Raw genomic sequence first — 47,644 nt, 5'->3', positions numbered from 1 at the left:
CAGGCCGGGACCCATACGCCGAGGACGCAATTGTTGCGCGAGCTGACAATTGCCAATCTTCGTCAAAATCAATTCGGTGGTTATGGGTCCCGGCCTACGCCGGGACGACATCGCAATATTTGGCGATAGCGGAATCAGTTCTCCCGCACCCGCATCAACAACCCCAGTCCCGCGACGAAGAACACCACCAGCACGGCCATGCCGGCCTTCTGGCTCGCGGTCGCCGCGGTGATCGTGCCGATCAGCAGCGGGCCGATGAAGGACGTCACTTTCCCGGTCAGCGCGAACAGGCCGAAATACTGCGCGATACGATCCTTTGGTGCGAGGTGGATCAGGAGCGTCCGCGAGGCGGCCTGAAGCGGTCCGCCGGCAGCGCCGATCAGGCAGCCCAGTACGAGATAGGCGCGCTCGGCCGCGCTCGAGAACAAGGGCGCTCCCGGCTGGGGGGCTGCGACCTTGACGAACAGCACGCTGTCCTTGTCGACTAGAAGGATCGCCGCCACCGACAGCAGCAGGACCAGCATGCTGCCGGCGATGACGCGCTTCGGCCCAAGATGATCGTCGAGCTTGCCGCCGAGCCAGGCGCCGAACGCGCCGGCGATCGCGAGCATGATGCCGAAGGTGCCGATCTGGATCGTGTGCCACCCGAACGTGCCGGCGGCGTAGATGCCGCCGAAGGCGAACAGCGACACCAGGCCGTCGGTGTAGATCATGTTGGCGAGCAGGAACGCTGCGAGCGATTTCTGCTGCGGCAAACTCCTGATCGATTGCTTCAGCTCCGACAGGCCTTCGCGCAGCGCCTCGCGCACCGGGCGCTTCGCCGGATAGTCCGGCGTGAACAGGAACATCGGCGTCACGAAGATGATGAACCACAACCCGGTCAGCGGTCCGGCGGCGCGATCTCCCTGATGGCTGGCGGGATCAAGCCCGAACAGCGGCGTGAAACCGAGCAGCGTGCGTCCGGTCTCGGGATTCGCCGCGAGCAAGCCGAGCACGATGATCAGGCTGACGATGCCGCCGATGTATCCCGTGGCCCAGCCGGTGCCGGAGAGCCGGCCGATCCGCTCCGGCGGCACCAAGGTCGGCATCATCGCGTTGTTGAAGACGGTGGCGAATTCTGCGCCGACGCTGGCGAGCGCGACCGCGGTGAGCAGGGGCGGAATGACCGAGGGATCGCCGGGCTTGCCGATCCACAGCGTGCAGGACGCCAGCACCAGCAGCGCGCCGAACCCCGCGATCCATGGCTTCCTGCGGCCCGAGGCATCCGCGATGGCCCCCAGCACCGGCGACATCAGCGCGATGGCGAGGCCCGCTGCCGCCATCGCAAAGCCCCACAGCGATTGGCCGGTGGCAGGATCTGGCGCAATGCTGGTGGCGAAATAAGGCGCAAACACGAAGGTCGTGATCAGCGTGAAATAAGGCTGCGCGGCCCAGTCGAAAAAGATCCAGCTGACGACGGCGGCGCGCGGCGGATAGGTCCGCTGGGCGCTGGCCATGTGCGCATCCGAGGCGATCGTCGTCATCACGCAGTCCTCATCACGAACAGTTTTGCCTGTCTTGGGGCAACCGTATAGCATTGCAGCGACGTGTGTGAACTGTCCCGAGGACCCAGCGGAAATTTGATGATGTCGTCATTTTCGTCACGGCGGACATTTTTCGCCTTGTTTGCCGCTCTGGCGGTTGGTCTGGCGTCTGCGACCGCACAGGATGCGCGGCGCGCCTATGTCCCGCCCGCGCTCGACACGGTGCATGCCGTTGCAGCCGAGCACGGCATGGTGGTGGTGCAGGAAAGGATATCGGCGCAAGTCGGCGCCGATATCCTACGACGCGGCGGCAATGCCGTCGATGCCGCGGTCGCGACCGGCTTTGCGATGGCCGTGACCTATCCACGCGCCGGCAATATCGGCGGCGGCGGCTTCATGGTGATCCATTCCGCTGAGCGCAACGAGGACATCGCGATCGACTATCGCGAGACCGCGCCGGCAGCGACCACGCCGCAGATCTTCCTCGGTCCCGACGGCAAGCCTGACACCGCGAAGTCGCGCGATTCCGCGCTCGGCGTCGGCGTGCCGGGCACCGTCGCAGGACTCGCGCTGGCGCTGGAAAAATACGGCTCGGGCCAGTTCACGCTGGCGCAATTGCTCGAGCCCGCGATCGCGCTCGCCCGCGACGGATTCATCGTCAGCGACGATATCGCCGATAGCCTGCCGGGTTGGCACCGGCGCCTCGTGCGCTGGCCTTCTTCGGCCAGGATTTTTTCGCGGCCTGATGGCACCTCACTCGGTGAAGGGGATCGACTGGTACAGAGCGATCTCGCCGAAACGCTCTCGACCGTCGCCGCGCAAGGTCCGCCCGGCTTCTATGAGGGCCCGATTGCGGAAAAGCTCGCCAAGGCCCTGTCCGACGCCGGGGGCATCATGACGGCTGCCGACCTGAAGGCCTATCAGCCAATCATCCGCGCGCCCGTGCGCGGCACCTATCGCGGCTACGACATCGTGTCGATGCCGCTGCCTTCCTCCGGTGGCGTGGTGCTGGTGGAGACGCTCAACATCCTCGAAGGCTTTCAGCTCGCGGAGCTGAAGCAGGGCTCGCCGGCGTCGCTGCATCTCCTGATCGAGGCCATGAAGCGCGCCTATGCGGACCGCGCGCGCTATCTCGGCGATCCCGCCTTCGTCAACGCACCGATCGACACCCTCACGGCAAAGGACTACGCCGCCAAGCTGCGCGCGGGCATCTCCACCAGCCGCGCCACGCCGTCGAAGCAGCTGGTGTCCGCCGCAAGCGCGCCGCGCGAGGGCAGCAACACCACGCATTTCTCCGTCGTGGATGACCGCGGCAACGCCGTCAGCAACACATACACGCTGAACTTCAGCTATGGCGTCGGCCTCGTCGCTGATGGCACCGGCGTGCTGCTCAACAACGAGCTCGACGATTTCACCGCGGCGGTCGGCGCTTCCAACGCCTATGGCCTCGTCGGCTTCGAGGCCAATTTGCCAGGGCCCGGCAAGCGGCCGCTGTCGTCGATGTCGCCGACCATCGTGCTGAAGGACGGCAAGCCTGTGCTGGTGACGGGCTCGCCCGGCGGCAGCCGCATCATCTCGACCGTGCTCCAGGTGATCGTGAACGTGCTCGATTACAAAATGGATGTGGCCGCCGCCGTTGCCGCACCGCGGCTGCACCATCAATGGCTGCCGGACGAGGTGCGCATCGAGCGCGGTTTTCCGGAGGATGTCCTGCTCGCGCTGAAGGCGATGGACCATCTCATCGTCGAGCCGATGGGACAGACCTCGGCCAACTCGATCGCGGTGACACCGAACGGTCCCCTCGGCGCACCTGATCCGCGCACGCGCGGCGCGGAAGCAGCGGGCCAGTAGCTCGTCCGCTGCATGGCACCGAAGCGGGCGCTCGCTTGCGCCCGCTGCCACGCGTGCTACCACCGCGCAGCTTCAAGAAACTGCCGGGGAAACGCACATGACCACAGCCGATCCGAACCAGCGCATCGAACGCGCCGAGATCGAGGACACCAGCCTTCTCGCCTTCTATCGCGACATGAACACGCCGGAGCGACGGACGTTCTGGGCCTGCGCGGCGGGCTGGGCGCTCGACGGCATGGACTTCATGATCTATCCGCTGGTGATCGGCACCATCATCGCGCTGTGGAAGGTCGACGCGGCACCTGAGAATCTCGAGATTCCGGGTCTGGTGCTTCGCACCATCCCGGAATGACAGAAACTAACTACCGCCCCACCTGGTACGGCCCGCCTTTTTCCAGCGCTCTGGCGTAGGCCGGCCGCGCATGGATGCGCTCCAGGAACGCCATCGCCTTGGGATGGCCCTGCTCCAGCCCGCCGCGCGCTTGCGCGGCTTCGAGCGGGAAGCTCATCTGGATGTCGGCCGCGGTGAACTCGTTGCCGGCGAACCACTCGCTCTTGGCAAGCTCGCCTTCCCAGTAATCCATGTGCTGCTTGAGCTGCGGATTGACCAGCGCGGTGAGCGCCTGGTTGCAGACCTTGCGCACCAGCGGACGAAGCAGCGCCGGTGCGCGCTTCGGCATCAGCGTGAACAGCAGCTTGAGCAGCAGCGGCTGCATCGCCGAGCCTTCCGCATAGTGCAGCCAATAGGTGAAGCGCAACCGCTCCGGCGTGTTCGGCGGCGGGATCAGCCGGCCGTTGCCGTAGGTGGCAATGAGATATTCGATGATCGCGCCTGACTCCGCGATGGTGTTGCCGTTGTCGGTGATGACGGGCGACTTGCCGAGCGGATGGATGGCGCGCAGCTCCTTCGGCGCGCGCATGTCCGGCTGGCGCTGATAGCACACGATCTCGTAGGGCACGCCCAACTCCTCGAGCAGCCACAGCACGCGCTGCGAGCGGGAATTGTTGAGGTGATGGACGGTCAGCATCGGCGGGGTCCCCAGGCTAGGCGTGGTCGGTTGGCCGCGTTCGTGCCAGCCCGGGAACGCAATGTCGAGCCGTCCTGACGGATATTTTCACCCGGGTATATTGACAAGGATAATTTACCCGGGTATTAAAAGGCCAACTTCATCAAGTTGGCTATGATTCCGATGCAAAGGACTTTCACAGCTTTCCAGGGCCGGCGCCGCCTGGCGTCCGGGCCGGCAGGAGAGGTCGCGCTGGTCGTCAAGCGGATGGCGCCACCGCCGGACGAGCCCATCATCATCTTCGAGGACTCTACGGGCCGATCGATCGACTTCGATCTGCGCGGCGGGGATCGCGAGGTGCTGGCGCGGGTGACGAAGCTCATCCCGCCCACGGTTGAGGAGACCGCACCACCGAGCGAGCCGCGCGGGCGCGGCCGGCCGAAGCTCGGCGTGGTCGCGCGCGAGGTGACGCTGCTGCCGCGGCACTGGGAGTGGCTCAACGCGCAGGCGGGCGGCGCCTCGGTCGCGCTGCGGAAACTCGTCGACGAGGCAAGGCGTGCCAGCGGCGACAAGGACCGCGAGCGGCAGGCGCGCGATGCGGCCTATCACTTCATGTCGACCATGGCGGGCAACCTGCCGCAATTCGAGGAAGCCTCGCGGGCATTGTTCGCGGATGACCGGCGGCGCTTCACCGGACTGATCGCGGACTGGCCCACTGACATCCGCGACCACATCGTCAAGCTCGCCTACAGCGACCGCGCGTAAACCGCGCGGCGCTTTCTCTCAACCCTATCGACGGCCCAAGCCGCGCCTCGCGCGGCAACGGCTTCGCACGCCCTGATGAAAGGCCAATCCATGTCCGCCGCCACGCCGCTCTGGACAACATTCCTCCGCTTCCTCGCGCCCCTGATGCTGAGCAACGCGCTGCAATCGCTGTTCGGCACCGTCAGCAACGTCTATCTCGGCCAGATGATCGGCGTCGACGCGCTCGCCGCCGTCTCGGCGTTCTTCCCGGTGATGTTCTTCCTGTTCGCCTTCGTCATGGGCCTGAGCACCGGCGCCACCGTGCTGATCGGCCAGGCGTTTGGCGCCGGTGAACATGGCATGATCAAGATCGTTGCCGGCACGACGCTCGCGGTCGGCCTGCTGCTCTCGATCTCGATTGCATTGGTCGGCGGGCTGTTCTGCCGGCCATTGATGATGGCGCTCGCGACGCCCGCGGACATTCTCGATCAGGCCTCCGCCTATGCGCGCATCATGCTGCTGACGATGCCGCTCGGCTTCGTCTTCCTGCTGATGACGGCGATGATCCGCGGTGTCGGCGATGGACTGACGCCTCTGCTGGCGCTGGCGTTGTCGACCGCGATCGGCCTGATCCTGACGCCGATGCTGATCCGCGGCGCGTTCGGATTGCCGGCGGCCGGCATCGCCAGCCCGGCATGGGCGGCGGCGATCGCCAACGCGCTGACGCTGATCGCGCTGGCCGTCCATCTGCGGCGAAAGCAACATGCGCTTGCTCCTGATGCCGCGCTGCTGCGTCATCTGCGGCTCGACGGATCCGTGCTCGGCAAGATTCTCGGCATCGGACTGCCGAGCGCGATCGGCATGGTGGTGATGGCGATCGCCGAGCTCGTGCTGCTCGGCCTCGTCAACGGCTTTGGCTCCGACGCCACCGCCGCCTATGGCGCCGTCAACCAGGTGATGGGCTATACGCAGTTCACGGCGATGTCGATCTCGATCGCGGTCTCGATCCTCGGCGCGCAGGCCATCGGCGGCGGCGACAGGGGCCGGCTCGACGGCATCGTGCGCACCGGCCTCGCCTTCAACCTCGTCCTGACCGGCGGGCTCGTGGCGCTGATCTATCTCGCGCCACGCGCCGTGCTCGGCATCTTCATCACCGACGGCGCCGTGCTCGATCTCGCCAAGGAACTGCTCACCATTGCCTTGTGGAGTTCGGTGCCGTTCGGCCTGGCAACGGTGTTTTCGGGCGCCATGCGCGCCGCCGGCGTGGCGCTGACGCCGATGCTGCTCTCGATCTTCGCGATTCTCGCGATCGAGCTGCCGGCTGCGGTCATCCTGAGCCGCACGATTGGCCTGAGGGGCGTATGGGCCGCCTATCCGATCGTGTTCTGCGCCATGTTCGTTTTGCAGATGGGCTATTACATCTTGGTGTGGCGCAGGCGGGCAATCCGGCGTCTGATCTGACCGGATCATCAAGGTATTATGACCATCATTAAACGGTGGACCTGTGGCGCACGCTGCGCCACAATGGATGAAAAAGCGACGTCAGGGAGAACGATTTGACCCGCACAGCCCCGCAATTCCTGTTCGATTTCGGCAGCCCGAACGCCTATCTCAGCCATCTGGCGATCCCGGCAATCGAACAGCGCATCGGCGTCAAATTCGAATATGTGCCGATCCTGCTCGGCGGCATCTTCAAGTCGACCAACAACAGGTCGCCGGCCGAGACGCTCGCCGGCATCAAGAACAAGCGCGAATTCCAGGCGATCGAGACTGAGCGCTTCATCAAGCGCTTCAAGGTCCAGCCTTACGTCTTCAACCCGCACTTCCCCGTCAACACGCTGAACCTGATGCGCACCGCGATCGCGGCGCAGCTCGAGGGCGTATTCGAGGCATATGTCGAGGCCGCCTTCCACCACATGTGGCGCGAGCCGAAGAAGATGGACGATCCTGAAATCGCGGCGAAGGCACTGGCGTCCTCCGGCCTCGATGCGCAAAAGCTGTTCGCGCGCGCCCAGGAGCCCGAGGTGAAGGGCAAGCTGATCAAGAACACCGAAGAGGCGGTCGCGCGCGGCGCATTCGGCTCGCCGACCTTCTTCGTCGGCAACGAGATGTTCTTTGGCAAGGAGCAGCTGCGTGAAGTCGAGGAGATGGTGCTGGAAAAGGGCGAGTAGTGAATGGCGAATGGCGAGTAGTGGAAACGTTACTCGCGTTTCGTTATCTGCTATCCTATTCGCTACTCCCTGTTCGCCATTCGCCTTTGTCCAAAGAACAACAATAACGGAGTTTGTCCCATGCGTATCCTCGTGGTCGGCGCTGGCGCCATTGGCGGCTATTTTGGTGGCAGGATGTTGCAGGCCGGCCGCGACGTCACCTTCCTGGTCCGGCCGCGGCGCGGCAGCGAGCTGGCGAGCGCCGGCCTCGTCATCAAGAGCCCGAACGGCGACGTGACGCTGAAGGCTCCGCCGACGGTCGAGGCCGACAAGCTCAAGGACAAGTTCGATGTCGTGCTCTTGAGCTGCAAGGCGTTCGATCTCGACGATGCCATCAAGGCGTTCGCGGCGGCGGTCGGGCCTGATACGGCGATCATTCCGATGCTGAACGGCATGAAGCATCTCGATACGCTCGATGCCAGGTTCGGCAAGGAGCGCGTGCTCGGCGGGCTCTGTGCCATCGCCGCAATGCTGAACGAGAAGCGCGAGGTGGTGCAGCTCCAGCCGATGCAGGCGATCAGCTACGGCGAGCGCGACGGCAAGCTGTCCGACCGGGTCAAGGCGATCGACGAAGCCTTCAAGAGTGGCATCGTTGGTGCCACCGCCAGCCAGAACATCATGCAGGACATGTGGGAGAAATGGGTGTTCCTCTCCTCGCTCGCGGCCTCCACCAGCCTGATGCGCACCTCCATCGGCAACATCCTCGCTGCTCCCGGCGGCAGGGATTTCCTGCTCGGCATGCTCGACGAGACCAGTGAGATTGCCACCGCGTCAGGCTATCCGCCAGGTGGCCCGTTCTTCGAGCGGGTGAAGGGCAACCTCACCACCGAGGGCTCGCCGATGACGGCGTCGATGTTCCGCGACATCAAGGCCGGCCTGCCGGTCGAGGCCGATCACGTCATCGGCGATCTCATCGCACGCGGCGATGCCGCCAAGGTGCCGGTGCCGAAGCTGCGCATCGCGTATACGCATTTGAAGGCGTATGAGAAGCAGCGGGCGGGGTAGCTCCAGCAACACACTCGGTGTCGTCCCGGACAAGCGTAAGCGCAGATCCGGGACCCATAACCACAAGATTACATCGTACGCGAAGTCGGCGCTCCGAGTCCCCGTAACCACATCTTCCTGTGGGTATGGGTCCCGGATCTGCGCGCGCTTGAGGCGCGCTTGTCCGGGACGACAGCGGAGTTTACCGCTACACTTCCTGCGCTACTGCAAATGCGCCAGGTAATGCGCGACCGCCGTAATCTCTTCTTCGCTCATCCCGTAGGCGACATCGGCCATCGCGGCGACGCCGCCGCCGACGCGCTGGCCGGCCTTGTAGTCGTGCAGCGCCTTCACGAGATATTCCTCGCGCTGACCGGCGAGGCGCGCAACGGCTTTGGTGCCCGCGTAGGTGTCCGTGTGGCATGAGGCACAGCGGCGGCCGGTGGCGACTTGGGCGCCTTTCCTCGACAGATCGGAGTCCTTGTCCTCCGGACCCTTCGGCGGCGCGAGCTGCGAAAAGTAAGCCCCGAGACTGCGGATGTCCTCGTTGCCGATCTCCTCGACGATCGGCTGCATCTGGTCGTTCTTGCGCGAGCCGGCGCGAAAGAACACGAGCTGCCATTGCAGGAATTGATCGGGCTGGCCTGCGAGTGAGGGGATGTTCTCGGTCTGCGAGATACCGTTGTCGCCGTGACAGCCGGCGCAGGCCTCCGCCTTGGCCTTGCCGGCGGCAGTGTCCGCGGCGTGAGAAGCCGGCGTCAGCAGGAGCGCCGCCGACAGCAATCCGAACCAAGCAATCCGCATCGATGATTTCTCCGACTGTCATCGCCGGGCTTGACCCGCCTGCGGGGCCGAAGCCGCTTCGGCGTGGCGCAGGCCCGGCAATCCATCCCATTTTCAATGAGTTTCTTGTTTGATGGATGCCCGGATCAAGTCCGGGCATGACGAAGGTGTTCCACCGCAAGCCTGTCCGCATGGCGTGAAAAAGGCTGCGGCCGCCTCATGGCCACCGCAGCCTTCGTTTCGCCCGCGCGCTACTTCTTGCTGTAGCTGATGCGATAGATCGCGCCGGCCCAGTCGTCAGCGACGAGGATCGAACCGTCCTTGGCGAGGATGATGTCGCTGGGACGGCCGAGATAGCCCTGGTCACCCTCGATCCAGCCGGAGGCGAACACCTCCTGCTTGGCGTTCTTGCCGTCGGGCCCGACGATCACGCGCATGATGCGGCCGCCCTGGTACTTGTGACGATTCCAGGAGCCGTGCTCGGCGATCAGGATGTTGTTCTTGTACTCGGCGGGGAATTGATCACCGGTGTAGAACTTCATGCCGAGCGGAGCGACATGCGCGCCGAGGTTCAGCACGGGCGGCGTGAACTCGGAGCACTTGTGACCCATCGCGAACTTCGGATCGGGCAGGTCACCCTGATGGCAATAGGGATAGCCGAAATGCTCGCCGATCTTCGAGATCATGTTCAGCTTGTCGCTGGGCAGATCGTCGCTGACCCAGTCGCGCGCGTTCTCGGTGAACCAGTATTTGCCGGTACGCGGATCGACGTCGCCGCCGACCGAGTTGCGGACGCCGAGCGCATAGACTTCGGCGTTGCCGGTCTTGGGATCGACGCGCCGGATCTGCGAGACGTTGGTCGGGGGAATGCCGATGTTGAAGGGCGGTCCGAACGGAATGTAGAACCAGCCGTCCTTGTCGACCGCGATGTACTTCCAGCCATGGGCGGCATAGGAGGGCATGTCGTCATACACGACCTTGCCGTCGCCGAGCTTGTCCAGATTGGCTTCCGCGTTGTCGTAGCGGATCAGCTTGTCGACCGCGATGACGTAGAGCGCACCGTCCCTGAAGGCGAGACCGGTGGGCATGTTCAGCCCCTTGAGGATGGTCTTGACCTCCTTCTTGCCGTTGTTGTCCTTGATGGCATAGACGTTGCCGAGGCCGAACGAGCCGACGAACAGCGTGCCCTTGTCACCCCAGGCCATCTGCCGCGCGGCGAGCACGCCGGGTGCATAGACCTCGATCTTGAAGCCCGCCGGCAGCTTGATCTTCTTCATCATCGCCGCGAGCTCGGCCTCCGATGCGCCGGTCGGCGGACCCGACGGCGGCGCTAGGCCCTTCTGCGCCTCGGTCTCGTCGCCCAGGAACCAGTCGTCCGGCGGATGGGTCCAGAATTCCTTGGTGCCGGATTCGTATTTCTTCAGCGTCCGGTTCTTGTCCTGCTGTTGCGCATTGCCGGCGCTGGTCCCCGCGAGAAGCGCAACCGCTGCAAGCGCGAGGACGGATTGAAAGACGGATCGATGGAATTTCATCGCGTCACTCCCCTAAGGCAGCCGTCGGGGCTGCACATTATTTTGTTTTGCTAGTCGAGAGGCGAAGTTTGGAGCCTGTCGAGCGACAGACGCAAAAAGGTTAGCACATCTGCGAGCGGTGAGAAGCGCGTGGCGTGCACTGCGGTTGCGCTCAATAAGAATTGAGACGGATTGTCTTCGGACGCTGGCTCAGCAGCCGCAATGATCTCGCTGCAACGCGGAATCAAGATCGCGCGCGGCTGATTTTCAGGCGGCCGAAGGGGCGGTCACACAAAAAGCGCGAAAACAACCCCATGCACAGTAGAACGGCAAAGGCCATGTTGCGCCCGGTGACGGCACGCAGACATTTGATGCATCGAGCAAAACTGCAACAGTGGCGATCACGAGGCGACGGGGTAAGGCCCGTCGTCGAACACCGCATCATGATAGCCTTTCGACCCGACCTCGCGCGCCAGCGTGCTGCGAAAATCCTGTCCCGCACGGAGGCTGTGCAGCACATGCGCGAAGCCGAATTCGGGCCGCCAGCCCAATTCGCGCCGCGCCCGATCGTTGACGTAGACGCGGTCGATCTGCGGAAACAGGTGCCAGCTGTGCGCCGCATAGAGCTGCGCACAATCCGGATAGAGCTCGCGCACGACACCCGCCGCGTCGCGCGCGAGCGCCGCGAGATGCTGCGGCTCGAACGGACTCGTGGCCGACACGATGTAGCGGGCGAAGCCGATGTCAGGCGCGCGTTCGACGGCGAGCAGATGGGCGCTCACAGCGTCCGCTATATCCAGCCGGCGATAGAGCAGCTCATTGGCCTGTGCGTTCTCCAACGTGTAGGCCGCGCGCATCGCCGGATCGTCGTCGTCCTCCGGAAAGAAGCGCGAGGTTCGTATGGTGAGGACGGGCAGCCCGCGCTCGCGAAAGAACAGCTCGCACAAGCTCTCCGCCATCAGCTTGGTCGTGCCGTAGATGTTCTTCGGCACCGGCGGCAGGTCCTCGGTGACCCATACCGCGGCCTGTCCCGCCTCGGGGCGGAGCTGCGAGCCGAACGCGCTGGTGGTGCTGGTGAAGACGAAGCTGCGCACGCCGGCGGCCACGGCCGCCTCGAGCAGATTGAGCGTGCCGGTGACGTTGGTGTCGACGAAATCCTGCCTGCTGTGGGTCGCCACATGCGGCTTGTGCAGCGTCGCGGTGTGGATCACGGCGGTGACGCCGTCCATCTGGCCGCGCACGAAGTCCGGATCGACGATCGAGCCGACGGCATCGGTGAAGGGCGACGGCTTCAGATCGACCCCGCGCACAGGTGAGCCGCGCCCGCGGAGCGTGCGGAGAAGGGCCTCCCCGAGATGGCCCGCGCTGCCGGTGACCAGAATTGTCATTTGGGACCCGATACAGCCGCCAACGGCGTGGAAACCCACGATTCCGTCCGGTCTGGCTGGATGCTCTGGGAAAAATTGGAGCGGGCGAAGGGGCTCGAACCCTCGACCCCGACCTTGGCAAGGTCGTGCTCTACCACTGAGCTACACCCGCATCCTGTGTCGGTCGCATGACGCGCCGGCAACGGCTGTCGTATGCCAAAAGCGGGAGGGGAATGCAACAGCTACCGGCGGCATAGATTGGTATCTTGGGGCCTATATGGACCCCGAAAGCGGCCAAATCGACCGAAAATGCCCCGGAACCGCCGAATCGGCCCGGATGGATTGAAATTCGGCCGTCCCGGCCCAATTTAGGAGCCGACAACGAAGCATATGCATTGGCGACGTGCTAAAGACCCGCCATTCCAGACATGAGACGAGGGGATCCCGTGACGATCATCGACCAGGGTAACGGAGCGGCGGGCCCGGCTGCGGCCGATCTGATCAAGGACACCACCACCCAGACCTTCGTGAAGGACGTCATCGAGGAATCGAAGCGCCAGCCGGTGCTGATCGACTTCTGGGCGGAGTGGTGCGGGCCCTGCAAGCAGCTCACCCCCGTGCTGGAAAAGGCGGTCAAGGCGGCCAAGGGCAAGGTCAAGCTGGTCAAGATGAACATCGACCAGCACCCGGCGATCCCGGGCCAGATGGGCATTCAGTCGATTCCGGCCGTGATCGCCTTCGTCAATGGCCAGCCGGCCGACGGCTTCATGGGCGCGGTGCCGGAGAGCCAGCTCAACGCCTTCATCGAAAAGCTGACCAAGGGCGTGACGGCGCCGGGCGAGCCCAATATCGCCGAGATCCTGCAAGAGGCCGAGGCGGTGCTCGCCGAGGGCGACGCGGCCGCCGCGGCGCAGATCTATGCCGAGGTGCTGCAGCACGATTCGACCAACATCGCGGCACTGGCAGGTCTCGCCAAGTGCTACGCCGTCTCCGGCGCGATGGAGCAGGCCAAGCAGACGCTGGCCATGGTGCCGGAGTCCAAGCGCAACGACCCCGCCGTGAAAGCCGTACAGACCGCGATCGATCTCGCCGAGCAGGCGGAGCAGCTGGGGCCGGTGGCGGAGCTGGAACAGAAAGTCGCCGCAAATCCGCTCGATCATCAGGCACGCTTCGACCTTGCGACCGCGCTCAACGCGCAAGGCAACCGGGCAGCCGCGACCGAGCAGCTGCTTGCGATCATCAAGCGCGACCGCAAATGGAACGACGACGGCGCCCGCAAGCAGCTCATACAGTTCTTCGAGGCCTGGGGCGGCACGGATGATGCAACGATCGAGGGACGCAAGCGCTTGTCGACGATCCTGTTTTCGTGAGGGCCGTTATTTTTTGAGCATGATCTTGTCGGAAAACCGCTTCGCACTTTTCCGGATCATGCTCTAGCGCTAACACCGGCAGCGGGGACCAGATGCCGATCAACATCGAATATCGCGGGCCCGCCGACCTTCCGGAGATCATTCCGGTATTTCCATTGCCGGGCGCGCTCTTGCTGCCGCGCGGCCAGATGCCGCTCAACATCTTCGAGCCGCGCTACCTCGCGATGGTCGATGATTCCTTCCGCGACGGCCATCGCCTGATCGGCATGATCCAGCCCGATGTGGCGCATTCGCCGAAGAATTCCGACAAGCCGGCGCTGTTCCGCGTCGGCTGCGTCGGCCGCATCACCCAGCTCGCCGAATCCGGCGACGGCCGCTACATCCTGGAGCTCACCGGCGTCTCGCGCTTCAAGATCGTCGAGGAACTCGAGGTGCTCACCGCCTACCGGCAGTGCAAGGTGGATTTCTTCACCTATGTCGACGACTTCACCGCGCGGATGGGCGAGGACGAGGTCGATCGCGAGGCGCTGCTGGCGGTGCTGGCGGACTTCTTGAAGGCCAACAATCTCAAGGTCGACTGGGAAGGCGTCGAGAGCGCGCCCAACGAGGCGCTGGTCAACGCACTGGCGATGATGTCGCCCTATGGCCCGGCGGAAAAGCAGGCCATGCTGGAGGCGCCTGACCTGAAGACCCGCGCCGAGATCCTGATCGCGGTGACCGAGATGGATCTCGCCAAGAAGCGCACCAGCGGCGACCCGCCGCTGCAGTGAGGGTCTCGAGCATGATCGGTTCTGATTGAATCAGAACCGAAGCTCTGGATTCCTGTTTTCACGCGCATCCTTCGCGCCAACCGGTATCCGCCTCGCCCGAAATGCTCCAAATGCCTACGCGGCGTACTCGGCTGCTTCGGCCTTTCGCTGCGCCAGTTGCGGGATCCTGGAGGCCGGCATTGGCCGGCTGAAGTAATAGCCCTGCGCCTCGACACAGCCCTCTTCGCGCAGAATGTCCAACTGCTCGGCGGTTTCGACGCCTTCGGCGGTTGTCGTCTTGCCAAGACTGACCGCGAACGCAACCACGGCACGGGCGATCCGGCGCGCCTCTTCCCTGTTGCTGGACAGCTCGCTAACGAAGCTGCGGTCGATCTTGACCTTGTCGAATGCAAATCTCTGCAGAAAACTCAGCGACGAATAGCCCGTGCCGAAATCGTCGAGGGCAATCCGCACGCCGAGCTCATGCAGCTGTCCGAGCGCTGCGAACACCGCTTCGCTGTCGTGCATGATGACGGTCTCGGTTACCTCGAGCTCGAGCCTTTGCGGCGCAATCCCAGAAGTTGCCAGGGCGCCGACAATGACGGAGACGAGCTCCTTGCTCCTGAACTGAGCGGGAGACAGGTTGATTGCGATGGTCAGATCGGAAGGCCACCTGGCCGCCTCGGCGCAGGCCGCTCTCAACACCCATTCCCCCAGCGGCAGGATCAAGCCGGTTTCCTCGGCGAGAGGAATGAATTCGGCAGGCGAGACCAGACCTCGCTCGGGGTGATGCCACCGCAACAACGCCTCGAAGCCGCAGGTTCGTCCGCTCTCCACACTCACGAGCGGCTGGTAGTGAAGCTCGAATTCGCAGCGCGCAAGCGCCTTCCGCATATCCCTTTCCAGGTTGCGACGGTCATGCATGAGCTGGTCCAGCTCGGGCTCGAAGAAACGGAATGCACCGCGTCCGCCGCTCTTGGCCGAGTAGAGGGCGAGATCTGCGCTCTTCATGATCACGTCGGAATCGTTGCCGTCGCGCGGCGCGATGGCGATGCCGATGCTGGTGCCCACCGTGACCCGGTGATCGCCGAGATCGAACGGTTCGCAAAGCGCCTTTCTGATGTTCTCGGCAAGGGCGGCGGCCTCCACGGCCGGGTTGGTCACGTAATCGATCACGGCGAACTCGTCGCCGCCCAGTCGGGCGATCAACGCGGTTTCCGTGGTGCATTCGCGCAAACGCGCAGCGACGGCGCGCAACAGGGAATCGCCCGCCGGATGTCCCAGCGTGTCGTTGACTTCCTTGAAGCGGTCGAGATCGAGCATGAGCACGGCCAGATCGAGGCCGCCATTGCGCGTAACTGCAATGGCATGCTCCATCCGCTCTCTGAGCAGCACGCGATTTGGCAAATCGGTCAACGCATCGTGTTGTGCCATGTGAGCGATCTTGGCCTCGGACCGGCGTTGCTCGGTGACGTCAAGATGCGTGGCCACCCACCCGCCGCCGACCATTGGCTGCCGCGTCACGCAGATCAACCGACCATCCGCGAACTCGTCGATTCTGCTCGAGACTGCATCGAACGGCAACGCGGCCAGTTTCGAGATGAATTGCTCGGCAGCGCCCTCGCTGGTGTCGCTCTTGAGAATACCGGTCACGACGCGATGCCTGATGATGTCGGCGTGCGGTGTCCCGGTCCTCAGCAGTTCCGGCGGCAGCCGATAGAGTCGAGCATAACGCTCGTTGCAGACGACAAGCCGCTTCTCGGCATCGAACATGCAAAGGCCCTCCACCATGTGGTCGATCGCGGTGTCCAGCCTCAGCTTCTGTTCTTGCAGTTCCTGCTGCGAGTCTTCGAGCTGCTGACGGGCGACCGAAAGCTGGCTGATGATCTCCTCGAACTTGGCGGTTCTGCTCGCCAGGCGACGATCGGCCAGCACACCGATCAGGCTCATCCCCAGCACAGATAGCGCCACACCGGCGATGGCGAGCGCGAGCACGGCCGGAGAAAGCGACAGGGCCCCCGTTGCACGCGTTGGATCCGGCGTGATCTGCACGGCGCCCATGGCCGTGAAATGGTGCGATACGATGGCGAGCGTCAGGAGGACTGCCGCGGCGAGGGTGCCGCGGTAGTTCCGGTACCTGATCGCGACAGCCAGGGCGGCATAGCCGAGACACATGCCCAGAATGATCGAGACGAGCACGAGGTCCAGCGACCAGGCGACGCGACCCGGGACTTCAAGTGCCCACATCCCGAGATAGTGCATGCTGGCAATGCCGCCGCCGATGATGACGCCGCCTGCCGCCGCGCGCCACCGGCCGCAGTCGCGGACCGCAACGCCGAAGCCCCCCGACGTCAGAAGCATTGCCGCAGCAAGCGAAAGCGCCGTCAGCACGATTCCGTAGCCGGTCGTAACGCCGGGCTCGTAGGCGAGCATCGCGACGAAATGCGTTGCCCAGATTCCGTAGCCGATGGCAGCACCGGCAATCGCGATCCAGATCAACCGTGTTCTCGCGCGCGCCGCGATCGCACGATGAAAGATGCTGACCGCAACAATGCTTGCAACGAAGCAGACCAGGCCAGCAAGCACGACGAGACGCCAATCGTGCTCGGCCGTAAGGCAGGAAAAAACGCGGAACATCCAATACCGCTCCCCTCGTCAATATCGCCGATGGTGGATGGGCTAAACGTTCTTCGCGTTAATTTTGTGCAACGCCTGATTGCATGCTTACCGGCACGTTAACGTTGCCAGCGCAATTTGAAGTTGCCGGACGTCTGCGCATGAGGATGGTGCGCCATCGGCTCCGCAGCCGACCGAGAGCGCGCAGTGATCGGCAACGAACGTCTAGAGGCGATTGCGAATCCGTTTGCGTCCCGTGAACATCGCGCGCACCAGATTCTCGCGCTGGAGAATCCCCATCAGCACGACGCCGAGCACATGCAGCACGACAAGGACGATGACCGCGTCCGATGAATAGCGGTGGGTGTCCTCGACCCACCACACGCCGAAGAAGGTGGCGGTGACCGACATCGCGCCGGTGATCGTCGAGACGGCGAGCGAGGCCAGCAGCGCCACCAGCATCAGGGTGCCGGCCGGATTGAGCCCGATATAGCGGCCGGTGATGCCGCGGCGCAGATTCAGGAGATAGTGCGGCGCGGCGCGAAGCCTGACGCCGACCATGCGGAAGCGCGAATAGCGGCTCCCCCAAAAACCCCAGACCAGGCGGAACGCCAGCAGCCCAAGCACCGTATAGCCGACGATGCGGTGAAGGCGGTCATAGACGGTGGGAGTGAACCACGCGACCAGAACACAGATCGCAAGGGTCCAGTGCCAGAGGCGCAGCGGGAGGTCCCAGACCGCGATCGTCCGCGGAGCGGTTCGATCCGCGGGGGTCCTGTCGGACGCCCCGCGCGCTTCTGGCACCGCTTCTTCGATCAAGCGTAGACCACCCTCAAGCCTTACTTTGCGCGGATCGCTTCGCGCAGGTTATTTCGCGCAAGTTATTTCGCGATCGTGTGCTTCAGGCTGAGATCTTCGGGGCTGTAGAACAGCTCGTAGAGCTTGCCTTCCTTGACGCCATAGACCTCATAGCACGAGCCTTCGATCTTGGAGCGCCGCACCTCGTAACCGAGCGCCTTGGCCTTGGCTTCGGCTTCGCTCGCCGGCTTCCACGACGCCTTGTCGAGCTTGGTGCAGTCCTTGAAACCGTCGGCCATGGCCGTCGATCCCGCGCCAATCCCGATCGTCAGTGCCATGGCAACAACACGAATGACCTTCACGAACCTCTCCTCCTCTGTCGTGGACGCTGCGCGGGAAGCCGCGGAGCGAGACCGAAGGAAGCAAAGGAGGAGGTGAAGTCAATCCGGTTCGGGCATGGATTGCTTTAGATAAGTTCTAACGTCGGCCAAAAGCTGAGTGCTCTCCGTGCGCAGCGCGCTTTTGGCGGGCCTCTGCGGCCTTACGTCTCACGGGCCGCAGGCGCGCCGCCGGCCAGGCCGGTCATCCCGGGCCGCGCTTGGCGCAGCGGGCTCGTTGCGTTGCAGCCAATCCGCCCAGGAGAGCCGTCCGCGAACACCGTGGCTGACGACGAAGCCCATGCCGCGCGCCTTCGCGTCCGAAAGGTTGATCGGCAGGATTTTTCGATGCAGCCCCCGGGCGTCCTGATACCGGCGGGCCAGCGAGACGAGCTCGAGATCTTCGGGACCGCCAATCTCTGCGCGCTCGCCACGCATCCCGTCGAAGGCGCAGGCCACGACGTGGTCGGCGACATCCGACGTATCGACGGGATTGAACAGGGTCGTCGGCACCGGCCACACCGGAAGCCAGGCGAGGCCCGAGAGCAGCCTGTCGAGCAGATAGTAGAACGGCATCGCGCGGACCACTGACCAGGACAGAGCCGACGCACGCACCAGCCGTTCGCCGGCAAGCTTGACCCGCGCGTAGGGCAAGGTTGCCTCATCGAGGCCGACGATCGAGACGTGGAGAAGGTGCCGCACCCCGGCCTCCCCGCAGGACGACAGCAGACGCCCGGTGCCCTCGACGTCCACGGCGGAGGGCGACGTGAAGAAGTCTGTCGGGCGAATGCCGCCGCGCCGCGCGATCGGCGAATAGGTCGCCGCGTTGACGACCGTGTCGACATCATACAGCGCTTCCCGCAATCCCGCGCCTGTAGCGAGATCGCCGGTCGCCCATTCGACGTCCGATCGCGCGCCCGGCGATCGCGCAAACACCCGGACGCAACGTCCGTCGCCAACGAGACGATCGACGATATCCCGGCCAAGATGGCCCGTGCCCCCGGTGACGAGTGTCAGGGCCATGCTTGAAGCTCCATCTGTAACGGCCCGCCGTTCGCCGTGGCGAGAAGGCGATCATTTTCGATTCTCAGTAGCCCGCAACCGCCATCGCGACGACCGCGCTGAGCGCCATCCAGCCGAAATGCCGGCCGCGCGTGGCCCAGGCATTGGCGAAGGCCGCGAAGCCGAACACGCAAGCCATGGTGACGACGATCCAGTGGCGCGCCGGCTCCGAGGCCATCCAGGGCGTTGCGAGCAGGAGCACGCCGCCGCCGATCCAGGCGACGGTCGAGGTCTGCCAGACCAGACGGATCAGGGTGCGTAGCCGCTCCGGCTCGATATGAGCCCGGGCGAATACTTTGGTCTCGCCGAGAACGCCGTGGATGGCGGCAACGACGATCGTGGCCAGTCCGGCGCATTGGAGCAGTAGATCGCGCATCGCGGGTCTCCATACAGTTATGTATGGAGAGGTAGGTGCTGGCCCGCCACCTGTCAATACACTAATGTATGGTCCGATTCCGGAACCCGACATGACCGAACAGCTCTCCGCCGACGACTGGACCAGCCAGGGCCTGAAGGCGCTCGCGAAAAGCGGTTTCACCGCGCTGAAGGCCGACCCGCTCGCGAAGGCCATGGGTGTCTCGCGCGGCAGCTTCTATTGGCATTTCGCCGATCTCGGCGCGTTCCATGCCGCCGTGCTGAAGCGCTGGCGCGAGATCGCGGCCGAGCAGATCATCGCCGATGTCGAAGCCGCCAGCGACGAGCCGCTGAAGGCGCTGCTGCGCAGGTCCTTCGGCGCGCGGCTCGATCTCGAACGCGCGGTCCGCAACTGGGCGGCATTCGATGCCGCCGCGCAAGCCGCGGTGGGCGCGATCGACCGCCGCAGGCTCGACTATATCGAGCAGCTCCTGGACAAGCGCGGGCTTGACCCGGCGACGGCGCAGGCGCGCGCGCAGATCCTCTATTGGACGTTTCTCGGCTTCGCCCTGTCGGGCCCGCCGGTGCCGGCGGCACGGCTCCAGGGCCTGCTCGACGAGCTGCTGCGGATGATCTCTGCCGAGTGACCCGTTCCAATGGAACGGGTCACTCGATTTTCATTTTGACGCGTTTTCTTGATGCTAACCGGTACCCACTTCGCTCAAAAACGCTTGAGCCGGCGCGATGGGCGGACGCGAATTTCTGTGCTAGAGGCAGCCAATCGCCGGAGCCCCCAATGAACGCGCCCACCGAACGCCCCGAAACCAGCGTCGATCCCAAATTGTTGGAGATTCTGGTCTGCCCGCTGACCAAGGGCCCGCTCGAGTTCGATTCCGCAAAGCAGGAGCTGATCTCGCGCAGCGCCAAGCTCGCTTATCCGATCCGCGACGGCATCCCGATCATGCTGCCGGAAGAGGCGCGCAAGATCGATTGATCAGGGATGGCGTCGCGTGGAATTGCGCGACGGCCCCGCCACAAACTCGGTGTCGTCCTGGCCTAGTGCGCAATTGCGCACGGGGGGCCGGGACCCATAACCACAGGGAGTGGTTGCGGCGCAAAGCTGGTAACTCCGAGTCTTCGCAAAACTATCGCTGCGGCGTATGGATCCCGGATCTGCGCGCGCTTTTAGGCGCGCTTGTCCGGGACGACGGAGGGAGTGAAGCGCCGGCGAGAACTACAACGCCTCGCCCTTCAACAACCTCGGCACCTCGCCCGTCAGCCCTGCGGCCTGGCGGATGAAGAGATTCTTCAGCGGCGGAGCGCGGTCGACGAGGCCGAGGCCGATGTCGCGCACGGTGCGCAGCAGCGTCGACTGGTTGGAGAACAGGAAGTTCAGCGAGTTGGTGGCAACGCCCATCGCCATGGTGTCGAAGCGGCGCCAGCGCTGGTAGCGCTCGAGCACATCGGCCGCGCCGAGATCCATGCCGAGCCGCGCCGCATCGACCACGACCTCGGCCAGCGCCGCGACATCCTTCAGCCCCATGTTGAGGCCCTGGCCCGCGATCGGGTGGATGACATGGGCGGCATCGCCGACCAGCGCGAGGCGCTCCGCGATGAAGGAGCGCGCCACGAAATAGGACAGCGGAAACGCGCGCGGCTTGTCGAGCGCCTTCACCTCGCCGAGATGCAGGCCGAAGCGCTGCTCGAGCTCGCCGTGAAAATCCTCGTCGCTGAGCGCAATGATGCGCGCGGCCTCGGCTCGGCGCTCGGTCCACACCAGCGAGGAGCGCTTTCCGGATAGCGGCAGGATCGCGAAGGGACCTGCGGGCAAGAAGTGCTCTTCGGCGCGTCCTTCGTGATCGCGCTCATGGCCGACGGTGGCGACGATGCCGGACTGGTCATACTCCCAGCCATGGGTGGCGATGCCGGCGCGCTCGCGCAGCTTCGACCTCGCACCATCGGCCGCGACCAGCAGGCTGGACGCGATCACGCTGCCGTCGCCAAGCGTCACGTCGATGCCGTCGGAACGCGCGTCGTAGGAGGCAACCGTGGTGGCGCGCAGATCGATGCCCTCGGCCTCGGCACGCACCACCAGCGCGTCGATCAGGCGGCGGTTTTCGACCATGTGCGCAAAGGGCTCGCCCGGCGCGACGTCGCCGGCGAAGTTCAGGAACACCGGACGCGTGGCGTCCTCCAGCTTGGAATCGGTGACGACCATGTCGAGGATCGGCTGCGCCTCGCCCCTGACGTCGTCCCAGGCGCCGATCGCCTCGAACAGGCGGCGGCAGGCGGCCACGATCGCGGTCGCACGTGGATCGCGGCTCGGACGCGTGCTGAGGGCCGGGTCGGCGACGATGACGGGAATCTCCGGCCCGAGCCCCTGACGCAGCGCGAGCGCCAGCGCCAGGCCCGCAAACGCGCCGCCGCCAATGACAATGCTACCCTGTACTGACATACCAAGCTTCCCGGCCAATTCCTGGTCTTGCTAGCAGACTTGAGGTGGGCGAAACAGTGCGGTGAAACAAGGGCGGAACGGCCCGCTTCCGTCATTCCGGGGCGCGCGGAAGCGCGAACCCGGAATCCAGAGGTTATCGCTCGGGATTCCGGGTTCATCGCTGGCGCGATGCTCCGGAATGACGAGGCATTTGAAAGCACCACCATGTCCAAGAGCCTGATCGACCTCATTTCGATCCTCGACCTCGAACAGCTCGAGGTGAACCTGTTCCGCGGCAACAGTCCGAAGACGAGCTGGCAGCGGGTGTTCGGCGGCCAGGTGATCGGGCAGGCGATGGTTGCGGCCTGCCGCACCGTCGACGGCCGGCTGCCGCATTCGCTGCATTGCTATTTCATCCTGCCGGGCGATCCGCAGATCCCGATCATCTACCAGGTCGAGCGCCTGCGCGACGGCAAGAGCTACTCGACCCGCCGCGTCACCGCGATCCAGCACGGCAACGCGATCTTCTCGATCATGGTGTCGTTCCATGCCGAGGAGGAGAGCGCGTTCGATCACCAGGACAAGATGCCGGATGTGCCGCCGCCGGAAAAGCTGACGGCGGAGGAAGTGGCGAAGCAGCCGCTGTTCAAGGAGATGCCGGAGTTCATCCGCCGCTACTATGAATCCGACCGTCCGATCGAGCTGCGCCCGGTCGAGCTCGGCCGCTATTTCGGCCAGAAGATCGAGGACGGTCGCATCCACGTCTGGATCAAGACCGCGGCGAAGCTGCCCGACGATCCGGCGCTGCACATGTGCGCGCTGGCCTACGCATCGGACTTCTCGTTGCTCGATGCGATCATGGCGCGCTACGGCCGCACGCTGTTCGACAAGCGCATGATGCCGGCGAGCCTTGACCACGCGATGTGGTTTCACCGCCCGTTCCGCGCCGACGAATGGCTGCTCTACGCCCAGGATTCGCCGAGCGCGCGAAGCGGCCGCGGGTTGACCCGCGGCTCGATCTTCAAGCCCGACGGTACGCTGGTCGCCTCCGTCGCGCAGGAAGGCTCCGTGCGCGAGCGGAAGTCCTAGACGTTCGCGCCTGCACCGCGCTCAACGAGCACGAATTGCATCATGCCCCAGGTAAAATACCAGCGCAGCAGCCACGGAATCGGAATGATGAAAAGACATCCGAGGCAAAACGCGACGGTGCGCCAAAGCAGCTGAAGACCCGTGGCGGTGAAGATCATCTCGCGGCGCGTCCCGCTGACGTGACGGCAAATCCACCGCGTCCACGCGGCCATGACCCAGGCCCAGCCGATGATCGTGAATACCGCGAGGAACGTTAGGATCTGCCAGCCGATGAAGCCCCAGACACTGCCGGTGAACGTCATCGGCATCGGCTGACCATTCGAGCTGATATTGGCGACGACCCAGCGAATGAGCACCCAGGACAAGATGGCCTGAATCAGTATCCCGAAAATCTGGAGGATGCTGTCGATGTAGCCTAGATAGCCCGCCAGTCCCATCGCGACGAAGACGTACCAGATGTCTCCGACCTGGCCGGTGAAGGCGAGGTTCGGCCGCTGCGGAACGTGCATGCGAGGGAAGAGCCAGCGATAATATCCTGTCCCGGTCCAGGGCGACGGGATCACCAGCAGACTGCCGATCATCAGCAAAATCCACCATCCCAGGAACGACCAGACCGGCAGGTCCACGGATAGCGGACCGCCGCCGTAGCCGTTCGGACTGCCATCGACCGGCAAGGACGACGGCGCTGCGGCGCCGGGGATGACACCCGGCACTTCGCCGGCCTTCTGCCAGCCCGCCATCCCTTCTGCCCAGACCAGCGTATCGGCTCGCACCGTTCCGCGGGCGATGAGATCGCGGAACTGCGCTTCGGAGAGCGGACCTTTTTGCTGGCCTTCAAATGCGTAGAACCAGATTCGGTCTGACATCTTCTGTTCGGAATCCGAATGCCGGCTTCTCTTACAAACCCGCCTGCGCGCCGCGCGGAGCGAGCTCGGTCTGCGACGCAAACCAGTTCATAATCCAGCGATACACCCACGGGATCGGGATGATGAGGCTGAACAGGATTGCGGCCACGATTCCCCGCCAGAGAATCTCAAGACCGCTGCCCCTGAAGACGATCTCGCGCCGCGTGCCTTCAATGCTGCGGCAGAACCAGCGCATCTGCGCCGCGGCGACCCAGGCCCAGCCGATGATGGTGATGATGGAAATCGCGAACAGCAGATTCCAGCCGATATAGGCCCAAACCGAACCGGAGAAGCTGAGACCGAGCGGCTGCCCGTTGGAAGCCAAGTTCGCAATCATCCATTTTATCAGCAGCCAGTAGAGCACGATCTGGACGATGAACAGCAGATTGCTCAGCAACTGGCTGCCGACGAAACCGAGCGCGATCGCCAGAACGATGAAGCCGAAAAACCAGGGCACCAGCGTCATCGCGCTACCGATGAAGCTGAGATTGGGCCGCCCGGGAACCTTGACGCAGGGTACGATCCATTTCGTGTACCAGACGAACAGCCACGGCACCGGAATGATGAAGCACGAGCCGATCACGAGCACGAGCGTGCGCCAGGTGAATTCGAGGATGCCGAAATCGACGGCGAGTGATCCGCCGCTGGCCGCGCCAACGTAACCACCAGCGCGCATCGGCGGGCCGCCGGCCGGCATCATCGGCGGTGCGCCGCCGCCGACCAGGCCGGGAATCTCGGCGGCCTTCTGCCAGCCGGCCATGCCCTCGGTCCACACCAGCGTATCCGGGCGCACGACGCCCTGGGCGATGAGGTCGCGGAATTGCCCGTCCGGAAAGGGCCCCTGCTGCTTGCCCTCGGATGCGTAGAACCAGCTCGCCATGAAGCGTCCCCCTCAAACATACTTTTGTACCGGCTGGGACGCTTCGGTTCACCGCATCCATGCCAAAAATGCATTGTGAAGGATGAACGGCTGCCCTGTACAGAGGCGGCCGTTCACAACGCCAAACGTTTTTCCGCTTCAATCTGCAACTTTTTTATGCCATTTGCCCGGAAAGATGCCAGATTGACGCTGCGCCGGGGACATACGGCGCGGCGCATCCCGGGGAATAGGCCTGACCATGAAACTCGTCGTCGCGATCATCAAACCCTTCAAGCTCGATGAGGTCCGCCAGGCCCTGACGGCAATCGGCGTCCACGGCATGACCGTGACCGAGGTGAAGGGTTATGGCCGCCAGAAGGGCCACACCGAGATCTATCGCGGCGCGGAATATGTCGTGAACTTCCTGCCGAAGCTGCGCATCGAGATCGCGGTCGCCTCCGACGTCGCCGACAAGGCGGTCGCCGTGATCACCGCGACCGCGCGCACCGGGCAGATCGGCGACGGCAAGATCTTCGTCACGCCGATCGACCACGCACTGCGCATCCGCACCGGCGAAACCGACAGCGACGCGCTCTAAAAAGACTTCTTCTTCGATCGCACCGGGCAACGACGCCACAGCGTGCGACGTCATCACTGTGCTGGGGGAAACGACATGGCGGGATTGTTGCGCCGCGCGGCTGCTATGGCCGCGCCGATCGGGTTTGCGTCGGTCATTGCGTCGCCGGCGCACGCTGCAGGCTCCGAGATCAACACCGCCGACACCGCCTGGATGATCGTCGCCACCGCGCTGGTGCTGATGATGACGATCCCCGGCCTTGCGCTGTTCTATTCCGGCATGGTGCGCAAGAAGAACGTGCTGGCGACGATGGCGCAGAGCCTTTCCGCGGTGACGCTGATCTCGATTCTCTGGGTCGCGTTCGGCTATTCGCTCTGCTTCGTCGGCGACGGCCCTTGGATCGGCACGCTCGATCGCTGGTTCCTGGCGGGCATGACGCTTGATAGCGTCAACCCGGCGGCGAAGACGATCCCGGAATCGCTGTTCATGCTGTACCAGATGACGTTTGCGATCATCACGGTGGCGCTGGTCGCGGGCTCGGTCGCCGACCGCATGCGGTTCTCCGCTTATCTGCTGTTCTCCGTCGCCTGGTTCATCTTCGTCTACATTCCACTGGCGCATTGGGTGTGGGGCGGCGGCTTCCTCGCCAGCATGGGCGTGCTGGATTTCGCCGGCGGCCTGGTCGTGCATCTGTCGGCCGGCACCGGCGGCCTCGTCGCGGCGAAGGTGATGGGACGCCGTCACGGCTACGGCACCGAAAATCTCTCGCCCTTCGACCTCTCGCTTGCCGTGATGGGCACCGGCCTGTTGTGGGTCGGCTGGTTCGGCTTCAACGGCGGCTCGGCGCTCGCGGCCAACTCGCGCGCGGTGCTGGCGATCATCGCGACGCATCTGGCCGCCTGCGCCGGCGCGCTGACCTGGGGCGCGATCGAATGGTCGACGCGGCGCAAGCCCTCGGTGCTCGGCATGATCTCCGGCGCGGTGGCAGGCCTCGGCACCATCACGCCGGCCTCCGGCTTCGTCGCGCCGTGGCATGGCATCGTCATCGGCATCATCGCCGGGGCGATTTGCTACTGGGCCTGCACCTGGCTGAAGCACCGCTTCGACTATGACGATTCGCTCGACGTGTTCGGCGTCCACGGCATCGGCGGGCTGACCGGCACCCTGCTCGCCGGGGTGTTCGCAACCAGCGCCATCGGCGGCACCTCCGGCCTGATCGAGGGCCATCCGCAGCAGCTTCTGATCCAGCTTTATGGGGTCGCCGTCACCTTCGTCTGGTCGGCGGGGGTCAGCTTCATCCTGCTCAAGCTGGTCGGCCTGTTCGTGCCATTGCGCGTATCCCGTGAGCACGAGCTCGAGGGACTGGATATTTCGCAGCACGGCGAGGCGTTGCAGTAGGCTGCGGGCGGCCGGTTCGAAGCACTGAGCAGCCTGAGGTCACTCGGGACTTGCGCAACACATAAGTGTGTGCTTATGTGTTGCCATGATCGAAGCCGACATCTTCAAGGCGCTGGCCGACCCGACGCGTCGAAAGGTCTTTGAGAGGCTCGCTGGCGGAAGCCTGAATGCGAGCGCCTTGCGCGACGGGTTGGAGATCAGTCAACCGGCGATGTCGCAGCATCTCGCGGTGCTGCGCGCGGCAGGCCTGGTGCGTGAACAGCGGCAGGGCCGCTTTGTGAACTACGAAGTCGACCCGGACGGAATCGTCGCCATCGGGGCATGGCTTGCGCGCTACCGCGCCTACTGGCCGAAGCGCATGGAAGCACTCGCCGATCTCCTGAAGGACATGGATCAATAAGGACTTGGATCAATAAGGATTTGGACCAATAAGGACCTGGATCAATGAGCGACGCAGTGAAGCCTGATCCCGCCGACGCAGCCCTGGTGCTCGAATATGATCTCGATGCCCCGCCGGCAAAGGTCTGGCGCGCCGTGACCATTCCAGCCCTGCGCGAGCGCTGGCTGCCGAATTCCGACCTTGCGGGCGCCGAGCCGGAATCATCGGTCGCGGGCGAAGAGGTGCGGTACCGGCTTCGCGATTCCGAACCGCCGTTTCGTGAGAGCCACGTCATCTTCCGGATCGAACCGAACGAGGTCGGTGGCACCCGCTTTCGCATCATTCAGCAAGCCTGCGACGATCGATCAAAGCTGCCACAGGCGGCCAACACCAATTGCTGCCTGATGCGCGCGGCCTGACGGCAAAAAAAGACTTCATCAACATCTGCAAAAGTGGAGGTCGCCGATGCGCGACATGCTTCAACTCGTCCCTATGGTCGTCGAACAATCCACCCGCGGCGAGCGATCCTTCGACATCTATTCGCGGCTCTTGCGCGAGCGCATCATCTTCCTCAACGGCGAGGTCAATGATGCGATGTCCGGACTGGTCTGCGCGCAACTCCTGTTCCTGGAGGCGGAGAATCCGAACAAGCCGATCAATCTCTACATCAATTCCTATGGCGGCGTGATCACCAGTGGACTGGCGATGTACGACACCATGCAGTTCATCAAGGCGCCGGTCCATACGCTGTGCATGGGCACCGCACGCTCCATGGGCTCGTTCCTGCTGATGGCCGGCGAACCCGGTCACCGCGCCGCCCTGCCCAATGCCAGCCTTCACGTGCATCAGCCACTCGGCGGCTTTCAAGGCCAGGCGTCCGACATCCTGATCCATGCCACCGAGATGCAGGACACCAAGCGGCGCATCATCCGGCTCTATGCGCAACATTGCAGGCGTCCGGTGGAGGAGGTGGAACGGACCCTGGACCGCGACCACTTCATGACCGCGCAGCAGGGGGTCGAGTGGGGATTGATCGACAGGGTTTTTGCGGAGCGCGACGCCGCCTGATGGTCCGACGCGGTCCTGAGCCGGATACCCCATCCGGTAAGCCTCGCCTGCTCATGCCGGTCGGTCGGTTGCGCGTATCCCGTGAGCACGAGCTCGAGGGACTGGATATTTCGCAGCACGGCGAAGCCCTTCAGCGAGCTCCCCCCTAATAAAATACCTTTTTGCTGCCCGACACATGAGCAACATTGTGTCGGTAGCCTGTCGTGCATCTATTTTGAGCAGCGGTGACCAGCTTTTGAGCGCGACGTAATAGCGCACTGCACCGCAACACCCGTAAAACGCGAAAACCCCCGCTTTCATAATCCGTTAGGCAACACGCCCGTTCTGGCACGGCATTTGATTCTAGGGGTCTGGCTGTGCCCGCGTAGTGAAACTTCTCCCTCGTGGCGAACCAGTCGAGAAACGCCCGGCCACGTCCGGACCGGGCCCAAGCGGGGATAGGACCCATGAAAATTGTTATGGCGATTATCAAGCCATTCAAGCTGGAAGAAGTCCGTGACGCCCTGACCGCCATCGGCGTTCACGGTCTCACGGTGACGGAAGTCAAGGGATATGGTCGCCAGAAGGGCCATACGGAAATCTATCGCGGCGCTGAATATGCCGTGAGTTTCCTGCCCAAGATCAAGATCGAGGTCGCTGTCGCCTCCGACCAGGTCGACAAGACCATCGACGCCATCACGTCCGCTGCGAAAACGGGACAGATCGGCGACGGCAAGATCTTCGTCATCAACCTCGACCATGCGGTTCGTATCCGCACCGGCGAGGCCGATGCCGCGGCCCTCTGATTTCGCGCTCAACCTAATCCAATCAGGAGTAAATAATATGACGTTCAAGCGTCCCTATGGCGCGGGATTGGCGGCTCTCGCAGTCGGCCTGTTCGCTGCGACCGCAGCCTATGCCGAGCCAACGGTCAACAAGGGAGACAACGCCTGGATGCTGACATCGACAGTCCTCGTGCTGTTGATGACGATCCCGGGTCTTGCGCTGTTCTACGGCGGTCTCGTCCGTTCCAAGAACATGCTCTCGGTCCTGATGCAGGTCTTCTACACCGTCTGCGTCGTCACCGTAATCTGGGCCGTGTACGGCTACAGCCTCGCCTTCACCGGCGGTTCCGACTTCATCGGCGGCTTCTCCAAGGCCTTCATGATGGGCGTCACCACCGACTCGAAGGCCGCGACCTTCTCGGTCGACGCCAACATCTCGGAGCTCATCTACATGTGCTTCCAGATGACCTTCGCGGCGATCACGCCCGCCCTCATCGTCGGCGCCTTCGCCGAACGCATGAAGTTCTCGGCGATCGCTCTCTTCATCCCGCTCTGGGTCACGCTGATCTACTTCCCGATCGCGCACATGGTCTGGTACTGGCCCGGCCCGGACATGATCCAGGATGCGGCCAAGGCTCTGGCTGCGGCGACTGATGCGGCGGCAAAGACCGCGGCGCAGGCCAAGCTCGACGAGATCAACGCCGACGCCGGCTGGATCTTCAAGAAGGGCGCGATCGACTTCGCGGGCGGCACCGTGGTGCACATCAACGCCGGCATCGCAGGTCTCGTCGGCGCTCTCTTGATCGGCAAGCGCACCGGCTACGGCAAGGAGCTGATGGCTCCGCACTCGCTGACCCTGTCGATGATCGGCGCCTCGCTGCTCTGGGTCGGCTGGTTCGGCTTCAACGCCGGCTCCAACCTCGAAGCCAACGGCGGCGCTGCCCTCGCCATGACCAACTCCTTCGTCGCCACCGCGGCCGCCGCGCTGTCGTGGATGTTCGCGGAGTGGATCGTGAAGGGTCACCCGTCGGTGCTCGGCGTCATCTCCGGCGCTGTCGCGGGTCTCGTGGCCGTCACGCCTGCCGCCGGCTTCTCCGGCGTCATGGGTGCGATCGTCCTCGGTCTCGTGGTCGGCGTGGTCTGCCTGTTCTTCTGCACCGTCGTGAAGAACGCGATCGGCTACGATGACTCCCTCGACGTGTTCGGCGTGCACTGCATCGGCGGCATCGTCGGTGCTCTCGGTACCGGCATCCTGGTGAACCCCGCCCTCGGCGGCGCCGGCATCATCGACTACACCGCGATCCCGCCGAAGGTTGCCGATTACGACTTCGCGGCGCAGATGATCTCCCAGCTCTGGGGCGTCTGCACCACGCTGGTGTGGTCGGGCATCGGTTCGGCGATCCTCTACAAGGTCGTCGATGTGATCGTTGGCCTCCGCGCCAATGTCGAGAGCGAGCGTGAAGGCCTCGACATCACCGAGCACACCGAGCGCGCCTACAACATGTAACCTCTCCTCCCGGGCGCGGTCTCCTCGGAGAGCGCGTCCACAACTACGGTTTGGGCACATACCCGGCAATGCCCCGACCGTTGAGGGGCTCCAGCGCAAGTTGGAGCCCCTTTCTTTTTGCGCCGCGCGGCAAAGAAAAGGATTGCCATTCCAGATTGCCGGCGCAGAAATATCGACCACAACGAACAACAAACCGGGAGGTCGTCATGCGTTTGGAAGGTGGATGCTATTGCGGCGAGGTGCGCTACGTGGCCGAGGGCGACCCGATGATGCAGGCGCAGTGTCATTGCCGCGAGTGCCAGTACATCTCGGGCGGCGCGCCCAACACCTTCATCGCGATGCCGGTGGCCGGCTTCAGCTACATCATCGGGCAGCCCAAGCAGTTCACCCGCAAGGACCTCGAGCGCGCCGTGACGCGCGAGTTCTGCGCCGAATGCGGCACCCATCTGGTGACCAAGGTTCCGGGCCTTCCCGCCGCGATCTTGAAGGTCGGCACGCTGGACGAGCCGGAGCAATTCCATCCGCAGATGGCGATCTACACCTGCGACAAGCAGGAGTTCCACGCGATCCCCGCCGGCATGGCGACGTTCGAGAAACTGCCGGGACGCTGAGCACGCCTATTTCGCGGGCCGGGCTTGTCCCGGCCATCCACGGCCTTTCCTGCTGCACCCAAGAACGTGGATGCCCGGGACAGGCCCGGGCATGACATCGCCGAAACATCCACGTCCCCGACAAGGGCATCATGAAGCCCCGATTGTGAACGAGACGCGAGGGTCTCGAGCGCGCCACGCATCCCGTTGTTATCCGGCCCCAATATTCCCGCTCTGGACGGGGGCGGCGGCCGATGGTTAATCGCGTCTTAACCTCGCCCTATCTATGGTGAACTGAACCGCTTCCCGCCGGCGCTTTCGTGCGACCGGCTGTTCCAAGAGTGCTGGCGTCCAGAATGGCTATGACCGCTTCATCCCGTGCGCCGCTGGAAGGTGGAAGTTCCGACAACGAACGCTCGCCCTTCGTCCGGTTGAACGAGCTGCTGGCCCCGCATCAACCCGGCAAGCCGTTGATTACGCTTGCGGTCGGGGAGCCCCAGCATCCCGTGCCTGATTTCGTCGGCCCGGTGCTGGCCAAGCACATCGCCGATTTCGGCCGTTACCCAATGAACCAGGGTACCGAGCCGTTCCGGAAGGCCGCGAGCGCCTGGCTGTCGTCGCGCTTCAAGCTGCCGCGACCGCTCGACCCCGCGCGCGAGATTCTCGTCCTCAATGGCAGCCGCGAGGGGCTGTTCCTCGCCGCGATCACGGCCGCGCGCTATGTCGGCCCGCGCCCCGGCAAGCCCGCCATCCTGATGCCGAACCCGTTCTATCCGGTCTATGGCGCCGGCGCCCGCGCAGCGGCTTGCGAGCCGGTCTATCTGCCGACCACCGTCGAGAACGGCTTCCTGCCCGATCTCGACGCCATCGACGAGGCGACGCTGGCGCGCACGGTTGCGTTCTACCTCGCCTCGCCAGCCAATCCGCAGGGCTCGGTCGCCAAGCCCGACTATTTCAAGCGGTTGAAGCAGCTCGCCGACCGCTACGGCTTCGTGATCCTCAGCGACGAGTGCTATTCGGAGATCTACACCCGCGAGGCGCCGGGCAGCGCGCTCGAATGCGCCGGCCCCGACTTCACCCGCGTGGTTGCGTTCCAGTCGCTGTCGAAGCGCTCCAATTTGCCGGGCCTGCGCGTCGGCTTCGCCGCCGGTGACAAGAAGTTCATCGGCATGTTCCTCGAGCTGCGCAACATCGCAGCGCCGCAGGTGCCCGTGCCGCTCCAGCATGTCGCGACCGTCGCCTATGGCGACGAAGCGCATGTCGAGGAGAACCGCAGGCTCTACCGGATCAAGTTCGACCTCGCCGACCAGATCATCGGCAATCGTTACGGCTATCGCCGGCCCGACGGCGGCTTCTGCGTCTGGCTCAACACGTCCGGGCTCGGCGACGACGTGTCCATCACGCTCAGGCTCTTCAAGGAAGCCGGCGTGCGCGTGGTGCCCGGCAGCTATCTGGCGCGGCTCCAGCCCGACGGCTTCAATCCCGGCGCAGGCTACATTCGCCTCGCGCTGGTGCAGGATGGCGAGACCACGGCACAGGCGCTGCACCGCCTGGTCGAGACTCTGGGTTAGGCGGGGCCCGTGAGCATGTCGGCAATCGAACGTGTCATTCCACTGGTCGGTCATCTGCCGCCCTCGATCCGCGAGGGGCTGGCGCGGCGTATGCGCGAGCTCGCCGGCCTCGGCCTGATCGCGTTGTCGGGGCTCGCCTCGGCCGCGCTCATGACCTGGTCGGTGCAGGATCCAAGCCTCAGCCACGCGACCTCGCGGCCGATCCGCAACATCCTCGGCTATGCCGGCGCGATCGGCGCGGACCTTGCGATGCAGATCCTCGGCCTCGGCGCGATCATGCTGGTCCTGACGGTCGCGGTCTGGGGCTGGCGCATGATGACCCATCGCCCGTTCGACCGCGAGGCGCTGCGGCTCGGCTCCTGGATTCTCTGCACCGTGATCGCCGCGGGCTTCGTCAGTTGCTGGCCGCACGGCGGCGCATGGCCGCTGCCGACCGGACTCGGCGGCGTGGTCGGCGATGCCCTGGTGCGCGCGCCCGCGGTGATTTTCGGGCCGGCCGGCACGATCTATCGCACGGTGCTGGGTGTGATCCTGTTCGCGGCGATGGCCACCACTTTCCTGATCGCCTGCGGTCTTGGCGCGCGCGAGCATGACGACGAGCTCAACGAGATCGAGGATGACGACAAGCCGCTCGATGAAGACGAGGAAAGCGATCGCGGCTCGGTGTCGCTGGGCTGGCTGTTCCATGCATTGATGAGCACCAAGGCACGCCTGATCTGGCTACTCGGCGCCGCTTATCGGTCGCTGGTCTCGAGCGGACCGAAGACCAAGGCCGTTGCGTTCAGCCGCCAGGAGCCGAATCTCGGCGGCGGCCGCGCCGCGCCCCCGATCTCGCCGCGGTCCGAAGACGAGGACTACGCGGACGAGCACGAGGAAGAGGAAGACGAGGAGGAAGAGGAGGAGCCTGCCGCGCGCGCCCCGCGCAAGAAGGCTGCTCCGAAGGCTGCGAAGAAATCCTCCGACAAGTTCGAGCTTCCGTCCGTGTCCGTGCTGGCTGCGCCCAAGGCCGGTGATCGCCAGCCGCTCAGCAAGGCCGAGCTGGAAGCCAATTCGCGCGCGCTCGAAGGCGTGCTGCAAGACTTCGGCGTGCGCGGCGAGATCGTGAAGGCCAATCCGGGTCCCGTCGTCACGCTGTACGAACTGGAGCCGGCGCCCGGCATCAAATCGTCGCGCGTGATCGGACTTGCTGACGACATCGCCCGCTCGATGAGCGCGCTGTCGGCGCGCGTCGCTGTCGTGCCCGGCCGCAATGCCATCGGCATCGAATTGCCGAACGCCCATCGCGAAAAGGTCTATCTGCGCGAGCTGCTGGTCGCCAAGGAAACCGTCGACACGGTCGCCAAGCTGCCGCTCTGCCTCGGCAAGACCATCGGCGGCGACCCCGTCATCATCGACCTCGCGCGCACGCCGCACATGCTGATCGCCGGCACCACCGGCTCGGGCAAATCGGTCGCCATCAACACCATGATCCTCAGCCTGGTCTACCGGCTGCGTCCGGACCAGTGCCGCCTGATCATGGTCGATCCGAAGATGCTCGAACTCTCCGTCTATGACGGCATTCCCCATCTGCTCACGCCGGTCGTGACCGACCCGAAGAAGGCCGTGGTCGCGCTGAAATGGGCCGTGCGCGAGATGGAGGAGCGCTACAAGAACATGGCCAAGCTCGGTGTGCGCAACATCGACGGCTACAACACGCGCCTGCTCGAGTTGAAAGCCAAGGGCGAGGAGCCGACGCGCACGGTGCACACCGGCTTCGACAAGGAGACCGGCAAGGCGATCTACGAGGAAGAGAAGCTCTCGCTCGACCCGCTGCCCTACATCGTCATCATCGTCGACGAAATGGCCGACCTGATGATGGTCGCCGGCAAGGACATCGAAGGCGCGGTGCAGCGCCTCGCGCAGATGGCGCGCGCGGCCGGCCTGCACGTGATCCTGGCGACGCAGCGTCCGTCCGTCGACGTCATCACCGGCACCATCAAGGCGAACTTCCCGACCCGCATCGCCTTCCAGGTCACCTCGAAGATCGACAGCCGCACCATTCTGGGCGAGATGGGCGCCGAGCAGCTGCTCGGCCAGGGCGACATGCTCTACATGGCGGGCGGCGGCCGCATCAGCCGCGTGCACGGGCCGTTTGCGTCGGACGACGAAGTCGAGAAGGTGGTGCGTCACCTCAAGACGCAGGGCCAGCCGGAATATCTCGAGGCTGTCACGGCCGAAGAGCCGACCGAGGACGAGGATGGCGCGGTGTTCGACGCCACCGGCATGGGCGCCGATGGCGGCGGCGACCTGTTCGCGCAGGCGGTTGCAATCGTCAAACGCGACCGCAAGGCCTCGACCAGCTACATCCAGCGCCGCCTGCAAATCGGCTATAACCGCGCCGCATCGCTGATGGAGCGCATGGAACTGGAAGGCATTGTCGGTCCCGCCAACCACGCCGGCAAGCGCGAGATCCTGGTCGAGGAAGAAGACAGCCATATGTGAGGCGAGCCGCCTCAAAACAGTATTTCACGCAAAATCGATATCTGCTTTTGCCCGAAATCACGCTAAAAGGCGCCTAGCCATACAGGACGACGCGTTGATCAGACATCCGGACATTCGATTCGCTGCCACCATCGCCGCGCGAAGCGCGCGTGTGGCCGGCGTGCTTCTCGTCACCGCCGCGATGGTGACCGCGGCGTCGTCCGCGCAGACCGTGCCCGTGCCGAAGCCAGCGCCGAAGGGCCGCGATAACGGTCCGGCCGCCGGCGGGCCTGCGGTCACCGGCGCGACCCAGACGCCGCCGAATCCGATCATCCCGGATCCGCGCCGCAACGTGCCGAGCAGCATCTTCCAGACCTTCGACGCCAACCAGAAGGCGCAGGCGGCCAAGGTCAGCGCCTATCTGTCCTCGCTGTCGACGCTGGTCGGGAATTTCGTCCAGGTCGGCCCCGACGGCAGCAAGACGCAAGGCGATTTCTACATCCAGAAGCCGGGCAAGGTGCGCTTCGAATATGACGCGCCGAGCCCGATCGACATCGTCGCCGACGGATCGTCGCTGGTGGTTCGCGACCGCAAGCTCGCCACCCAGGATGTCTACCCGCTGTCGCAGACGCCGCTGCGCTTCCTGCTGTCCGATCGCATCGACCTGATGAAGGACACCAATGTTGTCAACGTCTCGGCCGACGACGTCTTCGTCAGCGTCACCATCGAGGAGAAGCAGGCGCTGGTCGGCACCAGCCGCCTCTTGCTGATGTTCGGCGCCAAGGACGGCCAGCTGAAGCAGTGGACCGTCACCGACCCGCAGGGCTACGACACCACGATCGCGATCTACAATCTCGACGCAACCAAGAAGCTCGATCCCAGCATGTTCAAGATCGACTTCACCAATTACGGTCCATCGCCGGGCTGACGGTGCGTAGGGTGGGCAAAGCGGAGCGTGCCCACCATGCGCATCCCGAGCTCGAAAAGACGGTGGGCACGGCGCTTTGCGCCTTTGCCCACCCTACGAGAGCTTGCTAAGACGCATCCCTCATGCGTCTTTCCCTGACAACCTGGAATATCAATTCGGTGCGGCTGCGCATCGATCTGGTCGCGAAATTCCTCAAGAGCGCGCGGCCGGATGTGCTGTGCCTCCAGGAAACGAAGTGCATCGACGACGCCTTTCCACTGAAGCGCTTCAAGCGGCTCGGCTATGAGCATGTCGCGCTGAACGGGCAGAAGGGCTATCACGGCGTCGCCATCGTCTCGAAGATCCCGTTCGAGTCCAAGGACATCCGCACCTTCTGCGACAAGGTGGATTCGCGCCACATTTCCGTGTCCTTCGGCGAGCAGGCCAACATCACAAAGCCGCTGGTGCTGCATAATTTCTACGTGCCGGCCGGCGGTGACATTCCCGATCCCGCGCTGAACGAGAAGTTCGATCACAAGCTGCGCTTTCTCGACGAGATGAAGGCCTGCGAGCCGCTGCATCCACGCGGTGATGACCGCCACATCCTGGTCGGCGATCTCAACGTCGCCCCGCACGAGAACGACGTCTGGTCGCACAAGCAGCTTCTCAAAGTGGTCTCGCACACGCCTGTCGAAACCGAGAAGCTGAAGGCGGCGCTCGCAGCCGGCGAATGGGTCGACGTCGCGCGCGAGCGCATTCCGATGTCGGAAAAGGTCTACACGTGGTGGAGCTACCGCTCCGCCGACTGGACCGTCGGCGACCGCGGCCGCCGCCTCGACCACATCTGGGTCTCGCGCGCGCTGAAGGACGCGGTCCAGGACTTCAAGATTCTCCGCGACGCGCGGAGCTGGGAGCGTCCGTCGGACCATGTGCCTGTCACGGTGACGCTGGAGGTGTAACGTCACGTCATTCCGGGGCGGGACGAAGTCGCGAGCCCGGAATCCATGGAGCCGCAGAGTTGGTGGATGAATGGATTTCCGGGTTCGCGCGTTGCGCGCCCCGGAATGACGAGCGGAGAGACCTACGGTGTCAGCTTCGCACCGGCCATCAGGATATCGCTCGCGATCTGGCTGGAGCGAACTGCGAATTCGTCGCGCAGGCGAACGGCGGCGGCGGGGTCGCTTTCGAGCACGCGCTGAAACAGGCTGCGCGCGACGCGGATGACGGAGGAATGCTCCAGCGCGATCGCGCTCGACGGCCGCTTCATCGGCACCACCAGCGCGAGCTCGCCGATCAGCGCGCCGGGACCTGCGATCATCTCGGCGCCGGCGCCGTCCTCGACCCGGAAGGCGCCGCGCTGGACCACGAAGCCGGCATCGGCGTCGTCGCCGAGATTGAACAGGATGTCGCCGCGGACGAAGTCACGCTGCTCGGAGCCGATCGCCAGCATGCGCAACGAGGCGTCTCCCAACAGGCGCAATGTCGGGACCCGCTCGAGAAGCGCTACGTCGTCGTCGATTGACATTCAGATCCGAGGCTCAAGGGCACGCGATCTAAAACGATTCGCACGCCCCTGAAGCGTATCACGGCACCAGCTTGTAGCCACCGGCTTCCGTTACCAGGATCTCCGGGTTGGCGGCATCCTTCTCGATCTTCTGGCGGAGGCGGTAGATGTGGGTTTCCAGCGTGTGGGTGGTAACGCCGGAATTGTAGCCCCAGACCTCCTGGAGCAGGGTCTCGCGCGACACCGGCATCTGACCGGCGCGGTAGAGGAAGCGGAGGATGGCGGTTTCCTTCTCCGTCAGCCGGACCTTGCGCGCATTGGCGGCGGTCAGCATCTTGGAGCCGGGCCGGAAGCTGTAGGGGCCGACCGAGAACACCGCATCCTCGCTGGCCTCGTGCTGGCGGAGCTGGGCGCGGATGCGGGCCAGCAGCACGGCGAAGCGGAAGGGTTTTGCGACGTAGTCGTTGGCGCCGGATTCCAGGCCCAAAATCGTGTCGGAATCGGTGTCATGCCCGGTCAGCATGATGATGGGGGCCTTGAAGCCACCCTTGCGCAGGGAACGGACCACCTCGCGGCCATCGGTGTCGGGGAGGCCGACGTCCATCAGAACGAGATCGGGGGAATTGGCCTTTGCGGCGCTCGCACCCTTGGCGCCGGTATCGACGGCGGAGGCTTCGAATTCTTCGTGCAGCGATAATTGCTCCACCAACGTATCGCGCAGATCGGTATCGTCATCCACGATCAGGATCTTGCGGGCATTGGCCATAGGGTATCATCCTTTTGGGGTCCGGCTCGGCGCGCATGCATGCCGCGCCCAGCCGCGAGGGGAAGTTTAGGGGTCGCCGTTATTATTGTTGTTCGTGTTGAAGTAGTGGGCTGTTACCGATTCACAAGCCAGAACCACTCTAACCCAGAATAGCAGGGCGTTTTGATGAATGTCCTGTAATGAATTCGACATCGCACGTTCACATGAAAAACAACGCTGCTTCAGCTAGTTACATCAAGAACCGAAGCCCCGGACCGCTGACCGCGATCCGCGTTAAGCCTGCCGCCGGTAATCCGTGCCGCGGCTGGCTGACGGCCGGACAGCTGACGATTCCGGTGGCGCTGGGGCGGGGCGGTATTCTCGCCAACAAGCGCGAGGGCGACGGCGGCACCCCGAGGGGCAGCTTCCGTCCCAGGCGCTTGTGGTGGCGGGGCGACCGGCACAGCCGTCCGCAGACCTTCCTGCCGGCGCGGATCATCACCGGCGAGGACGCCTGGTGCGAGGATCCCCGGGATCGTCATTACAACCAGGGAATCCGGCTCGGCGAGGGGCAGGGCGGTGACCGGCTCAAGCGGGCCGACCATCTCTATGACTTCATCATCGAAATCGACCACAACACGCGCCCGCGCATCGCCGGCCGCGGCAGCGCGGTGTTTCTGCATTTGGCCCGCGACAATTTCGGACCGACCGCGGGCTGCGTCTCCATGACCAAATCCGCGATGCTGCAATTGCTGCGGCGGCTGGGCCCGCGAACAAGAATCATCATCGGGTGAGGGCACATGCTCGAGAAGGATCAGATCGCCGCCGCATCGCGCGTCCTCGTTCAACACTGGCGTGACGGCACCAAGCTCGACGCGCTGGAGAGACCTCTGCGGCCGCAGACCCGCGCCGAGGGCTACGCCATTCAGGCCGCGCTCGAAGGGCAATCGTCCGGAAGACTGTTCGGCTGGAAGATCGCGGCAACGAGCGAGTCCGGACAGAAGCACATCAATGTCACGGGACCGCTGGCCGGCCGCATCATGAGCGACACATTGATCGCCGACGGCGGCACCGCGTCGATGAAGGGCAACGCGATGCGCGTCGGCGAGCCGGAATTTTGCTTCCGCATGGGACGCGATCTGGCACCGCGCGCGGCGCCGTTTGCCGTCGACGAGGTGCTGGCCGCCGTCGACAGCCTGCATCCCGCGATCGAGATTCCGGATTCGCGCTTCGTCGATTTCGCCGGCGCCGGCGAGGCGCAGCTCATCGCCGACAATGCCTGCGCGCATCTGTTCGTGCTGGGTGCAGCGACGCCTGCGAACTGGCGCGCGATGGATCTCGTCGCGGAACGGCCGCAGATCACGCTTCGCGGCGAGCGCTATATCGGCCACGGCAAGAACGTGCTCGGCGATCCCCGCATTGCGCTCGCCTGGCTCGCCAACGAGCTGCGCGGGCTCGGCATCACCTTGCGGGCAGGAGAGGTGGTGACCACAGGCACGTGCCATCCGCCGCTGCCGATCCAGGCCGGCGATCACTTTGCGGTGGATTTCGGCGTGTTGGGGAAGGTGTCGGTGGGGTTTGCGTAGACGCGGCACACACCGCTGTCATTGCGAGACCATCTCTCTCCACGCGTCATTGCGAGCGCAGCGAAGCAATCCAGAATCTTTCCGCAGAGGAAATCTGGATTGCTTCGCTACGCTCGCAATGACGAATTTGAGAGCTTGTATGGCTCCCGGCCCTCGCTTACGGCAATCACCTATGCCCGAAGATCGCCGACCCCACGCGCACATGCGTGGCACCTAACATGATCGCGGTGGCGAAATCCGCGCTCATGCCCATCGAGAGATTGTTCAATCCATTGCGCGCGGCGATCTTGGCGGTCAGCGCGAAATGCGCCGCCGGTGGCTCGTCGACCGGCGGGATGCACATCAGTCCGGAGATCGTCAGCCGATAGGTGTCGCGGCAGCTTGCGAGGAAAGCATCAGCCTCGCCGGGCGCGACGCCGGCCTTCTGCGGCTCCTCGCCGGTGTTGATCTGAACGAAGAGCTGTGGATGTTTCTTCTGGGATTCGATTTCCTTGGCTAACGCCTGGCAAATGCTCGGGCGGTCAACCGAATGGATGGCGTCGAACAGCGCGACCGCCTCTTTCGCCTTGTTGGATTGCAGCGGCCCGATCAGATGCAGCGCGATATCGGGGTAAACGGACGTTAACGCCGGCCACTTGCCTTTGGCCTCCTGCACCCGATTCTCGCCAAATACGCGCTGCCCGGCGGCGATGACCGGGGTAATTGCATCCGCGTCGAAGGTTTTCGACACCGCGATCAGCGTGACCGAGGCGCGATCGCGCCGCGCGTCCTTGCAGGCGCGCGCGATTTCGGCTTCGACCGCGGCGAGCGCGTTTGGTGAATGGCCGGTTACCGGCGCGGCGTTGGCTTCTGTCATGACATCGATTGGCTGTGGTCGTAACCGAGGTAAGTCCAATTTTACCGAGTTCAAGAAAGAGTTTTTGAACCCTTCGCTTTACCTTGGCCCATGGGGTGGGTAGCGAAGATGGCAAACGTCAGTTTCAACCGCAAGCGGGCAAAACTCAAGCAGGTCCTCGGAATCCGGGCGCGGCTTGCATTGCTCGCGGTGATTCTGGTGGCGCCCTTGATGCTCGAGCGCATCCGTTCGCTCGAGGACACGCGCAGGAGCCAGATCGCGCACGCCGCTGCCGAGTTCAACACCGTCGCAAGGCACAGCGCCGATGCGCAGCGCGAGGTGATCTCGTCGGTCGAGACCATCCTGAAATCGGAAGCCTTCATCCGCGCCTCCGTCGGCGGCATCAGCAAGAGCTGCGACGTGCTGCGCGCGAGCCTGCCATCGAATCTTCCATGGATTCGCACGCTTTTGATCGCCGGCCAGGACGGCCGCATCCAGTGCGCCACCAACAACATGTATGTCGGCCTCGACCTCAGTGACCGGCCTTACTTCCAGCAGGCCCAGGAAACCGGCCGCTTCGTGCTGAGCGATTTCATCCTGTCGCGGCCCGTGCAGACGCCGACTGTCATGGCGGTGTACCCGGTATCCGCGTTCAGCGGCGTAGCGGATGCGATCGTGCTGGCCACCGTCAACCTCGACTGGATGTCGAAGGTCATGAGCAATCTCGGCGGCCGCGCCGGCATCACTGCCGTGCTGGTCGACAGCGCCGGAACCGTGCTGGCCGCACCCGCCGACCAGCACAGCGCAGTGGGTCGTCCCCTCGACAACATGCCGCTGATGTCCGCAATCGCCGACAGGGCGCTGCGGTCGGACCAGGACGAGGGCTCGCTGTCCTTCCTCGCCGCCGACGGCTCCCGCCGCGCGGTCAGCTACATCCGCATCGCCGGCACCAACGCCCGGCTGATCGCCAGCATCGACGAGGACAAGGTGTCCGCGGCGGTGAGCCGCGACATCCGCACCGCCTATCTCCAGCTCGCTTTCGTCGTCGTATTCGTCCTGCTCGGCGCGCTGATCGCCGCCGAAAAGCTCGTGATCAAGCCGATCGAGATGCTCGCCGACATGGCCAAGCGTCTCGGCGAGGGCGATCTGTCGGCGCGCGCGGCGCGCAATCGCCTGCCGGCCGAATTCGTGCCGCTGGCCCGCGCATTCAACGCGATGGCTGCGCAACTGAGCCAGCGCGAGCGCGAGCTGATCGCGAGCAACGACCGCCTGACGGTGATGGCCTCGATCGACATGCTGTCGGGGCTCGCCAACCGCCGCGGCTTCCAGAGCCGGCTCGACTTCGAATGGATGCGCGCGCAGCAATATGGCAGCGACCTCGCGCTGCTGATGATCGACGTCGACCACTTCAAGCTCTTCAACGACACCTACGGCCATCTCGAAGGCGATTCCTGCCTGACCAGGCTCGGCGAGTCGCTGTCCGGCATCGCCGCCGACACGATGGGCTTTGCGGCGCGCTACGGCGGCGAGGAATTCTGCCTGTTGCTGCCCAACACCGACGTGAATCGCGCCGTGGAGATCGGCGAGCTGGTGCGTGCGGCCGTGCTGAAGCTCTGCCTGCCGCACATCACGTCCGCCCACATGATCGTCACCGTCTCGATCGGCGTTGCCGCAACGAAGCCCAACGAGGCCTTGCGCCCCGGCGACCTGATCGAAGCCGCCGACGCCGCGCTCTACGCCGCCAAGCACCGCGGCCGGAACAAGGTCGTCGAGCACGGCGTGCAGGCGATCGAGACCGGCGCGGCGGACATGATGATGGCGGGCTGACGGCTGGCCCGCGGCCTCGGTGCGATCGAGATCGTCTCCCGTCCCCACGCGATTTCGCCACAGGCGGCAAGTTCGGCCCCTGGCAGCCGCGGGTATTGAGGTCTTGGCCAGCCGCGTCCTCGCATTGGCCCCTTGATCACGCCCCCAACGGCGCCCTCGGTATCTGTGCGGGCGGACCAGCAGCCCTGCCCCTTGCGGCAACCCGTTGACCCCACGGCCGCTTTTGTGGCCTAGTCCGCCGTCTTCAGGACGGCCGAACCCACGAAAAAACCAACGATTCCATGACCTCCGAACGCTATAACGCCCGCGATTCCGAACCGCGCTGGCAAGCCGCCTGGGACGAAAAGGCGACCTTCGTCTCCAGGAACGACGATTTGCGGCCGAAATACTATGTGCTCGAGATGTTCCCCTACCCGTCCGGGCGCATCCATATCGGCCATGTCCGGAACTACACGCTCGGCGACGTGCTGGCCCGCTTCATGCGCGCCAAGGGGTTCAACGTGCTGCACCCGATGGGCTGGGACGCCTTCGGCCTGCCGGCCGAGAACGCTGCGATCGAGCGCAAGGTGGCCCCGAAGGCCTGGACCTACGACAACATCGCGGCGATGAAGAAGCAGCTCCGCTCGATCGGGCTGTCGCTGGACTGGAGCCGCGAGATCGCGACCTGCGATCCCTCCTACTACAAGCACCAGCAGAAGATGTTCCTGGACTTCCTGCGTGCGGGCCTTGCCGAGCGCGAGAAGCGCAAGGTGAACTGGGACCCCGTCGACATGACCGTGCTCGCCAACGAGCAGGTGATCGACGGCCGCGGCTGGCGTTCCGGTGCCGTCGTCGAGCAGCGGGAAATGAACCAGTGGGTCTTCAAGATCACGAAGTACTCGCAGGAGCTCTTGTCCGCGCTGGATACGCTCGACCGCTGGCCCGACAAGGTGCGGCTGATGCAGCGCAACTGGATCGGCCGCTCCGAGGGTCTCCTGGTCCGTTTCGCGCTGGACCAGGCGACGACGCCGGCCGGCGAGAGCGAGCTGAAGATTTTCACGACGCGCCCCGACACGCTGTTCGGCGCGAAGTTCATGGCGATCTCGGCGGATCACCCGCTGGCGACGGCGGCCGCCGCGAAGAACCCTGACCTTGCGGAGTTCATCGCCGAGATCAAGAAGATCGGCACCGCGCAGGAGATCATCGACACCGCGGAGAAGCAGGGTTTCGACACCGGCATCCGCGCGATCCATCCGTTCGATCCGAGCTGGAAGCTGCCGGTCTATGTCGCCAACTTCGTGCTGATGGAATACGGCACCGGCGCGATCTTTGGCTGCCCCGCGCACGACCAGCGCGACCTCGACTTCGTCAACAAGTACAGCCTCGGCAACACGCCGGTGGTGTGTCCCGAAGGCCAGGATCCGAAATCGTTCGTCATCACCGACACCGCCTATGACGGTGACGGCCGCATGATCAATTCGCGCTTTCTCGACGGCATGACCATCGAGCAGGCCAAGGACGAGGTTGCAAAACGCCTCGAAAACGAGCTGCGCGGCAACGCGCCGGTCGGCGAGCGTCAGGTGAATTTCCGCCTGCGCGACTGGGGCATTTCGCGCCAGCGTTACTGGGGCTGCCCGATCCCCGTCATCCATTGCCCGACATGCGATGTGGTGCCGGTGCCGGATGCCGACCTGCCGGTGAAGCTGCCTGACGATGCGACCTTCGACAAGCCGGGCAACGCGCTCGACCATCATCCGACCTGGAAGCACGTCACCTGCCCCAAATGCGGGGCTAAGGCTCAGCGCGAAACCGACACCATGGACACCTTCGTGGACTCGTCCTGGTACTTTGCACGCTTCACCGATCCCTGGAACGAGAACGCGCCGACGACGCCCGCGGTCGCCAACCGGATGCTGCCGATCGACCAGTATATCGGCGGCGTCGAGCACGCGATCCTGCATCTGCTCTACAGCCGCTTCTTCACCCGCGCGATGAAGGCGACCGGGCACGTTGCGCTGGACGAGCCGTTCGCCGGCATGTTTACGCAAGGCATGGTGGTGCACGAGACCTACCAGAAGGCCGACGGCACCTATGTGCAGCCGGCCGAGGTCAAGATCGAAGTCGGCGGCAACGGGCGCCGCGCAAGCCTGCTGACGACGGGCGAAGACATCCAGATCGGTGCGATCGAAAAGATGTCGAAGTCGAAGAAGAACACCGTCGACCCGGACGACATCATCGAGACCTACGGCGCCGACGTCGCGCGCTGGTTCATGCTGTCGGACTCCCCGCCCGACCGCGACGTGATCTGGAGCGACGAGCGCGTCCAGGGCGCCTCACGCTTCGTGCAGCGGCTGTGGCGGCTGGTGAACGATTCCGTTGAACTCGGCAAGGCCGCGCCGGCGGCCCGGCCGGCCTCGTTCGGGGCGGATGCGACCGCCTTGCGCAAGGCCGCCCATGGCGCGCTGGACAAGGTCACCACCGGGATCGAGCGGCTGCACTTCAACGTCTGCCTCGCCCATATCCGCGAATTCGCCAACGCCCTGTCCGAGGTGCTCCAGCGCCCCGGCCAGCCGGCGGCTGACCTTGCCTGGTCGATCTGGGAGGCCAGCCAGATCCTGGTTCAGCTGTTCTCCCCGATGATGCCGCATCTGGCCGAGGAGTGCTGGCAGGTGCTGGGCCAGAAAGGGCTGGTTTCGGAGGCCGATTGGCCGCAAATCGAACGCGATTTGCTGGTTGAAGACAGCGTGACCCTGGTGGTGCAGGTCAACGGCAAGAAGCGGGGTGAGGTCACAGTTGCAACAGCGGCCCAGAATCCGGAAATCGAGGCTGCCGTTTTGGCCCTCGATGCGGTAAAACTCGCCCTGGATGGCAAGCCCGTCCGCAAGGTGATCATCGTCCCCAAGAGGATCGTGAATGTTGTCGGCTAGGATCCGTATCGCAGCCCGCTTGCTGGCGGTGGCCGCTCTGGCGGCGCTGACGGCCGGCTGCTTCCAGCCGATGTATGCCGAGCGTACCGACGGCACCCCCGGCCTGCGCGAGAAGCTGATGGGGGTCGAACTCCCGCCGATCAACAAGATCAATGCCTCGCGCGAGGCCCGCGTCGGCGTCGAAGTCCGCAATGCCCTCGCCTTCAAGCTCTACGGCACGGCAACGGGAATGCCGCCGACCCACCGCCTGGATATCCGTTTCGCCTCCAGCCGGTCGTCCCTGATCGTCGATCCCAATACCGGTCTGCCGAGCAGCGAAAACTACGGCATCGACTGCCAGTACAACCTGATCGAGGTCGCGACCGGCAAGTCGGTGATGACCGGCACCACGTTCTCGCGCGTGTCCTATGACATGCCCGGCTCCTATCAGCGGTTCTCCCGGAACCGCGCGGTGCGCGATGCGGAGGATCGTGCCGCCAACGAGATCGCCGAGAACATCAATACCCGGCTCGCCGCATTCTTCACCGCGGGCACCTGATTCATCAGTTCCGTCATTCCGGGGCATGCGAAGCATGAACCCGGAATCTCGATCCCCAATCTCTGGATTCCGGGTTCGCCTCTGACGAGGCGCCCCGGAATGACGGGTATCAGACAACATGGTCGCGCTGCGCGGAAAAGAGATCGACACCTTCCTCGCCCGCCCCGATGCGGGCCGGCCGATCATCCTGCTCTACGGTCCCGACGCTGGCCTCGTGCGTGAACGCGCCGATGCGCTGATCGCCTCCGCCGTCGACGATCCCAACGATCCGTTCTCACTGGTGAAGCTCGACGGCGACGAGCTCTCCGCCGAGCCGTCGCGTCTCGTCGACGAAGCCATGACGGTGCCGCTGTTCGGCGGTCGCCGCGCCATCCGTGTGCGCGCCGGCTCGCGCAGCTTTGCCAGCGGCATCGACACGCTGGCCGAGATGAGCGTGAAGGATTGCCGCATCGTGATCGAGGCCGGCGAGCTGCGGCCGGAGTCGCCGCTGCGCAAGATTTGCGAGCGCGCCAAGACGGCCGTTGCGATCGGCTGCTATCCCGACACCGAGCGCGACCTGGCCAAGCTGATGGACGACGAGCTCCGCATCGCGAACTTGCGCATCGCGCAGGATGCCCGCGCGGCGCTGATGTCGTTCCTCGGCGGCGACCGCCAGGCCTCGCGCAACGAGCTGCGCAAGCTGACGCTGTATGCACATGGCAAAGGCGAGATCACGCTGGAAGACGTGATGGCGGTGGTCGCCGATGCTTCCGAGCTGAAGCTCGATCCGATCGTCGACGGCGCCTTCGCCGGCCGGCCCGACATCGTCGAGACCGAGTTCGCCAAAGCCATGATCGCCGGCACCTATCCCGGCGTGATCATCTCGGCCGCGCAGCGCCAGGCCGCGTGGCTGCACAAATCCGCGCTTGCGATCGCCGACGGCACGCCGGCCTCCACCGTACTCGACGGCGGCTTTCCGCGGCTGCACTTTTCGCGAAAGCCGGCGGTGGAGACGGCGCTGCGCAATTTCAGCGTGGCGCGGCTCGCCGCCATCATCGAGCAGCTCGCGACCGCCGCGCTCGACACCCGCAAGCAATCCACCCTCGCCGCCGCCATCGCCCAGCGCTCGCTGATGGCGATCGCCGCGAACGCGAAGCGGCGTGGCTAGGCCTCCGCTCTCTCCACGTCATTGCGAGGAGCGCAAGCGACGAAGCAATCCAGGATCTTTCCGCAGAGAGATTCTGGATTGCTTCGCTGCGCTCGCAATGACGATGTGGAAGCAGACGTGCGCCACACACTCAGCTGTCGTCCTGGCGAAAGCCAGGACCCATTACCCCAGGGAGGGGTTTGACGAAGATTCGTGGTCCGGTACTGCGACCAGCTCCCATCGCTAGATCACGCGGTATGGGTCCTGGCTTTCGCCAGGACGACACCGAGCGCGGTCTAGAACGCGCCCTTGGCCAGCCGCTTCATCACCTCGTCGAGCTGGTCGAGATTGCGGTAGTTGATCTGGACCGAGCCGCCGGGGTCGCGGTGATTGACGGTGACCTTGAGACCGAGCGCGTCGCTGACGCGCTTTTCGAGATCGATCGTGTCAGGGTCCTTTTCCTTGCCCCCGGTGCGCGCCTTCTGCGGCTTGCGCTCCGGCACGCCCTCTTCATGCGCGAGCGCCTCGGCCTGACGGACGTTGAGGCCTTCCTCGACGATGCGCCTGGCGGCCGCGAGCGGATCGGGCACGCCGATCAGCGCGCGGGCGTGACCGGCCGTCAGCTGGCCGGTCGCGATCAAGGCCTGGACCTCGGCCGGCAGCTTGGTCAGCCGCATCATGTTGGCGACGTGGCTGCGGCTCTTGCCGACGACTTTTGCGATGTCGTCCTGGCTGCGTTTGAACTCGCCCGCGAGCGCGTGAT

General features: G+C 64.5%; 45 protein-coding genes, 1 tRNA gene and 1 pseudogene (1 of these 47 cut by a window edge). 29 read left to right on the top strand and 18 right to left on the bottom strand.

Going from position 1 to position 47,644, the window contains the following annotated elements; genetic code table 11:
- Positions 1-134: 134 nt before the first annotated feature.
- A complete protein-coding gene (locus XI09_RS26675; protein WP_271569487.1) occupies positions 135-1,523 on the bottom strand; it encodes an MFS transporter in 1,389 nt (462 codons plus the stop codon).
- A 99-nt stretch (positions 1,524-1,622) separates the two neighbouring features.
- On the opposite strand from XI09_RS26675, the gene ggt reads away from it, so the two are divergent.
- Entirely contained in the window at positions 1,623-3,374 is a 1,752-nt protein-coding gene (ggt, locus tag XI09_RS26670) for a gamma-glutamyltransferase (protein ID WP_271569486.1), read from the top strand.
- A 97-nt stretch (positions 3,375-3,471) separates the two neighbouring features.
- Positions 3,472-3,687 (top strand): annotated as a pseudogene (locus XI09_RS26665) (MFS transporter); the annotation flags it as partial.
- 49 nt (positions 3,688-3,736) lie between these two features.
- On the opposite strand, the gene XI09_RS26660 reads toward XI09_RS26665, so the two are convergent.
- Positions 3,737-4,402 carry a glutathione S-transferase family protein gene (locus XI09_RS26660; RefSeq protein WP_271569485.1) on the bottom strand — a complete coding sequence of 222 codons (666 nt, stop codon included), beginning with the start codon at positions 4,400-4,402 and terminating at the stop codon, positions 3,737-3,739.
- A 162-nt stretch (positions 4,403-4,564) separates the two neighbouring features.
- On the opposite strand from XI09_RS26660, the gene XI09_RS26655 reads away from it, so the two are divergent.
- From XI09_RS26655 to panE, 4 genes are all read left to right on the top strand, one after another.
- A complete protein-coding gene (locus tag XI09_RS26655) occupies positions 4,565-5,146 on the top strand; it encodes a DUF2239 family protein (protein ID WP_271569484.1) in 582 nt (193 codons plus the stop codon).
- 90 nt (positions 5,147-5,236) lie between these two features.
- A complete protein-coding gene (locus XI09_RS26650) occupies positions 5,237-6,586 on the top strand; it encodes an MATE family efflux transporter (protein ID WP_271569483.1) in 1,350 nt (449 codons plus the stop codon).
- Between the two features lie 95 nt (positions 6,587-6,681).
- On the top strand, positions 6,682-7,296 hold the full coding sequence (locus tag XI09_RS26645; RefSeq protein WP_271569482.1) for a 2-hydroxychromene-2-carboxylate isomerase: 615 nt from the start codon (positions 6,682-6,684) through the stop codon (positions 7,294-7,296).
- Positions 7,297-7,416: 120 nt separating this feature from the next.
- On the top strand, positions 7,417-8,340 hold the full coding sequence (gene panE / locus XI09_RS26640; RefSeq protein ID WP_271569481.1) for a 2-dehydropantoate 2-reductase: 924 nt from the start codon (positions 7,417-7,419) through the stop codon (positions 8,338-8,340).
- A 201-nt stretch (positions 8,341-8,541) separates the two neighbouring features.
- Here the strand turns inward: panE and XI09_RS26635 are convergent, their stop codons facing one another.
- From XI09_RS26635 to XI09_RS26620, 4 genes are all read right to left on the bottom strand, one after another.
- The gene (locus XI09_RS26635; protein WP_271569480.1) at positions 8,542-9,123 is read right to left on the bottom strand and encodes a c-type cytochrome; all 582 of its coding nucleotides are present in this window, start codon (positions 9,121-9,123) and stop codon (positions 8,542-8,544) included.
- Positions 9,124-9,353: 230 nt separating this feature from the next.
- Positions 9,354-10,634 carry a PQQ-dependent sugar dehydrogenase gene (locus XI09_RS26630; RefSeq protein WP_271569479.1) on the bottom strand — a complete coding sequence of 427 codons (1,281 nt, stop codon included), beginning with the start codon at positions 10,632-10,634 and terminating at the stop codon, positions 9,354-9,356.
- A 380-nt stretch (positions 10,635-11,014) separates the two neighbouring features.
- Positions 11,015-12,001, bottom strand: a complete 987-nt coding sequence (locus tag XI09_RS26625; RefSeq protein WP_271569478.1) for an NAD-dependent epimerase/dehydratase family protein — start codon at positions 11,999-12,001, stop codon at positions 11,015-11,017.
- A gap of 76 nt (positions 12,002-12,077) precedes the next feature.
- Positions 12,078-12,152: transfer RNA gene (locus XI09_RS26620), tRNA-Gly, on the bottom strand.
- Between the two features lie 274 nt (positions 12,153-12,426).
- On the opposite strand from XI09_RS26620, the gene trxA reads away from it, so the two are divergent.
- Positions 12,427-13,350, top strand: coding sequence for a thioredoxin (gene trxA / locus XI09_RS26615; protein WP_271569477.1), 924 nt, complete (start codon positions 12,427-12,429; stop codon positions 13,348-13,350).
- Positions 13,351-13,442: 92 nt separating this feature from the next.
- Positions 13,443-14,120, top strand: a complete 678-nt coding sequence (locus XI09_RS26610; RefSeq protein WP_271569476.1) for an LON peptidase substrate-binding domain-containing protein — start codon at positions 13,443-13,445, stop codon at positions 14,118-14,120.
- A gap of 114 nt (positions 14,121-14,234) precedes the next feature.
- Here the strand turns inward: XI09_RS26610 and XI09_RS26605 are convergent, their stop codons facing one another.
- The 5 genes from XI09_RS26605 to XI09_RS26585 all read right to left on the bottom strand — a co-directional run bounded on the left by XI09_RS26605 (position 14,235) and on the right by XI09_RS26585 (position 19,328).
- A complete protein-coding gene (locus XI09_RS26605; RefSeq protein ID WP_271569475.1) occupies positions 14,235-16,736 on the bottom strand; it encodes a bifunctional diguanylate cyclase/phosphodiesterase in 2,502 nt (833 codons plus the stop codon).
- A gap of 204 nt (positions 16,737-16,940) precedes the next feature.
- Positions 16,941-17,534 carry a cytochrome b/b6 domain-containing protein gene (locus tag XI09_RS26600; protein WP_271569474.1) on the bottom strand — a complete coding sequence of 198 codons (594 nt, stop codon included), beginning with the start codon at positions 17,532-17,534 and terminating at the stop codon, positions 16,941-16,943.
- A gap of 62 nt (positions 17,535-17,596) precedes the next feature.
- Positions 17,597-17,875, bottom strand: a complete 279-nt coding sequence (locus tag XI09_RS26595) for a PepSY domain-containing protein (RefSeq protein ID WP_092189293.1) — start codon at positions 17,873-17,875, stop codon at positions 17,597-17,599.
- Positions 17,876-18,061: 186 nt separating this feature from the next.
- A complete protein-coding gene (locus XI09_RS26590) occupies positions 18,062-18,913 on the bottom strand; it encodes an SDR family oxidoreductase (RefSeq protein ID WP_271569473.1) in 852 nt (283 codons plus the stop codon).
- A gap of 64 nt (positions 18,914-18,977) precedes the next feature.
- Positions 18,978-19,328, bottom strand: coding sequence for a hypothetical protein (locus XI09_RS26585; RefSeq protein WP_271569472.1), 351 nt, complete (start codon positions 19,326-19,328; stop codon positions 18,978-18,980).
- A 91-nt stretch (positions 19,329-19,419) separates the two neighbouring features.
- Here XI09_RS26585 and XI09_RS26580 point away from each other — a divergent pair, with 91 nt between their 5' ends.
- Positions 19,420-19,953, top strand: coding sequence for a TetR/AcrR family transcriptional regulator (locus XI09_RS26580; RefSeq protein ID WP_271569471.1), 534 nt, complete (start codon positions 19,420-19,422; stop codon positions 19,951-19,953).
- Positions 19,954-20,102: 149 nt separating this feature from the next.
- The gene (locus XI09_RS26575) at positions 20,103-20,300 is read left to right on the top strand and encodes a Trm112 family protein (protein WP_011083431.1); all 198 of its coding nucleotides are present in this window, start codon (positions 20,103-20,105) and stop codon (positions 20,298-20,300) included.
- A 240-nt stretch (positions 20,301-20,540) separates the two neighbouring features.
- Here the strand turns inward: XI09_RS26575 and XI09_RS26570 are convergent, their stop codons facing one another.
- Positions 20,541-21,761 (bottom strand): ubiquinone biosynthesis hydroxylase, encoded by a 1,221-nt coding sequence (locus tag XI09_RS26570; RefSeq protein WP_271569470.1) that lies wholly within the window; start codon positions 21,759-21,761, stop codon positions 20,541-20,543.
- A gap of 204 nt (positions 21,762-21,965) precedes the next feature.
- Here XI09_RS26570 and tesB point away from each other — a divergent pair, with 204 nt between their 5' ends.
- Positions 21,966-22,829 (top strand): acyl-CoA thioesterase II, encoded by an 864-nt coding sequence (gene tesB / locus XI09_RS26565; protein WP_271569469.1) that lies wholly within the window; start codon positions 21,966-21,968, stop codon positions 22,827-22,829.
- Here the strand turns inward: tesB and XI09_RS26560 are convergent.
- Both XI09_RS26560 and XI09_RS26555 read right to left on the bottom strand, forming a co-directional pair.
- The gene (locus XI09_RS26560) at positions 22,826-23,695 is read right to left on the bottom strand and encodes a DUF4339 domain-containing protein (protein ID WP_271569493.1); all 870 of its coding nucleotides are present in this window, start codon (positions 23,693-23,695) and stop codon (positions 22,826-22,828) included. The two genes, tesB and XI09_RS26560, sit on opposite strands and share 4 nt — an antisense overlap.
- 31 nt (positions 23,696-23,726) lie before the next feature.
- The gene (locus XI09_RS26555; protein ID WP_271569468.1) at positions 23,727-24,614 is read right to left on the bottom strand and encodes a DUF4339 domain-containing protein; all 888 of its coding nucleotides are present in this window, start codon (positions 24,612-24,614) and stop codon (positions 23,727-23,729) included.
- Between the two features lie 238 nt (positions 24,615-24,852).
- On the opposite strand from XI09_RS26555, the gene XI09_RS26550 reads away from it, so the two are divergent.
- The 12 genes from XI09_RS26550 (at position 24,853) to xth (ending at position 36,773) form a co-directional block, all read left to right on the top strand.
- A complete protein-coding gene (locus XI09_RS26550; protein WP_008142802.1) occupies positions 24,853-25,191 on the top strand; it encodes a P-II family nitrogen regulator in 339 nt (112 codons plus the stop codon).
- A 75-nt stretch (positions 25,192-25,266) separates the two neighbouring features.
- Positions 25,267-26,568 carry an ammonium transporter gene (locus XI09_RS26545; RefSeq protein WP_271569467.1) on the top strand — a complete coding sequence of 434 codons (1,302 nt, stop codon included), beginning with the start codon at positions 25,267-25,269 and terminating at the stop codon, positions 26,566-26,568.
- 85 nt (positions 26,569-26,653) lie between these two features.
- Positions 26,654-26,968, top strand: a complete 315-nt coding sequence (locus XI09_RS26540) for an ArsR/SmtB family transcription factor (RefSeq protein WP_271569466.1) — start codon at positions 26,654-26,656, stop codon at positions 26,966-26,968.
- A 44-nt stretch (positions 26,969-27,012) separates the two neighbouring features.
- The gene (locus XI09_RS26535; protein WP_271569465.1) at positions 27,013-27,366 is read left to right on the top strand and encodes an SRPBCC family protein; all 354 of its coding nucleotides are present in this window, start codon (positions 27,013-27,015) and stop codon (positions 27,364-27,366) included.
- A 46-nt stretch (positions 27,367-27,412) separates the two neighbouring features.
- Positions 27,413-28,015 (top strand): ATP-dependent Clp protease proteolytic subunit, encoded by a 603-nt coding sequence (locus XI09_RS26530; RefSeq protein WP_135178622.1) that lies wholly within the window; start codon positions 27,413-27,415, stop codon positions 28,013-28,015.
- A 446-nt stretch (positions 28,016-28,461) separates the two neighbouring features.
- Entirely contained in the window at positions 28,462-28,800 is a 339-nt protein-coding gene (locus XI09_RS26525) for a P-II family nitrogen regulator (RefSeq protein WP_008142813.1), read from the top strand.
- A 37-nt stretch (positions 28,801-28,837) separates the two neighbouring features.
- The gene (locus XI09_RS26520; RefSeq protein WP_271569464.1) at positions 28,838-30,286 is read left to right on the top strand and encodes an ammonium transporter; all 1,449 of its coding nucleotides are present in this window, start codon (positions 28,838-28,840) and stop codon (positions 30,284-30,286) included.
- A gap of 206 nt (positions 30,287-30,492) precedes the next feature.
- On the top strand, positions 30,493-30,897 hold the full coding sequence (locus XI09_RS26515; protein ID WP_271569463.1) for a GFA family protein: 405 nt from the start codon (positions 30,493-30,495) through the stop codon (positions 30,895-30,897).
- Positions 30,898-31,232: 335 nt separating this feature from the next.
- Positions 31,233-32,447 (top strand): aminotransferase class I/II-fold pyridoxal phosphate-dependent enzyme, encoded by a 1,215-nt coding sequence (locus XI09_RS26510; RefSeq protein ID WP_271569462.1) that lies wholly within the window; start codon positions 31,233-31,235, stop codon positions 32,445-32,447.
- 9 nt (positions 32,448-32,456) lie between these two features.
- A complete protein-coding gene (locus XI09_RS26505) occupies positions 32,457-34,928 on the top strand; it encodes a DNA translocase FtsK (RefSeq protein ID WP_271569461.1) in 2,472 nt (823 codons plus the stop codon).
- 151 nt (positions 34,929-35,079) lie between these two features.
- The gene (locus XI09_RS26500; RefSeq protein ID WP_271569492.1) at positions 35,080-35,835 is read left to right on the top strand and encodes an outer membrane lipoprotein carrier protein LolA; all 756 of its coding nucleotides are present in this window, start codon (positions 35,080-35,082) and stop codon (positions 35,833-35,835) included.
- 122 nt (positions 35,836-35,957) lie between these two features.
- On the top strand, positions 35,958-36,773 hold the full coding sequence (gene xth / locus XI09_RS26495; RefSeq protein ID WP_271569460.1) for an exodeoxyribonuclease III: 816 nt from the start codon (positions 35,958-35,960) through the stop codon (positions 36,771-36,773).
- A gap of 122 nt (positions 36,774-36,895) precedes the next feature.
- On the opposite strand, the gene XI09_RS26490 is transcribed toward xth, so the two are convergent.
- A complete protein-coding gene (locus XI09_RS26490) occupies positions 36,896-37,339 on the bottom strand; it encodes a cyclic nucleotide-binding domain-containing protein (protein ID WP_271569459.1) in 444 nt (147 codons plus the stop codon).
- A gap of 58 nt (positions 37,340-37,397) precedes the next feature.
- The gene (locus XI09_RS26485; protein WP_008142830.1) at positions 37,398-38,084 is read right to left on the bottom strand and encodes a response regulator transcription factor; all 687 of its coding nucleotides are present in this window, start codon (positions 38,082-38,084) and stop codon (positions 37,398-37,400) included.
- A gap of 203 nt (positions 38,085-38,287) precedes the next feature.
- Between XI09_RS26485 and XI09_RS26480 the strand changes: the two genes are divergently transcribed.
- Positions 38,288-38,857 (top strand): L,D-transpeptidase family protein, encoded by a 570-nt coding sequence (locus tag XI09_RS26480; RefSeq protein WP_271569458.1) that lies wholly within the window; start codon positions 38,288-38,290, stop codon positions 38,855-38,857.
- A gap of 6 nt (positions 38,858-38,863) precedes the next feature.
- The gene (locus tag XI09_RS26475) at positions 38,864-39,649 is read left to right on the top strand and encodes a 2-keto-4-pentenoate hydratase (protein ID WP_271569457.1); all 786 of its coding nucleotides are present in this window, start codon (positions 38,864-38,866) and stop codon (positions 39,647-39,649) included.
- 166 nt (positions 39,650-39,815) lie between these two features.
- On the opposite strand, the gene XI09_RS26470 is transcribed toward XI09_RS26475, so the two are convergent.
- A complete protein-coding gene (locus XI09_RS26470) occupies positions 39,816-40,505 on the bottom strand; it encodes a YggS family pyridoxal phosphate-dependent enzyme (protein ID WP_271569491.1) in 690 nt (229 codons plus the stop codon).
- A gap of 108 nt (positions 40,506-40,613) precedes the next feature.
- Between XI09_RS26470 and XI09_RS26465 the strand changes: the two genes are divergently transcribed.
- The 4 genes from XI09_RS26465 to holA all read left to right on the top strand — a co-directional run bounded on the left by XI09_RS26465 (position 40,614) and on the right by holA (position 46,902).
- Positions 40,614-42,311 (top strand): diguanylate cyclase domain-containing protein, encoded by a 1,698-nt coding sequence (locus tag XI09_RS26465; RefSeq protein ID WP_271569456.1) that lies wholly within the window; start codon positions 40,614-40,616, stop codon positions 42,309-42,311.
- 281 nt (positions 42,312-42,592) lie between these two features.
- Positions 42,593-45,217 (top strand): leucine--tRNA ligase, encoded by a 2,625-nt coding sequence (leuS, locus tag XI09_RS26460; RefSeq protein ID WP_271569455.1) that lies wholly within the window; start codon positions 42,593-42,595, stop codon positions 45,215-45,217.
- On the top strand, positions 45,204-45,755 hold the full coding sequence (locus XI09_RS26455) for an LPS assembly lipoprotein LptE (RefSeq protein ID WP_135178633.1): 552 nt from the start codon (positions 45,204-45,206) through the stop codon (positions 45,753-45,755). Before leuS ends, XI09_RS26455 begins: the two co-directional genes overlap by 14 nt.
- Before the next feature lie 118 nt (positions 45,756-45,873).
- Entirely contained in the window at positions 45,874-46,902 is a 1,029-nt protein-coding gene (gene holA / locus XI09_RS26450) for a DNA polymerase III subunit delta (RefSeq protein WP_271569454.1), read from the top strand.
- 275 nt (positions 46,903-47,177) lie between these two features.
- Here holA and XI09_RS26445 read toward each other — a convergent pair whose 3' ends face one another.
- Positions 47,178-47,644, bottom strand: the 3' portion of a protein-coding gene (locus tag XI09_RS26445; protein ID WP_271569453.1) for a ParB/RepB/Spo0J family partition protein. The gene runs 418 nt beyond the window's last position; only the last 467 of its 885 coding nucleotides appear in the window; its start codon lies off the right edge, out of view; it ends in the stop codon at positions 47,178-47,180.

The sequence above is a fragment of the Bradyrhizobium sp. CCBAU 11386 genome (assembly GCF_028128955.1).
Taxonomy (GTDB): domain Bacteria; phylum Pseudomonadota; class Alphaproteobacteria; order Rhizobiales; family Xanthobacteraceae; genus Bradyrhizobium.
The sequence above is the reverse complement of the archived record's forward strand: the minus strand, read 5'-3'. Positions and strand labels throughout refer to the sequence as shown.

Excerpts from the sequence above, each read along its gene's own strand:
- XI09_RS26675 (WP_271569487.1), bottom strand. The coding sequence starts at position 1,523 with ATGACGACGATCGCCTCGGATGCGCACATGGCCAGCGCCCAGCGGACC.
- ggt (WP_271569486.1), top strand. The coding sequence starts at position 1,623 with ATGATGTCGTCATTTTCGTCACGGCGGACATTTTTCGCCTTGTTTGCC.
- XI09_RS26660 (WP_271569485.1), bottom strand. The coding sequence starts at position 4,402 with ATGCTGACCGTCCATCACCTCAACAATTCCCGCTCGCAGCGCGTGCTG.
- XI09_RS26655 (WP_271569484.1), top strand. The coding sequence starts at position 4,565 with ATGCAAAGGACTTTCACAGCTTTCCAGGGCCGGCGCCGCCTGGCGTCC.
- XI09_RS26650 (WP_271569483.1), top strand. The coding sequence starts at position 5,237 with ATGTCCGCCGCCACGCCGCTCTGGACAACATTCCTCCGCTTCCTCGCG.
- panE (WP_271569481.1), top strand. The coding sequence starts at position 7,417 with ATGCGTATCCTCGTGGTCGGCGCTGGCGCCATTGGCGGCTATTTTGGT.
- XI09_RS26635 (WP_271569480.1), bottom strand. The coding sequence starts at position 9,123 with ATGCGGATTGCTTGGTTCGGATTGCTGTCGGCGGCGCTCCTGCTGACG.
- XI09_RS26630 (WP_271569479.1), bottom strand. The coding sequence starts at position 10,634 with ATGAAATTCCATCGATCCGTCTTTCAATCCGTCCTCGCGCTTGCAGCG.
- XI09_RS26625 (WP_271569478.1), bottom strand. The coding sequence starts at position 12,001 with ATGACAATTCTGGTCACCGGCAGCGCGGGCCATCTCGGGGAGGCCCTT.
- XI09_RS26610 (WP_271569476.1), top strand. The coding sequence starts at position 13,443 with ATGCCGATCAACATCGAATATCGCGGGCCCGCCGACCTTCCGGAGATC.
- XI09_RS26605 (WP_271569475.1), bottom strand. The coding sequence starts at position 16,736 with ATGTTCCGCGTTTTTTCCTGCCTTACGGCCGAGCACGATTGGCGTCTC.
- XI09_RS26590 (WP_271569473.1), bottom strand. The coding sequence starts at position 18,913 with ATGGCCCTGACACTCGTCACCGGGGGCACGGGCCATCTTGGCCGGGAT.
- XI09_RS26585 (WP_271569472.1), bottom strand. The coding sequence starts at position 19,328 with ATGCGCGATCTACTGCTCCAATGCGCCGGACTGGCCACGATCGTCGTT.
- XI09_RS26580 (WP_271569471.1), top strand. The coding sequence starts at position 19,420 with ATGACCGAACAGCTCTCCGCCGACGACTGGACCAGCCAGGGCCTGAAG.
- XI09_RS26575 (WP_011083431.1), top strand. The coding sequence starts at position 20,103 with ATGAACGCGCCCACCGAACGCCCCGAAACCAGCGTCGATCCCAAATTG.
- XI09_RS26570 (WP_271569470.1), bottom strand. The coding sequence starts at position 21,761 with ATGTCAGTACAGGGTAGCATTGTCATTGGCGGCGGCGCGTTTGCGGGC.
- tesB (WP_271569469.1), top strand. The coding sequence starts at position 21,966 with ATGTCCAAGAGCCTGATCGACCTCATTTCGATCCTCGACCTCGAACAG.
- XI09_RS26560 (WP_271569493.1), bottom strand. The coding sequence starts at position 23,695 with ATGTCAGACCGAATCTGGTTCTACGCATTTGAAGGCCAGCAAAAAGGT.
- XI09_RS26555 (WP_271569468.1), bottom strand. The coding sequence starts at position 24,614 with ATGGCGAGCTGGTTCTACGCATCCGAGGGCAAGCAGCAGGGGCCCTTT.
- XI09_RS26550 (WP_008142802.1), top strand. The coding sequence starts at position 24,853 with ATGAAACTCGTCGTCGCGATCATCAAACCCTTCAAGCTCGATGAGGTC.
- XI09_RS26545 (WP_271569467.1), top strand. The coding sequence starts at position 25,267 with ATGGCGGGATTGTTGCGCCGCGCGGCTGCTATGGCCGCGCCGATCGGG.
- XI09_RS26540 (WP_271569466.1), top strand. The coding sequence starts at position 26,654 with ATGATCGAAGCCGACATCTTCAAGGCGCTGGCCGACCCGACGCGTCGA.
- XI09_RS26535 (WP_271569465.1), top strand. The coding sequence starts at position 27,013 with ATGAGCGACGCAGTGAAGCCTGATCCCGCCGACGCAGCCCTGGTGCTC.
- XI09_RS26530 (WP_135178622.1), top strand. The coding sequence starts at position 27,413 with ATGCGCGACATGCTTCAACTCGTCCCTATGGTCGTCGAACAATCCACC.
- XI09_RS26525 (WP_008142813.1), top strand. The coding sequence starts at position 28,462 with ATGAAAATTGTTATGGCGATTATCAAGCCATTCAAGCTGGAAGAAGTC.
- XI09_RS26520 (WP_271569464.1), top strand. The coding sequence starts at position 28,838 with ATGACGTTCAAGCGTCCCTATGGCGCGGGATTGGCGGCTCTCGCAGTC.
- XI09_RS26515 (WP_271569463.1), top strand. The coding sequence starts at position 30,493 with ATGCGTTTGGAAGGTGGATGCTATTGCGGCGAGGTGCGCTACGTGGCC.
- XI09_RS26510 (WP_271569462.1), top strand. The coding sequence starts at position 31,233 with ATGGCTATGACCGCTTCATCCCGTGCGCCGCTGGAAGGTGGAAGTTCC.
- xth (WP_271569460.1), top strand. The coding sequence starts at position 35,958 with ATGCGTCTTTCCCTGACAACCTGGAATATCAATTCGGTGCGGCTGCGC.
- XI09_RS26490 (WP_271569459.1), bottom strand. The coding sequence starts at position 37,339 with ATGTCAATCGACGACGACGTAGCGCTTCTCGAGCGGGTCCCGACATTG.
- XI09_RS26485 (WP_008142830.1), bottom strand. The coding sequence starts at position 38,084 with ATGGCCAATGCCCGCAAGATCCTGATCGTGGATGACGATACCGATCTG.
- XI09_RS26480 (WP_271569458.1), top strand. The coding sequence starts at position 38,288 with ATGAAAAACAACGCTGCTTCAGCTAGTTACATCAAGAACCGAAGCCCC.
- XI09_RS26475 (WP_271569457.1), top strand. The coding sequence starts at position 38,864 with ATGCTCGAGAAGGATCAGATCGCCGCCGCATCGCGCGTCCTCGTTCAA.
- XI09_RS26470 (WP_271569491.1), bottom strand. The coding sequence starts at position 40,505 with ATGACAGAAGCCAACGCCGCGCCGGTAACCGGCCATTCACCAAACGCG.
- XI09_RS26465 (WP_271569456.1), top strand. The coding sequence starts at position 40,614 with ATGGCAAACGTCAGTTTCAACCGCAAGCGGGCAAAACTCAAGCAGGTC.
- leuS (WP_271569455.1), top strand. The coding sequence starts at position 42,593 with ATGACCTCCGAACGCTATAACGCCCGCGATTCCGAACCGCGCTGGCAA.
- XI09_RS26455 (WP_135178633.1), top strand. The coding sequence starts at position 45,204 with ATGTTGTCGGCTAGGATCCGTATCGCAGCCCGCTTGCTGGCGGTGGCC.
- holA (WP_271569454.1), top strand. The coding sequence starts at position 45,874 with ATGGTCGCGCTGCGCGGAAAAGAGATCGACACCTTCCTCGCCCGCCCC.